Here is a 47,365-nt window from a genome sequence, read left to right on the forward strand (position 1 = left end):
TTTATAGCTTTTTCTGGATATCCTGCTTTTCATCAAAGAAGATTATTATTTTATCAATTAATTCATCAGCTTAATTGCTGAAGACAAACGACTTTTACAACGTGATGCTTTATTCTTATGGATGATACCTTTACCAGCTATTGAATCAATCGTTCCTATCGACTCAATAAACACGCTCTTAGCAACCTCTTTGTCTCCCGATCCGATCGCTTTCCTTACAGATTTAATAGCCGTACGTAACTGTGATCGCAAATGAACATTATGCGACCTTCTTTTGACAGCCTGTCTAGCACGCTTCCTTGCTTGTGCACTATTAGCCATTAATACCCCCAAACCCCTTAAGAAAAGCCTGAATGTTACTTTCTTTTCATTTATAGCGCAACTTGTAAGTAACCCATATAAACATAGCAAGCTTTTTATGCATCGCGATCACTTGATTAACCCTAATAATCGCCGCGTTTCTTTCTCGTCCAATTCTACCCATTGCCCACGCTTGATTCGCGGCGGCAGATTGATCGGACCAAAGCGTACGCGCATTAGACGGCTAACGGTAATGCCAATGGCTTCAAACATACGTCTTACTTCCCGGTTTTTGCCTTCTTTTAGAATAACGCGATACCAATGATTGGCGCCCTCGCCACCTTCCTCGGCAAGATAAGTAAATGCGGCTTGACCGTCATCAAGCGATACACCCGTGGTCAATTGTTTCATTTGTTCTTCAGTAAGTTCGCCAAGAATCCTAACAGCGTATTCGCGTTCCATCTCGAAACGGGGGTGCATCAATCGGTTAGCCAGGACGCCATCATTGGTAAAAATCAACAACCCGCTCGTATTGAAGTCAAGACGGCCGACAGCTATCCATTTGGAAGATCTTAAATGCGGCAACTTGTCGAAAACCGATGGCCGATCTTGCGGATCGTTGCGACTGACAATTTCACCATCCGGTTTATGGTATAGCAACACTTTAGGCAGCTCATCCTCTGCATGGATGCGAATTGTACGCTTACCGATGCGGATGACATCCCCCGGTCCGGCACGATCACCGAGCTGAGCAAGTTGACCATTTATCATCACTTTTCCGGCGGCAATTAATTCCTCCATCTCCCGCCGCGAACCCAAGCCTTTTTGTGCCAGTAATTTTTGTAGCTTAAAGGTTGCCGTCGATTGCTTAGCAAGTGCCGTTGAGGCTGCCTTAGCGGAAACATGTACGTCTGGCGGTGTTTTTTTTCTTAGAGATCGAAATGATTTGTTGGTTTTCATGGACGATAAAGTCACATTCAGCGCGGCACAGCAATTGAAAAATATGAATTTTAAACCATTCAGCAAGCAAACTGTTGGCACCATCGTTGGAAAATGCCGAGAAGATCGATTATCAACCTGATACGGTTATTCAATTGGTCGATAAATCTGCACACCCTGAACCGTTGCTGCTTGGCAGTCGTCAACGAACCAAAACAATTTGATGAGAAAAGGAGATTCGGTCTGTTTCATGACTGATAAACCCGGCTAAACGGTTGTCACGCAACCGTCACCGGCACTGGTAATTTCCAGCTTTAAAAAGGCAGTTTAAACCCTGGCGGCAAGCCCATGCCACTGGTCAATGCTGACATTTTTTCCTGCGTGGTCACTTCGACTTTACGGACGGCATCGTTGAATGCTGCTGCCACCAAATCTTCCAGCATTTCTTTGTCGTCGCCAACGAGACTGCTATCAATATTGACACGCTTCACGTCATGGCGGCAGGTCATGATCACTTTCACCATACCGGCGCCGGATTGCCCCTCTACCTCAATGTTCGCCAGATTCTCCTGCATTTTGCGCATGTTTTCCTGCATCATCTGAGCTTGCTTCATCATGTTACCCAGATTTCCTCTCATTTCTACGATCTCCTTTATTTCTCGACAGGTTTTATGGTTGGAACAACTAATTTAGCATCAAATTGTTCAATTAATTCTTGCACAAGCGGATCTTGCTCGATAGCTGCAATAGCATTCGCTTGTTTTTGCTCTTCTTGCCGTTGCTGCAGAGCAGCAGGCGTTAAACCGGCTATGGTTCCGACTAAAAAGGTCAGTCTAACAGGTTTGCCAAAATATGTATCCAGCGCCGTTTGGATTTTCTCCTGATATTTCTTATCCAATAGGTGCTTATGCACTTCCGGCACATGCAGTTCAATATTATCCGCCGACAGCACTTTGGCTTCGCTGTGTTGCGCGAGCATCTTAGCCATTCCGGTGAGCTTTAATTGCTGACTTAATTGCGCCCAATCAAGAACCGGTACATCGTTGTTTTTCGAATGAACAACAGGTTTGTCGCTTACTTGCGGTTTATGCGCTCGCACAGTTGCCGGAACATTAGCCACCGGCTCATTGGATTGCGGTTGCCTATTTCCAGGTATATCACTCAGCCTAAAACTCAACATACGCAACAGCGTCATCGTAAATCCGGCATATTCATCCGGCGCCAGGCTTAAATCGTTCCGGCCATGCAACGCGATTTGATAAAACAACTGCACATCGTCCGGCATCAACCGATGCGACAATTTCATAATACGCGCGTATTCCGGCGTATCTTCATCGATTGCTTGCGGCACGGCTTGCACCAATGCAATCTGATGCAGGAGCGAAGCCATATCCTGCAAGGCAACATCAAATGACAAACATTGCGCTTCCATTTCTTCGGCCAACTTCAACAGTTGCACGCCGTTCATTTGTGTCAATGCATCCAGCAGATCGAACAAATAGCCTTGATCGATGATACCCAGCATATCCCGCACACTGGTTTCCTTAATGTTCCCTTCGCCAAAAGCAATCGCTTGATCCAACAAACTGAGCGCATCACGCATACTGCCTTGCGCGGCACGTGCGACCAATTGCAAAGAAACGTTATCGTAGGAAATTCTCTCTTGCGTCAGAATTTTATTCAAATGCTCGACAACCTGCGCCGGTGGGATTAGCTTGAGATTGAATTGCAGACAACGTGACAATACCGTTACCGGGATTTTCTGCGGATCAGTAGTCGCCAATACAAACTTCACATGCGCCGGTGGCTCTTCCAGCGTTTTCAGCATGGCATTGAATGCCGATTTGGAAAGCATATGAACTTCATCAATAATATAAATCTTATAACGACCGCTGGTCGGCGCATACAATGCATTCTCCAATAACTCACGCATATTATCCACTTGCGTATTGGATGCCGCATCCAGTTCGATTAAATCGATGAAGCTGCCATTATCAATTTGCTGACACGCGGAACAGGTGCCGCACGGAGAAGCGGTGACACCGGTTTCGCAATTAAGCGACTTGGCTAAAATACGGGCGATAGTGGTTTTGCCAACACCGCGAGTTCCGGTAAACAAATAGGCATGATGCAAACGGTTTTGCTCAAGCGCATTGGTCAAAGCTCTGACTACATGCTCTTGTCCGGTTAATTCTAAAAAATTTTTTGGGCGCCACTTACGAGCGAGGACTTGTGTTTGAGACACGTTATCGATTGGGAAAGCGAATTTGATCCAATTAAATCAGAAAACCCGTAAAAACAGATCACAGTTCGTATTGGGTGGCGAGCCAGATCCCCGGCACTCGCAATATATAGCTATGGCTGCTTCCTTCCGGACCTGACCAGGTTGACTATCTTGCAATGCGGGGTGGCCCGCCATAAAACTTTTAAAGTGGCGGAAGTATACCAGCAGATGGCGGATTACTCCAATTTCAATAATTACGCCAATCTGATATATGCTTGTCATCCAAACAATTAAAATCCAAATCTGACCGATCCGTTATAGGATTATTTTCACGGAATCCAAAATTATGTTTCATCATCACGACTTACTCAATGATCTTGATAAGCCGCTCCCTATCCAAGATAAAATTATCAGCGCACACCGCTCGATACAACAGCGATTTCCATTTATTTCCCGTATCGCGGTTGCGTTGTACGATCCGGAAACACGCATTTTAAAAACCTACTTGCATAGCAGCGGCGATTGCAAACCGTTAGCGAATTATCAAACGACGCTTGATGATGCACCTTCACTCAAGGAAATTTTAGCGAAAGGCCTGCCGCGCGTTGTCAATAACTTGGTTACCTTTGAAGACGGAAAGCACGAACATACGCGAAGGATAGGCCGGCATGGCTACGCCGCAAGTTACACAATGCCGATTTTCCATGCTGGAGAATTTGTCGGTTTTTTATTTTTCAATTCGCATGAAAGTAATGTGTTTGCAGAGAATGTGTTAAGCATCCTGGATATTTATGGACATTTAATCGCATTAATGGTTATTAACGAATTGACTACACTTAGAGTCATGGGAGCTGCTCTAAAGACGACCAGCGGCATTACGCATGTGCGCGATCCGGAAACAGGCAGTCACTTGGACCGTATGTCACGCTACAGCCGTCTGATCGCCGAAGTACTGGCTGAAAAATATAATTTGGATGATGCCTATATCGAACACATTTTCATGTTCTCACCATTGCACGATATCGGGAAGATTTCCATACCCGATAGCATCTTATTAAAGCCAGGCCGACTCGATGACCAAGAGAGAACTATCATGAATACGCATGCGCAAAAAGGAAGAGACATGATTGACGATATTGTCATGAACTTTGGATTTAACAGTATCGATCACATTAATATATTGAGAAACATTGCAGAATTTCACCATGAAGCAGTGAATGGCAGCGGTTATCCTTCAGGAAAAAAAGGGCAAGAAATTCCATTGGAAGCACGTATTGTCGCAGTCGCCGATGTCTTTGATGCGCTGACTTCGCAGCGCCCTTATAAAGAGGCTTGGAGCAATCAGAAAGCATTTGATATGCTAAAACAAATGGCCGGAACACAATTGGATTCGGATTGTGTAAATGCGTTAATAAATAATGAAAAGGCGATTGAGTCGATTCAGCAGCAATTCAAAGAAAATATTTATGGCTGATCACACAAAAACGAATACCTTTCAGGCACAACCCTTCTCTTAATTCTTTCTTCAAACCTTTATAGGGTTTGACGGTATTGTAGAAGTTAATGAAACGGATAAGCTGGATGCGACGATCAGCACTGTCTTTAAAACAGATTTGGTTGTACCACATGTTCATGAGAATCAGAATGACTTTCGGCTTTGTCATTAGTTAGTGATCCTTACAATATTTCTCAAGACACGCGATGATACGGAATAGCATACAAACAAAACCTGCTTTGATCCGACCAAGCGATGCTGCTGCATGGGTGTCTTGCGTCAGGAAAGCATGGCTGGATCAGCATCAACCCGCACTATACGAACCCGACGACTTCAATCGAATGCTGAGCACTATGGGTCTTGAGCATGAAGCAGCGATACTCGCAAAACTGGAAAGCCAGTACCCGGTCAGTAAAGCTACTTCCTTTGAACATACCCAGGTCTTAATTCAACAAGGCGCGCCAGTCATTTACCAAGGTCAATTGATTGATGAACAACTGGGTTTGGTTGGTTACCCCGATTTTCTGATCCGGCATGAAAGCGGTCATTATCAACCCGCCGATGCCAAGCTGTCGTCCAGCGAAAATAAGAAAGCTATTCAAATTCAACTCGGAATCTATCGGCGATTATTAGCAAACAGGTTACCAGCAATCGTTTTTCTAGGTGATGGTCGCACAGCATTTCTCGGAGATGAAGTAAATGCGATTGTCGATGATTTCATTGCCAGTATAAGAACAATACTTGATCTACCTCAGCCACCCTCTGTTCGATACAGTCATAGCAAGTGCCGTATTTGCCCCTATATTGATTATTGTCGTCCGGATTTTGAAGCTCTGGAAGATATCTCATTGCTGTATGGCATCCATGGCAAAGCTGCCGATCATTTAGCTGAATTCGGAATCAATACAATTTCTCAACTTGCAGTTAGTTCAGCAGAATCTCTACCCGATGTGCCCTATCTCAAAGGACACAAAAGGAAACACCGTGCAATTCTGCAGGCCAATTCCTATCTGAATGGCGATATTTTTCAGCTTGACCAGGCACCACTTCCTGAAGGCACTTGGATTCATTTCGATATCGAAGATAATCCGTTAACATCCAACCGTGAACGTCACGTATATCTTTGGGGATTTCTGCTACCTCCTTATACGAAAGATCGTTTTGATTACGTGTGGACTGATGACGAGTCTCATGATTTTGACGGCTGGTTAGGTTTTTTGAGCAAAATTGAAGCGTACCGTATCGACTATCCATCGCTGAAACTTGCACATTATTCGAACCATGAAAGAGCCACTATACAAAGATATGCCGAACGCTATGCGATGAATAACCACCCCACGGTTTCTTGGTTGCTTGGAGGGAATAGCCCTTTATTTGATATCCAGAAACCTATCTTGGATTGCCTGATACTACCGCTGCAAGGATACGGTCTTAAAGATATTTGCAAACACCCTGGATTGGTTAATTTTCAATGGGAAAACAAAGACTCAGGATCGCAATGGTCGGTTGTGCAATTCAACCGCTTCCAAACAGAAGATAATGCGATTGAAAAGCAAAGATTAAAAACTGAGATTCTTGGCTATAACCGAGATGACGTAATTGCAACTCGGAAATTGGAGGAATGGCTCAAAAGCCTTTTTGCGCAATCACCAGCTCCGCACCGGTAATTGATATTTTAAATCACCCGCTTCACATAAATTCAATTTTCGCCTCTATTCCGTATCTGTTAAAAATCCTGAGATTTTATGGAGCAATTACCAAACGGCTGTCTAGCATTTTTTTTAAATGAGGAAATAATTGCTCATGTATTTCCTGCAATGCATAGATCTCTTCTAGCGCTTCCAATGGAAACCCCTGCCTGCTTTGTCCCTTTTCCACGACTAACAGTTTATTAATATATATGTAAAATTCTTTATACCCCCAATGCAGCCGAATCATTTCGGCCACTCTTTGGTATTTCGTATCCAGAACCGATTCTTTATTGCCCAAAATCGCATTAAACTCTTTAATAGATTTTCTTAATGACATATCCGTTTCCTTTTCCTTATACACTGTAAAAAATTCAAAGCCACAATCAAACATGCGACTCTATTAATTGTTATATTACGGTCCAATTCGAATAAAATTCACTAAATTCCTTGATGCGGTCAGCATCCGCTTATTGCATAATCACAAATGTTTCACACTTTTCTCGCCTACTTTAGGAACTCAGTATGTCAAATGATACGTTAGCACTCGCTCAAGCCCTTATTGCAAGACAATCTATCACTCCCTCAGACAGTGGTTGCCAAGATATTCTTGCCGAACGTCTGGAAAAGCTGGGGTTTCACATTGAAAAAATGCGTTTTGGCGATGTCGACAATCTTTGGGCTCGCCGCGGAACTTCCTCACCTGTACTTTGCTTTGCCGGACACACGGATGTCGTGCCAACCGGCCCAATTGAACACTGGGACAGTGACCCATTTATACCGACGATACGAGACAATCGGTTATTCGGACGTGGTGCTGCCGACATGAAATCTTCACTCGCTGCATTCATTACCGCAATCGAAGCGTTTATAGCGCATCATTCCGATCATCTTGGCTCCATTGCGGTATTGATTACTTCCGATGAAGAAGGTATCGCTGTCGATGGCACAGTAAAAGTTGTCGAAGCACTTAAAGCGCGTGGTGAGTTTTTGGATTATTGTATCGTCGGTGAACCGACATGTTCTGACAAACTAGGTGATACCATCAAAAACGGCCGCCGTGGATCCTTATCCGGCAATCTCACGATAATGGGTATCCAAGGTCATATCGCGTATCCACATTTGGCGAAAAACCCCATTCATCTCGTAGCTCCGGCAATTGCGGAATTAGCGCAAACCGAGTGGGATCAGGGCAACGAATATTTTCCACCGACCACTTGGCATATTTCCAATATCCATGCCGGTACCGGCGCGACCAACGTGATACCTGGCACACTAAACTTATTATTTAATTTCCGATTCTCGACCACCAGTACGGTTGAATCGTTAAAAACCAAGGTACATCAAATTCTTGACAAGTATAATCTCGATTATGAATTACAATGGGAATTGTCCGGAAAGCCTTTTCTAACGGAAAAAGCCGAATTGGCAGATGCAATGCGCGCAGCTATCTCATCAATTACCACTATCGAACCACAGCTCTCTACATCTGGCGGCACCTCGGATGGCCGATTTATTGCCGACATCTGTAAACAAGTCATCGAATTCGGACCATGCAATGCGACGATTCATAAACTGAATGAAAATGTCGAGATCGACGATCTTGAGAAATTATCGGAAATTTATCAATTGACTATGGATAATTTATTGATTAGCAAGGATTCTCAATCCAATACCACTGCCACGGATAATTTCTTAGACCGGTTAAAAAAGATTTTCTTTGACTAATAATTGCTCACTCAACGATGCTCTGTTAAAGCAACCGATCAATTTCATTCAGCATCGTTCGGAAATTTACATAGTCGATTGAAATTGTATATATAGCTTCTTTATGCACCAATCGTAAGGAAGGATATGAATAGACATTCATGTTTCGTGATAGCTGAATTTGTCGTTGTAACTCGTTCTCGACATCTGCGCTCATCAAATCGGCTTTAAAAATATTCGTATCCAAGCCAATCTCATCGGCACATTCCTCTAGTACTTCTTGTAGCGCGGGATTTTTTGCCTGTTGATAGTAACCAGCTTGAATGGCTTGGATCATCGTCAGCTCCGCTCCTTGATATTGTTTTCCTGCCGCAATAACCGCACGGCAAGCGGGATAGGTTGAGCGAATTGGTATATTACGCGACCAAAATTCCCAATTAAATTGGATTCCTGGCACCGTCTGTTCGATTTTTTGCCACGCTTGTTGAATACTCTGCTGCAGTGTGAGCGGCATTGGCGCCACTGTATCCGACGCCAAGCCGCCAAGCAAATAGATTACACCAATATCACTTGATAAATTTTTCTGTAAAAGAGACCATGCTTCCCTAAATGCATAACACCAACTACACATTGGGTCATGAATATAATATAAATTTGTCATCGCATTCCACAAAGTAAATTCATTAGGAATAATGCAGCAATTACAATGCAATCAAATCGTTTTTCGTTGAATCAAAGGCAATGATAACTCACACGCTCTATTCAATCGTCATCCAAAATCAAAATAAATTCGATCAGATAAAAAATGTAGAAGTGTAGATATTTCTGTTACTGATTGCCTACAGCGCAATAGCTAGTTTTCTATTAGAAAAATGTGTAGAATTGTGCGCTTTTTCCATTTAATGGATTATTAATTTCGTGGCATTTTACGTACAAAAATATGGCGGCACTTCAGTCGGAAGCACTGAAAGAATAAAAAATGTTGCTCGTCGGGTAGCAAAATTCCACGCACAGGGGCATCGGCTTGTCATTGTCGTCTCGGCAATGAGTGGTGAAACCAATCGGTTGATAGCTTTAGCTCATGAAGTACAAGAAACCCCCAACCCTCGTGAGTTGGATGTCATGATATCTACAGGAGAGCAAGTATCAATCGCACTTTTAGCAATGGCATTAATGGAATTGAACGTGAGGGCCAAAAGCTACACAGGTCCTCAAGTAAGAATCTTAACCGATAGCACATTCACCAAAGCGCGTATATTAAACATCGATGAAGACAGGATTCGGGCGGATTTAGACGCGGGATATGTCGTTGTCGTCGCTGGATTCCAAGGCGTCGATGAAAAAGGCAGCATCACCACCTTGGGCCGAGGTGGATCTGACACAACTGGCGTTGCCCTTGCCGCGGCGCTCAAAGCGGATGAATGCCAAATTTATACCGATGTGGACGGAATTTATACAACAGATCCTCGTGTAGTCGCTGAAGCAAGAAGGTTAAATACAATAACTTTTGAAGAAATGCTGGAAATGGCAAGCCTTGGTTCTAAAGTCTTACAACTTAGATCAGTTGAGTTTGCCGGAAAATATAAAGTTAAGCTGAGAGTTCTTTCCAGTTTCGAAGAAGACGGACAAGGTACGCTGATCACATTTGAGGAAGATGAAAATATGGAACAAGCGGTTATTTCAGGTATCGCATTCAATCGCGACGAAGCTAAAATTACTGTACTAGGTGTTCCGGATCACCCAGGCATCGCCTATCAGATTCTTGGACCTGTCGCTGATGCCAGTATTGATGTTGACATGATTATTCAGAATGTCGGACACGATGGCTTAACGGATTTCTCCTTCACCGTTCATCGAAATGAATTTAAAAATACGATGAATATTTTAAAAGAACAAATCCAACCACATATTGGCGCCCGCGATGTGTTGGGTGGTGATAGAATTGCAAAGGTATCCGTTGTCGGCGTTGGGATGCGTTCTCATGCAGGAATTGCAAGCAAGATGTTCCGAGTGTTAGCAGAAGAAGGCATCAATATTCAGATGATCGCAACCTCTGAAATTAAAATATCAGTCGTCGTAGACGAAAAATATATGGAATTGGCTGTGCGAGTACTACACAAGGCTTTTGACCTTGAACAAGCACTATAAGAAAGCCAATAAACTCATCAAGAAACAAAAAGAATCATTTATCGGAGAGATGGCCGAGTGGTCGAAGGCGCTCCCCTGCTAAGGGAGTATAGGCTCAAAAAGCTTATCGAGGGTTCGAATCCCTCTCTCTCCGCCAAATACCCAGCATCCACGCCGTTTACAAGCTCTATTGAAGTATATTCCCATCAACGATACCATCAAAAAGATTTTGATTTGGAGTTGCCCCCTTTAAACGGACACATTATGTTCTGTTTAAAGGAGAAGAAATATGACGCAAAACTACAAACCTGCCTACCCGGCTGAGTTTCGCCAGCAGATGGTGGAATTGGTAGCATTAGGCAAATGCCCCAAGCAATTATCCAAGGAATTTGGTTGCCACTACACGTCGATACGAACCTGGTGTCGGGCAGCAGGTGTACCAATTAGATCAAGCCAGGCAATTGCTTTGGTTGCAACCTCGAGTGTTCCTGCCTTGAGCGCCATTGAGCGGCAGGAGCTGCTGGAATTGCGTAAGAAGCTCAAGCGTGTGGAGATGGAGCGTGACATATTGGCAAAGGCTACAGCCTGGTTTGCAAACAACAAAGATTGATTGGAAAGGTGTACCAACTCATCAAGGCAAACCGGGCACAATTTCCGGCTCGCATTTTATGTGAAACACTCGGTGTATCGCACAGCGGTTACTATGACTGGGCAAAACGCACACCCAGCCGACGGGCCATTGCTAACTGCCGATTAATCGATCAGATCATGACGATATACCGAACAAGCGATTGTACGTATGGCCGCCCTCGCATTACCGTTGAATTGGCTGATCGTGAAATCAAAGTCAATCACAAGCGCGTAGGCAGGTTGATGCGTGAAGCAGGAATTAAAGGAGTAAGTCGCAGGCGCGGTTTTGTAATCACGACTCATCGGAATAAACGTGACCGCCCTGCACCGGATTTAGTGCAACGTCATTTCAAAGCAACTAGCATCAACCAACTATGGGTTGCGGACATGACTTACATTCCTACCTGGACAGGGTTCTTGTATCTAGCCGTGGTCATTGATGTATTCAGCCGTAAAGTGGTGGGCTGGTCTTTCGGTGAAACCATGACAACAAGCCTGGTGATCAATGCGTTGAACATGGCGTTAATCACCCGTAAACCGGGCAAAGTGATTCATCACAGCGATCAAGGTAGTCAATATACCAGCGTTGAGTTCGGCAAGCGATGCAAGGAAATGGGCGTGCATCCTTCGATGGGCAGTGTAGGTGATGCCTATGATAACGCAATGGTTGAGAGCTTTTTTGCTTCCCTGGAATGTGAGCTGATCGACAGGCGTTCCTGGAAAAACAAGACTGAAGCAAGGCTGGCCATATTCACCTGGATCGAATCCTGGTACAACCCCACTCGCAAACATTCCGGGCTGGGATATTTATCACCGAACAATTTTGAGAGGAAACTGAATGAGAATAATCAAATCGCGATAAACTTTAACCCGTTTTCACAAATCGAGACTTTCTCGACTCCATGAAAAAACTGTCCGTCAAAATGAGACAACTCCAACTCCAAACCTTTGCATGACAGCGGGTTTTTTATTGCACCACGCATTCAAATTGCGCGCTTCATTTTGCTACCTGCGATATTCATTAAAAGGTAATTCTCAGGGCTATCGTCGACTCATGCAGGAGTACATAAACGCCCTACCTGCTAAAGCACATTTGTCTCTTTGTGACGATTGATAAGAAAAATCATCAGCCGCGCAGCCGGTTAGACCCAAAATAATGAATAGCAAAATTACACAATTTTTCACACGTATTTTTTAACCTCGGCAAGATAAATCGCTGTCGTTTCTTAAAATAATCAGTTGCTATCTCACGAAACGTGATGCAAATATCCTAGCTCGATCATGACACGGATGTATATTGGGGAATCACTTGTTTTATAGTAAGTAAAACCATTAGTTGCAAGGATTCTCAGTTCATTACAGCGTGTAAATTGATATCTCGATAGATAACAAGGACTTTTCGAGACTATTTGACATTCCGGTATAAGACGTGTTTGAATATAGATACAGATTTCAAAATGGAGTGATTCAATAATGTCAAATCGTGGCGGGAAACGAGAAAATGCGGGTAGGCCGCGCGGCCAAGGTAAATTTGGCGAGCCGACGATAATGATGCGCATACCGGAAAGCCAGACAGCAACGATAAAAAGTTTTCTGGAGGCTCTTCAACGCAAAAAAGCGAATAGTGAATGTGGCACTACAACCGGCAATATTGAAGAGAGTGATCTTTTCATTCCTGAGATTAGCGATCAGCCGGTGTTATTGCCGCTTTTTTCCACTAAAGTGGCGGCGGGACTTCCCAGCCCGGCAGATGATCATGTCGAAAGACGCCTGGATGTCAGCGAGTTCCTGATCGATCATGCTGCCTCGACTTTTTTTGTAACGATCAAGGGTGACTCGATGATCGATGTGGGTCTGCTGCCGGATGATAAAGTGGTAGTGGATCGTTCCAGGACGCCAGCTATGGGTGATATTGTACTTGCAGTGGTTGACCGCGAATTCACCATCAAAATCCTTGATTATGGTCCGAACAAGATGCCAAGATTGCTACCAGCCAATTCATCAGGCGCTTACCGGCCGATTCACATACGTCCGGATATGCAGTTTGAGATTTTTGGCGTCGTCATAGGATCGTTCCGCCGCTTTAAATGAGTCGACCGTCTTTCTTCAGCTCGGTTTGGAGAAAACAGCAATTGCAGTGCAACCTCGCAAATTGTCAGGTCTTGGAAGATAAATTTACAGAAGGTATTAAATGCATTGTATTAAAAATGCAGAACCGCATGAAAAACTCGAATTTTATTGCAATATTTGGCAGAGCCAATCATAGCCGCAAAACGGCTGCAATCATTCTGTGGTTGGCAACGTTGCTCGTTGCTGCGTCTGGTTTTGCAGAAACAGACGATGTCACGAACCCAACTTTGGAAACGGCTGTTCCCTGTTCCGACGCATGGTATCGATTCATAGAGGAAAAAATGCCAACGAGTGACGGTCTAGGACACGGCCCGGATATCGGTTCGGACGAATGGCAGTCGGTGATCGAGTTCAAACTCGGTATCCGGGGCAATCCGGATGTTCCCGGACACGACGACGAGGCTTGGTGTCGTCATATCGATCAACTCATTCGAATCAACCACAATTCCTCAACCACTAACGAAAACTCCGATCGGGAGTTGAAAGTAAGGGGCTCTTCATTTGCTTGTGACAAGACCAAGCCCGGCAGCATCGAAGCGATGATTTGCGATGACAAGGAATTGTCGGCGCTCGACCGGAAGCTCGCGAATGTCTATGCCGCTACATCAAAAAAGGCAGTGAACCAATATCCGCCGGTTCTTAAAGCCGAACAAAGAGGCTGGATCAAGGGCCGCGACGAATGCTGGAAAACTGCCGACCGGCGTGAATGCGTCAGAAGCGAGTACGAGCGCCGTATTGTTGAACTGCAAGCCCTTTATCGACTCGTTTCATACAATGGCCCGGTCTATTTCATTTGCAATGACAATCCCTCCAACGAGGTGATAGTGACATTCTTCCGGACAGATCCTCCGACTCTGATTGCCGAACACGGGGACAACATCTCGTTGATGTACTTGCAGCCGAGTGGTAGTGGAAGTAAATACCAGGGGCGCAATGAGATGTTCTGGGAACATCAAGGTCAGGCTTTGATTACTTGGGGTTATGAAGCCCCCGAAATGCGGTGTATCAAAAAACCGTAATTGACATTCAATCTTGTACAGCAAAGAAATTTTCAGTTATTCAATTATTGCTTTCCTAATCAGCGCAACCATTGAATCCGGCAATGCAATATGTCCATCCAATACGAATTGTTGTGCTTGAACAGTTATCTTGCTCCAGATTTTACGAATGATATCGATCCATTTTTGCTCGGTGTATTCAGGATGTCCGTTTGCGAAATCAAGCAGGTAGTGCTCGAGGAAAACCAGCGTGGCGATGCTTTCCAATAGCTGGGTATCGGAGTTGGTTTTCAGCGATTTTTTACCGACGGTTTGCGCTACGCGCATAATGAATACCTCGTCATACCCGGCCTTTGCCAGTAAACCGGCCACGGTATCAGCATGAAATTGATTTAACGCGGCACGCCATTGGTGATAGCCCTTACGACCCATCGGATAATCGCTGCGCGGTGATTTCCAGCGCTGGATGTGCTGCGCGCGTACCGCCAGTTTCATCGCGTCATCGGCATCAGGTGCATAGCGCTCGAGCATGCCGGACATGCGATGCGAATACAGCAGTTCTTTCGGCCAATCCTCTCCTTCGCAAGTTTCCCGATTCGGGTCTTCGCGATTCGCCGCGTCAATCAGAGCGATTGCTTGGTTAAAACAGTGTTGAATCATTGCGTTGGCCGGTTGTTGAGAATTGCCGCGAAAATGCTGCTGATGCCATTATAATGACAACGAACAAATCCATGCTGTTAGATCGAATCTAACGCGCAAACCAACCAGCGACATTTACCATGCCGTGGTACCGTTACTTGAACCGGTAATAACCATTTCCGGAAATTTGGAGAGGATTTCATGAAACGACGCACCGTATTACAAACGCTCGCCGTGGCAGCGGCATTGCCGCTGATTCCGGCTTGTTTTCGCGGCAACGTGATTGGCGAAGCCGCCAGTCCGATTACACCGCTTAACAAACCGCATGAAGAATGGCGCAAATTACTCTCGTCCAGGGCTTATGAAATCCTGTTTGAAGAAGCCACTGAGCGCCCGGAATCCAGTAATCTAGTGTATGAAGACCGGGAAGGAACATTCATTTGCGCGGCTTGTTATTTGCCGTTATTCGATAGCGCACATAAATATGAAAGCTGGACCGGATGGCCCAGTTTTACCCAACCGATTCCCGGTCATATCGCCACCAAGCTTGATTTCAAATTGATCAAACCGCGCACGGAATATCACTGCGTGCGCTGCGGCGGACATCAAGGCCATGTGTTTAAAGACGGCCCGCCGCCACGCGGTGAACGCTGGTGCAACAACGGTTATGCACTCAATTTCGTCTCCGGAGGCGAGCCGTTGCCTATGCTCAGAAGTTGATCGTACGAATTGATGGTTATGAAAGTGAACGCAACCAGAATGCATCGCCATGCCGCTCGACTTCGGCAAACTCCGCGCCCTCCCAGATCGATGCGACTTTCGCGGCTAGCTCCGGCCGCCTGCTTACAGCCCATGCCGGCAAAATAATTTCCATACCGGCATGGCCACCGAGAAGAAACATGGCCAATAAATATTGTTCGTTGTAATACCGCGCTGCCCACTCCGGCGGATAATCATCCGGTAAAAAAATATCATGAAAGCCGATCACCACATTCGGCGGCAACACCGGCAGTAATTCCAGCATCGCGACTGTCACATCGCTATTCTGGAACGCGCGATGCGAGCAGTCGATAAAACATATATCACCGGAACAGATACGAGCCTTCAACAAGGCACAGGTATCTTCCAGCGGAGCACGCAAAACCTCGTCACAAAGCCGGTCAATTTCAGCGCGCGGCGAGGGGTCGATCGAAATAATGCGAGTCGGCAAATTACCATCTATGATCGCCTGTCTCACAAAACGGGTCGAATTACCGGACCCTACTTCCCAATAAACCGCCGGTCGACGTTCCCGCACCAACGCATACAAAGCGGCGCCATCCAACCCCGGCAACCAACCATTAATCCAGCGGGGGTCGTCATGATCTTCCGGTGCTCGAACGGGAATATTGCGTAACGCTTCGCGATATCCCGCAATTGTTTCCAGGGTCAGGATGATGGATTTGTCGTTGCGATAAATAATCTTTTCCAAGATATCGTGCGCTGGCAACCCCCAAGCATTACCCCAACGCGCTCGCGGATGAACCGCATAATCCAGCGATATTACCGTACCGGGCAGAGATGGCGGAGGTGACGGCAAATTCTGTGAAGCCGCGGAGATTATTCCATCCGCTTGAAGCTGCGCGGCAATACGCCGCGCAAGCGCATCCAATAAACGCCGGCCCAGTTTGACAACCGGTGCTTTAAACCAAGTCAGTAAATTTCCGGAAACCATAAGCAGTGATGTAAGAAAAATTAAAGATGATACGCCGGGATTATGAGTGATCGTGTGTTTTTCCGGTTAAAGAATGCGCACAACCAGCGGAAAATGTACTGAATGCACCATTCGATGTCAAACCGGTCAATACAATTAATTCACACCGCCTGTAAGTTTCTAAGCGCCGATCAGCACAGCAATTCTTCATGTGGTAATTAATCAGCGTACCGATTCCTAGTACAAATGTACTAGAAAAACCGGTATAGTTGTGCCATTAAATCCGCACGAGCTTTGATATATAGTGCGGTAGCGCGCTTTCCTCAATAGAACGTTCAATCGATCATTATTTGGCATCACATTGAGCGTCGCGCTATATTTATTAGCAAGGAGATAGAACAATGAATTTAACCATAAAACGACATACTTCAACGCTGGCCGCATCGTTGCGTTGCGGCATTATCGGCGCTGCCGCGATGCTGGCTGTAAACAGCGCTCAAGCATTGGATTTTCAACTGGTATCACACATTGGCGACAATTATAGCTACACCCTAACCTATGGCCCGGACGACAACATGTGGTACGTGGAAAATGGAAATGTCCATGCAACTATTCAGCTTTCCGGTTTGTTTGGCGTTACCAGCGTATTCGGGCCGCTCGATAACGACTTTCCTTCCGGTCCGATCCACGATGGTCAATTGAACTGGACCGGATCGGTGCTATTCGGCGGAGCGGTGGTTCGTTTTACCATGCTGGACGAAGATGTCGGTACCGGTAACTTCTCGACTGAAAAGCATGTGCTTGGTTTCACACTGGTCGCACCCGGCACCAGCCCGATCGACAAGATTAGTCTCGATACCAATGGCTTCTACAACGGCCATACATTGGATGATCGCGACGTGCATACATTCATTTCCGGCCCGGGCATTCCGGCCATACCGGAACCCTCCACATACCTGATGCTGATGGCCGGATTATTCGGCATCGGCACCTGGATGCGGCAGCGCCAAGGTTAAGCAATCTTTACATAGAACGGTACCGCAACTATCGAATGGTTGCGGTATCAGTTTTAATTCAAGCAACGTTCTGATTGCAAACGGGCGTCTTGCTTTCAACATTCCCCGGTTATTTGCTATAAAGCGATAAAGATGACATCGTTAACCGATAAGGCCGTCGATTGCAGCAGTACACCGGTAAACGTAATACTGGCGATATCGTCGACAAAATGCACCACGACATCATCTCCGGCCGCTTCAATACTGGTAATGAATGGCGCCAATTGATCAAAATTATTAAGACCCAGTTGTGTATCAAAGGCGATCTTGTCCGTACCCGGCACAAAATCCTGAAATTGATAATTCCCCACATTGGCAAGCCCGAAGATATCGAATCCATCGCCACCGATCAAGACATCGTTACCCAATTGCCCGACCAGCGTATCGTTGCCATTGTTACCGGTTAAGATGTTATCACTGCTATTGCCAATCAATTTATCATCACTGGAACCGCCGATGGCGTTTTCAATCACCGTGTTCAGACCCAGTGACAAATTGTCTTGTGCGAGCTCATCTGCCGGTGTCAATCCGACGGAGCTCAGCGTACCGGGCGCTGCGACATTCAGATTCAAGATAACCGGTGTATTGATGCTGGAAGCATCCAGTGTATCGATACCTGCGTCATCATAGATGGTCTGAACGAATTGACCGTCCTGGTCAGTCAATGTGTAGATATCGTCGCCGGTATTCACCAGTTTTGCATTATATAAATACGACAGAGCCGCATAATCATAGGGAGCCAGATTGATACGCTCCAACCCTTGGCTCTGTGGTGTGTATGACATGATGCTATACAACTCGGAATCTTCCACACCCGTCAAATAAGGCCCTTCCGTCGTACCTGGATCATCAAGCGATGAAGTGGCGTTGTAATTGCCAGGATGCTTCAAACCAAGCGTATGACCGATTTCGTGAATCAAAGTCGAATAGGCATTGGTGCCTTTGGTGACATTTATCGTTTGTGCAATGTCCGCTTCATTATTGATATAGAGATCACCGGCGGTATCGCCGATCGAAGGATCCGGATAATAGGCATAACCGGCGGATTCTGTCTGCAAATTATTTCCCAAGCGAATCTGACCATAGGATGACGCAGTATCTGCAACCTCGGTAAAAGTAAGATCAAAATGCGAAGCGATCGTCGTTAATATTTCACGCACCGCCGCTTTTTGATCGTCGGTCATCACGCTGAAATTATTGCCATCTTGCGCCGGATCGGCATAGCTCGGCAAAGCCGACATAAAACTATAAGTTACCGCAACCGTCGCGCCGCCCGGAACTGTAGGGTTCCACCGGATGTCGCTACCGGCAAGCACTGCATCAACGCGATAATCATTGGTAATACTTGGCATATTCTCTCCTCCGTAACAATCCATCAATTCACTAGTCGATGCCGCATTGTAGTGTGTTCGCTTTCGAACCATACGCACTAATATCAGCGTCTTCCGGGTGTTATTTAGTGATTTGGGTTGTTTGCGCGAAGAACAATTTTAATCGATAAAATCCTTTCAAATAAAACATCGAATGGAACGAACCGGTTTAATTATCCACGTAATAGCGTATCAATTTTCTTGCGTGGGATCTTGGGCGGTGAGGGTGTCGAGCACTGCTTGCAATTGCGGAAACAGCACGCGTTCTTCATAGCGTACATGTGCGGCCAGTAATTCTCCCAGCCGGTTTAAACGCTCGCACGACTCAAGCATGCCGGGTTCAACAATCAGTTGCTGCAGCATTGCATGCTCGCTGAAAATACGTACGGCAACTTGCGGATCCAGTGAATCTTTGGCAATCGCAAGCAGTTGTTCTTCACTTTGGAAGTGCGCGGCCATTACCTGATGCCAATGTGCATTAATCCGCACCAACACTTCGTCACATGCTGCTCTATCCGCGCTTTCCGCCGCTTTGCGCGCAACCCGGGCCAGAACCAATGCCGTGTGGTGATCGCGTGAAAGAGACAATAAAGCACCGGTACGAGGCATTTGAATTAATCAATACAATGTTTTGAGGCCGGTTTTCAAATAACCGGGCAGATTTTTCTGATCTGCTATGCGGCTGAGAAAGTTCGGATCATCAGCCACGGACAACGGATCCAGCGGCAATGGCTGGACAATTTTGGAAAGCGGTACGGCGGCTCGTTCCAATCCCCGTAATGCACCGGTCGGTTCGGCTGCACCGGGTAGTGGCAGCCGTGGACGCAAATCCATCCCGGAATCTTCCAATTCATCCAGTGCGATTGTCCATTCCTGTTCGTGTGGTAGCCGCTTACCTAATTTTGCCAACATCGCGCGCGGCGCCGTTTCCGGTTGCTCCAGCTCGCGTGCGAGCTCGGGTAGCTGAGCTAACGCCTTGCGCAACATATCGGCTGCGGATTTTAAAGTCAGGCTTCCTACCGAAGGATCGGCAGTTTGTTGTTGCAAGAAAACCATCCGCCGCAATCCACCGATGCGCAGCGCCTCACCCGCCGCTCCCAAACTTCGCATCAAGCCGGGTAATCCGAAACGCGCTACACCGCTTATCATCACCAAGCGTATGGCGGTTTCTTTGGCTTGCAACAAGTTCGCGTAAGGATCATCCGCTTGGCGAGAAACCACAATCAGATCAGCGCGCTTCCCCTGCTCCAGCGACCCCAGCACGTCAGTCCATTGTAAAATCGCCGCGGCATTGCGCGTTGCCATGGCGATGATATCGCGATCACTGAAAACCGCTCCGGATGCCTGGCTGACCAACCGAGCGACCTTCAATTCACCCAACAAATTCTTACTGCCCGACGGCGACCAATCCGAGCCGATACCGATACGTACACCGGCGGCCTTGGCTGCTTCAATATTGGCAGTATTACCGTACAACAATAGGTTACTGAGCGGCGACCAGATCATCGCCCCGTTGTGTTCTCCATAAAGATCAAAATCTTCGGCGGTTAATCCGGCACAATGAATACCGGCTAATTGGCGGGTAATCGCCCATTCGTCATTTGTCAGTTTCAGCGACAAAAAATGTTTTCGCGCGGTTTGATCGATCCCTTCGCTCAAGTGAAGCAAAAAGCACGATGCTTTTTTCAACCGTGAAAAAAAACGCTGCGCATCCTTGGCATCGATATCCGCAATCCGGGTATCCGCCTCGGGTAAAGCCGATTCGTCGGTTTGTTCCACATTACGCACGATTCCGCGATAATAGCGCCGGATACCGGCGTTACTGAATAACTGTATTCCTTGGCTGGTAGTAACGCCACCGATCAAACTTTTGCATTCGACATAGCGAATCAACGCCGGTACCAATTGCGGCGATTTGCCGATAATTTGCATCGGGCCGCTGATCAGTTTGCGATACTCGGGAATACCGGACCACTGATCGCGATTACTGAATTTTTTAGGCACATCCCACAAGCATAAGGCGTTATAAGCCAAATGATTGTGCAATTCGATCAGGCCGGGATAAATCGTGCCGCCACTATGGATGATGGGAGTGTCCTCAAATCCCGCCGGACTCGCAGCCGCAGCGTTGCTAACTGCCGCGATATTGCTTTGTTCGATGTAGATCACACCGTCCTCGATGACTTCAAACGAATCATTCATCGTAACGATACGCCCTCGTAGCGCCAATTTTCCGCCGCTTGCCGGATCGATCGGCTGTTCGCGTTTTTTATTCACCGCTGCACGAACGAATTGTTGCTGCTTTTTCTTCGCGCGAATCATAGCTTCGGCACCACGCCTTTCGGCACGGTTATCGTAATATTCCGCCGCTTGGCGAGCAGATTTTTACCGGACCGGCGTGCCCAATTATCAGTTTCACGCATCCAAGCAGGAAGACCCGGTGGAAAGTCGATATCCGGAATCGCGACTTTATCGCCCGGTTGCCAGCTATCGCCATACAAATTCAAAGGCTGCTCGCGATCGGGGTGATTAATCGCGGCATGCAGCGTTTGCAATGCCGTATTCCATTGATTTAACATCGTCTTGGTTTCTTCGCGCAACTTTTGCGGGTCACCATCCGAAGCGCTTTCCGGTCTGGTCGGGTGGGTAATAGGCACTTGGGGTATTGCGAAATCCTGACTATCAGGCGTTGCCTGCCACACCTGCCAAGCTTCGTTCGCCAGCGATCCCAATGTCACAACCGCTTCAATTGCTTGCGTGGTTAGCAATGCCTTTAGCCAACGATGGCGGTAATCGGCAATCGCTGCGGATTTTTTGATTTTGGCCGGGACGTTGCCATACACGCTGTATAAAAACGTATTGATCATGACATAACTACGATCGATACCGAGTTTTGCCAGAAATCCCTGAGTCCGCTGCCCGGCTTCACCTACCAGAATGCGCCGCACGACCGCTTCGTTTTGTGCCGGGTCTTGTCCGATCAATAGCACACGGGCCGAGCCATCGAGTCTTCCACGATGAAAAATCGGCCCCCACTCGACACGAAAGTTCTCGATGGGATAAACAGTAGCATCAGGGTAGTCTTGACATAGGCTTTTAAAAGGTTCTTCGACATAACCAGGATCGAATAAGCGCATGGCTGCCTCCCGCGATCATTACGAAAATTTAATCGGGCATCACAAAAAATTGCTGTCGTCTTGTGATAGATTCAAAAAAACCGGTACATTTGTCCTACCTGAACAAGGATCATCTTACTACAGAATTAAATTTCAGCAGCAGTTAATATACAGTACCCTTGTTAAACAAATGGTTGAGTATTTTTGCGTTTGGCAAGCCAAGGTTATTTTATTCACACAGCTAGAAGGTGAGCACTATGAAACGTTTATTACCACTTGCATTGGGATCTTTGATTACCGCTTTCGCATCCACCTCCGCTTTTGCGATCACCGTTTCCTGGACGGATTGGACTTCATCCACGGATTCGTTCTCAGCAAGCGGCAGCTTGGCGGTCGGATCGGATATTGTCGACGTCGGTTATTCCGCCACTGGCGCGCATGCATTTGTGACTACCGGCTCAGGCACAAACTACTGGACCGGTTCGGCATATACCAACGGCACCGTTGATAACGCACCGCCCGCCTCCGATATTATCGCGCTGAATCAAGGCGGCACCGTCACCATTACGTTCTCACAGACCGTCGTGGATCCGTATATCGGTCTCGTAAGCTGGAATGGCAACACCGTCGATTTCGGTGTGCCGATTGTAGTCGACAGCTTCGGTTCGGGTTATTGGGGTAGCGGCACGCCGATCCTGAACCCGGGTGGTACCGGCTTTTTCGGATCCGGTGAAGTGCACGGCGTTATCCGCTTGCCCGGTTCGTTCGATTCCATCACGTTTACCCACACCAGTGAAAACTGGCACGGTTTCACGGTTGGCGTCGCCGGTATAGCACCGGTTCCGGAACCTGAGACCTATGCAATGTTATTGGCAGGCTTAGGTTTACTGGGTTTTATGGCGCGCCGCAGACAGCACGCTGCTTAACACGCGACTTATCATTCTCGGCAAATCCCGCTCCCGTAGCGGGATTTATAATTGTTACGGCTGCACACGTATCTGACGATAAACCCACTGTTCAATTGAATCCAGCAACTCCGTACGCCGCGGTTCTTTCAGAAATACATGCTGGTGATAAACCAAACCCGGCAGCTTCCGAATCTTGTTAGCAGAATTGTGCTTTAACGTTGCCGCTATAAAATCTTCGTTACCCCACGCCGGGGTGATCGGATCAAGTTCCGCATAAATCAGGTAGTACGGGATCGAAAAATCCGCCATTTGGCGGCGGAAATTAACGATTTCCCGTTCGATCCCTTTGACGTATCGTAACAAACTGCGTCGCACAATCCAATGATCGGCGCGCAACCGGGCTTTTTCTATGTCGCTGTCAGTCAGGTAATCCGTCACCCAGGCCGGTGAAACCGGTGTTACAAACTGACGCAACCCAGGCCAGGATAGCACCTCGAACAACCCATCCAATACCGGCACCGTCACCAGCGACAACAGCTGATTGAACAGCAGCAATGGCAATGGCTCATCGTGGGGATGCAAAAAGTGCGTTTCAGCGTAAAACGACAGTTTAATCAGCGGATTAGCCACCCAACCGCGCCACCCCGGCGGTTCGCTCACAGCGAAAGCAGGTGCAAGAAAAATCACACCTTGTATCCGTTTGATCAAATCGGATTCGTTCTGATACTTGAGCAAATAGGATGCGGTTACCAATCCACCCAGACTATGCGCCACAATGAAAACCGGTTGTTGCGAATCTTGTGCCTCACACTGCGCCATAAAAGCTTTCAGCGCCCTGCCAAACATCTGCCGTAGCGGTTCCAGATCATATAATGCCGATTGCGCCAAATATGCCTCGCCGACATCGATTCGTTCAATTCCCTCCGCCAGCATCCGATCCGCGCGGCGCAACACCGGATTTGAAAGACCATGCGCATAATGATCGAAGCCTGCGACAAAGAAATGCCGGGAAAAATAGCGCGCCACTTCGCCGTAACGCCCGATATGCTCATTCATGCCATGCACCAAGAGTACACAGGCGGTTGATGAATCCGGCCGCGGCGATGACAATGTGCGCAAAATCAGCGGTTCTTCACCCTCCTGCCCAATCGCGGTTTCCTCCCCCCAACGCGGATAGGGAGCGGTAACGAATGGATGATGGATACATCCGGAGAGCGTTACCAGCAAGAGAAAAAAGACAAATAGAGTTGTTAAATGCGATTTGAGAAGCATAACCACAATGCAGCCACCCCCGCAAAAGCCAGAGGAATTTAACGATGCTTGGTTAATCCGGAATCTCGGCTTCAAGCAGCAAAGTCAATAAGGTCAACGACTCCTGCCAGCCGAGATAACAGGCTTCGGCAGGAATCACCGCCGGTATCCCCTCCTGGACAATATTCAGCTCGGTACCACAGGAAACTTGTTTCAGCGATATCGTTACCTGCATTTCTCCCGGCAAATTGGGATCGTCAAACTTGTCGGTATAGCGGATGCGCTCGTACGGCAATAATTCCAGATACTCACCGCCAAACGAATGACTATGTCCGGTATTGAAATTCGTAAAAGACATCTTGAAACAACCGCCGGTTTTAGCTTCTATGTGATGAACCTTCGCGGTAAAACCGTTTGGCGGCAACCATTTAATCAGCGCATCGGCATCCAGAAAAGCCCGGTAAATTCTTTCAGGCGGCGCGCGCAGCACGCGATGAAGACGGATGGTATTGGATGACATAGTTATTTTCCTTCTGATTTCAGTTAATTCAGATGGCACTGACTGCCGGTCAAATCCGGGTTACATTGAATTTTCCGGTTGCGGTTGCGGTTGCGGTGCGCTGCATTCAATAACCGGCCGGATCAGATCTACATTCTACCTGAGCGAAAACCTCGATCTACGACGGATATCGCTCGAATTCGGGAAGCTCGTGAATATGTTGCATCCAGCTGAGCCGCTCAGCCACTTGAATTTGCACTGTGGGCGGAAGCACGTCGGGATCATCCAGCGTAGCCGTTTGCACATCCACCAGTCCGGGAAGAATAGCAGCATTGCGGTAAAACAAACCGCTCCCGCAGTCGGCGCAGAAACTGCGCATCGCAGTACCCGACGAGTTGATGGTCTTTGGTTGCCCTTTCGTCACCGTCAGGGCCGATTCGGGAAACATCGCCCAAGCCACCATCGGAGCACCCGCACTCCGCCGGCAATCGCTGCAGTGACACAAAGCGACAACCTTCGGTTCACCCGTCAATTGATAGCGAATCGCACCACATAAACATTGTCCAGAGTAATTCACAAAAAACCTCCTAGTAAGTCACTGAAAACAACTATCTGCGTTGCCCCGCGCGATGTTAAAGAAACAAGCTCAAAATGCTCATTATTACGCACAAGCCACGCTTTTTCACCTGCTTTTTTGTCTTGTATCGACTACCTCGAAAACGTTTTTCAATCGCCTGTCAAGCTTCACAGACTAACCGCGCTGAAGCCAAAAACCGGGTGACGGCGCTGGTGACCGATCGCGAGTACAAGTGTATGCTCGGCCTCGGTACACAAAACATCGGCAATCAGATTTTCCGGAACATAGAGCGTTTTGGGTAGTTGTTGTGTGTGCGCTTTACCGCTGTTTAGCAATCGCTTGGCTTCCATTTCCGATAATTCGGCGGAAGCAACGGGCACAAATCCAGTACCCGGAATAAAGCAACTCGCCGCATCCATGAGCGCAATGACGTTAAAGCCGCCGTCTTCCCCGGTGGTAATCGGAACCTCGATCCAAGCTTCATTAACCTGGAATGTTCCAGGATGGAGCATTGACTTGATCCTGCTGTATTGCAGCTTAACGTTATGTATTTTTTGGCGCGAACATGATAATTGACATACCTACAAGCGCTACAGACGATCCTACCAGATCCCAGGTTGTTGGCTTTATGCCATCAACTGCCCAAAGCCAAATGATGGCCACAAAAATGTAAACGCCCCCATAGGCGGCATAGACACGGCCTGCTGCGGTGGGGTGCAGTGACAAAAGCCACGCAAAGACCGCGAGGCTCAACCCTGCTGGGACGAGAAGCCACGCGCTTTTCCCTTGTGTGAGCCATAGGTAGGGTAAGTAGCAGCCGACAATCTCGGCTACAGCCGTTACCAGGAAAAGCAAGATGGTTTTGATTTCAAGCATAGTTAGGCCGCGCTACGAAGTAATTACGCAAGGCTCTACCTGAACTCGGCGCCACTGAAAACCTTCCATGAGATAACCCGTAGCCATTCATATTTCCATTGATCTGGCCAGAAATCTTCCTGGCTCTGGTTTGGGCAATCAATTTCAAGTTCGACCCCTACAGCGCCTTTGCTTGACGTACCAAGGGAAAATGCCCGGCATACCCAATCGATCGCGGACTCCTTGCAATAAAGAGTAACTGCAAATGAAGGAGGGATTGTCGGATCATCTGATTTCATAAAGAAACAAAAACCCTCAACACGATCCGGAACATTTGACCAGTGATCGGAAAGCATCCCCGGCGGCTCAGCAGAATCTTGCGTTTCGACTTCGCCCACTGCGGCTATATCGTTCCGGAGATCAATCTTCTGAAACATAAAGGTGCAAAATTCGTTCCCTGGTAGGTATGGGAAGACTTTGAACTGCCAGCTCTTGACGTTGATCCACATACGCTGTCGCTTTGCATCAACCTTTTGCCATGCATAGGTTGGTGGTTCTGCTTTTTGTGGAGGAGGAGGTTTTCGAAAGGACATCGTGAACTGGGTCACAAGGATGTTTCCACCACTATGATTTATACACATGTTTTAAATAAAGGCGGAAAAGGCATTATCAGTCCGCTGGATCGGATTTAATTCTCCGATTAACCTTATGTCACCCACCCCTGATCTCAAGCCTTCCCTTCCGGTGGGTGTTTGCTGATATAGTCGATGATGTCGCCGACGCTGCGCAGGGTTTTGACTTCTTCGCCGTCGAAAGTGACGCCAAAGGTATCCTCGGCATCAAACAGCAGTTGGATGGTGTCCATCGAATCGAGTCCGAGTTCGTCGAATTTGGAGGCGGTGGTGATTGTCGAGGCATCGACATTGTCGACTTTCGATGCGATGAATTCGATCACTTTTGCTTCGAGTTCTGCTGTATCCATGGGTCACCTATTGTGGATTTATGAAGTTGTATAAACGAGACTGGCGTTGTTGCCGCCAAAGCCGAAGGCGTTGCACAGCACGGTTTGCACGTTCTTTTGCACGGCGGTGTTGGGTGTATAGTCGAGGTCGCATTCGGGATCGGCTTCGAGCAGGTTGATTGTCGGATGAATGGTGCCGGTTTGTAAGGTCATAATCGCGGCGATGCTGCCAATCGCAGCGGAAGCACCGATGCTGTGGCCGATCATCGATTTGGTGGCGCTGATCGGAATATCTTTGGCATGCTCGCCAAACAATTGCTTGATCGCTTTGGTTTCGATGACATCACCGAGCGGTGTCGAGGTGGCATGGGCATTAATGTAATCAACTTTATCCGGTGCAAATCCGGCATCGCCGAGTGCCGCTTGCATTGCGGCTATCTGCCCGTCCATATCCGGCGCGACGATATGCGTCGCATCGCAGGCGCAACCATAACCGGCCAATTGCGCATAAATTTTCGCGCCACGTTGTTTTGCGGCATCTTCGCGCTCCAGAATCAATATGCCCGCACCTTCGCCCATCACAAAACCGTCGCGGCCTTTGGCGAACGGCCTTGAGGCATGCGCCGGATCGTTATTGAAACCGGTGGATAATGCAAACAATGCTTCAAAACCGGACATCGTCAACGGCAATACGCACGCCTCCGCGCCGCCGGTCACCACGGCATCGGCTTTGCCGCTACGCAGCAAATCGAGCGCCATGCCGATTGCGTTCGCACCGGATGAGCATGCGGTACTACAGGTTAAATTTATGCCTTTCAGGCCGTATTGCGTGGCAATCCAAGCGCCTGCCGAGTTCGCCATGATGCGCGGTACGGAAAAAGGCGGAACCGATTTGTTTTGAAACTTGCGCGTAGCGGAATATTCAAAAGTTGAAAAGCCCCCCATACCGGACCCCAGACACACAGCCAAGCGCCGCGGTTCATAACTTTCCAGGCTACCCGCATCGGTCATCGCCTGGTTGGCGGCATGAAGTGCTAGTTGCGTGAATCGATCGGTTTGCTCGATTTGCTTGGCGGACAAAAAAGCCGAGGGATCAAACGCATTGATTTCACCGGCAATCCGGGAACGTTGTTTGGAAACATCGAAGCTTTGAATACTGGCAATACCGTTGACGCCGGCAACTGCATTTTCCCAGAATTTTTCAACACCGATACCGATCGGTGAAACAATCCCTATTCCAGTTACTACGATATGCATAAGAAATCAGACAGAGAATATTAAGGCAGGCGCTTTAGAAAATCAGCATACTCGCTATTTAACAATTCGTTGGAATATACTGAAAGCGCGGTGGACTGTCAAACAAACAGCCGGGAATCAATAGCTTGTGAAGCGGTAAAATACTGGTGAATCAGTGCATTAAACCCCAAAAAACGCCTTCAGGGTTTTTGCCGGGCTTCCACTTTCTTTTTCCACGCGATCGTTCCGTATGTTCCCACATAGGCGCCGAGGAAAGCAGCGGCAATGTAGATTTTGTTCTCGACATAATTGGTGACGGTAAAAGCAGTCACCAAAATGATCATCGCCGACCAGAATGCCGCGGCATGCGCCCTTCTTTCTTCCACATCAATGAAATAGAGCGTCCAGCACACATCGGCAAGCGCCATTGCAATCATGATCAGAAAGAAGGTTACCCATGAGAACTCGAAATCCATAATAAGCCTATAAAAACAACAACAATCAGAACACAGCAACCAAGCTGATTGCTGCGTCAATACGAGCAGTGATTATAATCCTTGCCACGCATAATTGCGCGGCCAAAAATCGAACGGCACGATCGGTTTCAGATGCGTCGCCGCGGCAAAACCGATTACTTTTCCTTGATACCGGGTTGGCCCGCAAATCGCCAATCCTCCTTTGTCTTCCCGCACCCGCAAGCTGCCACCGAGCGAATGAGTGCGAAGCGGCAATGCCGTTCCAAATACTTTGGATGCTACGTAAGCGCTGGCGGCGCTACCGGTGCCGCAACTCAGGGTGAGATCTTCCACGCCGACCTCAAACGTACGCACCGCAATACCATCATCCGTATGCCAAATAAAGTTAACATTAACACCTTCCGGGTGACCCAGATACTCGCACAGCGATTTGTCTTCCCGCAACGCTTTACCCACCGCTCTGGCCGATTCCAAATCAATTTCGGAATCGATCACGACAACATGCGGTACACCGGTATAGGCATAAAAGATATTTGTATCGATTTGCTGAAAATCCCGTGCATCACCAAGATTTACTTCAACCAACTCCTGCTCGACAACAACCTCTTTTGCACCGTCTCCGGTAATGATCGTAAATACATCATCCGACACGTAATGATCACGAAAATACCGAGTCGCGCAACGCAAACCATTTCCGCACATGGTTTCCTCGGTACCATCGCGATCAAAAATTTTCATGGTCAATCGATCGTGCATCTGATCGACAAACAAAATGCCATCGGTGTCGTGCTGTTCGGCTAATGCGGACGATATCTGCGCACGATTAAACCCTTCCAGCGGTGTTCTCATTTCATCAATTACTAGAAAGGAGTTACCGCAGCCATCCATTTTTGTCGCTTTGATTCTCATATCGATCCCCTGATTGTTAATTTAATAGCTGTACGTGCTGTCAATCCAGGGCGGCTGCTAAGGATTGAAGCCCACCCGTCTGGTCAAATGTGCTTGTGCAACCCCAGAAATAAACTCATCTTGAACAATACCTGTCAAAACGAAACCGTTCTTAAGATAAAAACATAAACTATCGTTGGCGTCGGCATCGGTTATCACATTCAGAATCCTGCCACCTTGTTTCTGAATCTCACTAAAAACCCGGTCGACCAGTTGAGAACCATAGCCTTTGTTGCGATAACTCTTATCCACAGCGATAACCATCAGTTGATAAGTATTCACTGTCTTTTTAGCAACAACGTAGCCAACCGGTTTGCTGTCTTCTATCGCATAGAACCCAAAATACTTTCCTTTCTCAATACCTTCCAGTTCCTCATGAATATCCGGTTGATACATCGAACCAATATCTTGCAAAGCAATCTTTTCAAGCTCTAGAGATATGTCTTTGGTAATCGCAGTAATCATATTTTTGAGTAGATTCAATAAGATCCAAGTAAGTTATAAACACGCCCCTGGTGTGAAACCACACCTGCTTTTGTAGCTTTCGCCAGCGCAGTTGCCGACAATTCATCCAACACATTGGTTTTTCCATTGAAACAGTTCGGGAATCGAGGTTTAAGCCTTTGCACCGCGGCATGAAGAATCAAAGCAATCATGTCACCGTGCTCTATCCCGGCATACCGGCACATAGTGGTCAAATCCGCTTCGGTAGGGTGCAAACCCGGAATGACGTTGGCTTCGAGAAAATACAACTGTCCGTCACGCTCACGGAAATCCATGCGGTTATAATCACGCACTTCCAGCGATTCATGGGCAGCAATGGCAAGTTTTGCAAAATTGATTGCTTTGTCACTCCATGGAAGCCTCGTAATGTAAGGGTTCTCTATGTTTTTAACATGGGGATCCCGAACCTGAGGTTGTCCGGGGATTTTTGCAAAATCAATCTCCAGGATCGGTAACACATTATTCCCGATGATACCGATGGTATATTCGAGTCCCGGCAGAAACTCTTCCACTAATGCCGGTTGGTTGAATTGGCAATGGATTACTTTCACTGCATCATTGAGTTCCTCGGTATTGTGCACTTTGCTTTTTTGACTAATCCCGATGCTGGTACCCTCGCTATAGGGTTTAACCATCAGCGGAAACGATAAACTCTGCAACCGATCACCAGGTTTCATCAATTGAAATTTCGCTGTTGGTACCCCGTCGTACGCGACAATTCTCTTGGCGGTCGCCTTATCCATTTTATTAATGAAGGTTTTCGGGCTGCTACCGGAATATGGAATATGCAGATGTTCACAAAAAAACGGCACGATGGCTTCGCGTAACTCTTGTTCCTCCAAACCTTCGGTGTTATTAAACACAAGATCGATATGATCCTTTCTTTTCTCAAGCTGATGATAAATATCAGGACCTACATCAATCAGCTCAACATCCGCACCGGCTCGTTCCAATGCTGCGGTAATCGCGGCAATGGTTGATGGACTCTCAAATTCACCATAGCGCGGATCTTCCATATCAGGCTTTCTGACATTGCAGGTATAAGCGATATTGAGTTTATTCATAGTTAAATTGCCGCAATATCCCGAAACACCAGGTTACCGATAACTGTGAACCTGCTTTGTGCATTGCTTTGGAAATTTAAAACCATAGAACAAATCATTTCTGGCATCCCGAAGGTCAAGTAACAGGTTGCCTATTAACGTTGCCTCAATGAAATGGTTTACAGGAAAAAATTGATGATTGAACCGCTTTGAAAAACGCCTACCTTTGAAGACACAAACCTAAACACCCACCACACAATTCCAAACCGACCGGTGAAAGTCATTCGCATCACCTAGTCGATAATAATCAATTCCATAGAATGGTCGATCAATGGTTCTATAGAAAAATAAAATTTTTATTTAATTATTAAAACAATGACATAAACTACATATATCGCATGCTGTGATAAAAGTCACAATAGTCTGGAATTAAGTTGGCAGTAGAATATTGTCTTACTTAGGAAAAATATCACGGTGATTTAAAAATAAGCTTGCATTAAAGTGGAGAATTTATTATGCATTACCGGTCGCAATTAACACTGCTGCAATCATTCGTTTCCGCTCTTGCAATCACAATGACTATTGGCTGTAGTACCGATAGCAATCCCAAAATGAACACACCCGAAGCACCAGGAAATAGCCAATCAACCGATACTAAATCGACTCAAAATGGTGAATCAATGAAATTCTCTCCCAATCCCCCCGAAGGCTGGCTCTGGTCACATGATATCAATCCGATGCATATCAATGACGCTGAGATCCCGGGAATGCACATGACCCGGCTCGCTGCTTACGGCAGTAACAATGATCGGCGCTTCGCCGCCATCATCTATCGCATTGCAAATGTTGAAAGTCTCTATTTACCGGAGCTTGCCGCTGCCGAGCTCGATGCGAAAATTGCAGCGAGCGGCGCCCGGCCGGTGTCTGTCACCGCAGGTGTGGTCAACGGTGAAATTCGCTTCACACTGGTTTTGCACAAAGGACCTGGTACTGAGTCGAAAGTGTATGTCAATCTGGATGAAACCGCATTCAAGCAGCTAGCAGTCGATGGACATCGCATTACCGACTTCACTACCTATATAGCCGATGGTATTCGAAAATATGCGGCAATCGTTGAAGCACGCCCCGGGCCTTCGGTCGTATTCACACATTTCACCGTCAAGGAATTGGATGCGCAATTGCGCAAACACAAGGTCACGCCGATACGTATCCGCGGATATTACGAAGGGGATACGCGATACTTTTCCGCAGTTGCAGAGCAACTAAACGTCGGTGATTGGAATTGGTATGATGAGATTAATGCTGATAAGGTCGCCAATAAACTTGATTCCAATCATGGCTATCCTTTTGATCTGGATGCGTATCGCCAGCCAGGTACTGAGTACGGCGTATATTACACGGTGATCATGTATCACGATCCCAATGACTATTAGTATTTAAAAACTCTTGAACCATCTATCAGCAGCCCGCTGGGTTGCGGACAAACAATCTCCCGTCCCAAAATCGTTTTGGATGCAAATGTCGCTCGCTGCTGCCAGAAACGCAAAGACATTCGGTTATCATCATGAGATTCGGATTTACGATCCACGCTTGAAAGTCCACTCAGAACACTGCGGTAATAATCTGACCTTTGTCCATATCTCACATGAATACCATCAGCACCAAACCAGCGGGGTTCCGATTCAATCAACTTGAATTGATAACGTGCCGCCATCTCAATCAATCCGGCGTGGATCGTTCGCGCACGGCTGACTGTTTCAACTCTGGAGAGCCGGCAGAAAGGATAAAAAAGATTACGAAAGAATATGTAACGCCGCTCGGCCAAACCCTCGATTGATGCCATCGGTAAGTTGGTCATGACGATCTGTGCCGAATGATTATGTAATTGCCTAACGCACCATTCCACGGCCAGTAAAATTTTTGCTGATGGCGCTTCGTACATAATATCGTTACCGATATCGGTCAGCAACGCAACCGCCGGCTTCTTTTCCGAAACTTCCAATTGCCGCCATAGTCCGCAATCGGCAATTCCCGGCAAGCCGCGGAACAGCATTTCACTATCAACACTATAGGCCCGCCCATGCCCAACTGCAGCGAAAATTTCCCCGGGTTCGCTTAATTGCAGTTGCAAACTTTGAATAACGAGACGCAATGACAACGTCAGGTTACTGGCGCCGAGCAAGATCATCCGATTGCTTAATGCGGGAAATGATTCACTACTCATTTTTTCTTCAGTTTGCGGATTCAATTAAGTGAATGGTTCCAGATTCATCAATAACACACCCAACAATACACCTTAGCCCGGTAACATCGCCACTACCCGCAATAAACAATCCACATGACGTCTACACTTAACATACTGACATTTCGTTTGACATTACAACTGAAAAAGCGTAGCGTCAAATTACAATAGCGTTGAAAAATATCAAATTTCTATTGTATTAAACTCTTTCAAGCATAGCATCGGTTAAGAAAGTGTTTCCATGGATATGCCCGTTTTTTGGTAAAAGACTTGATTGCACGTCGCCCAAGTCCGGTTATCAACTCTCGCAATAGGAGGAAATCATGGTAATGAAAATAACTGAACGCTGCGAACTTTCAAAATTGATCAAAGCAATCATATTGTTGGTGATTGTTTTATACACACTCGCTTCATCCGCAAGTTTCGCAAACTGGTATCCGAAATGTAACCAAATCGAAGTATATCCCGACATGTGCTGCTGGTCGGGCACAGCGCCTGTATGCCTTGCAGGTTGTCCGTCTGGTTACAATAAAGAAAGAACGAGTAAGGATGCCGATGGCGATTTGTCGTATTGCACCGTGGGTACTCATAAGCTTTGCTGTCCCAGCGGCCTTTCGGGAAAGAACGACAGTACTAAAACACTCTATGTTAATAACCTCAAACAAGGCAGTTTATGTCCAACCCCTCATGAAGGAATTGCCGGCACTTATAAGATGTGGTGAACATTTTGATTTCCATCTTTTGAGGATTTATTTGGCTTGACTGTTAATATTCTGCGTTTGTGAAATTCTGAGTAGTTTTTCAAAATTCGACTACTTTGCGGTTTCGCGAATTCAATTAAATCGGATGAACTGTAATCGCAGCTCATCCGATTGTTTTTTCTTTGGTGTCATGCTTTCTATAGCGCAAAACTTACCCTAGAAAGATGTGTCATTGTGAATTAAATGAAGAATCTTTGACAATCAATACGATAAATTTCCCGCTGCGCCCCTGGCATGTTCATTATCCAAAGCTTCATCCAATAATCCCCCCGTAATTCCCTGTTCCAATCTGACATGACGTCACGCCGGATTGAAGTGGTACACTGCGCCATGTTTTTTATTCCTGCCACTTATTTCTGCTTAACCCCATACCGCATTCGCCGGGTGATTCATCATGTCATGATCTTAGTTAGTTCTATTGCGGGCATAATGCCCGCTTGGGCGCAAAAACCGGAAATTACGCAATCTATCCTTCTAAACCCGATCAGCATCACTGCTACGCGTAGCGAGCGCTCACCAGAACAAATTCCAAACAGCATCACGCAAATCCAGCGCGATACGCAGCAAGGTTATCAACCCGGCGCAACGCTGGACGAGTTTGCGCGTGGCACCCCCGGTGTTTTTTTTCAAAATCAATATAACTTTACACAAGATCTGCGCATCGCGATTCGCGGCTTTGGTGCGCGTTCCGCATTTGGCGTGCGCGGAATACAGTTGCGCGTCGATGGCATTCCGGCAACCTTGCCGGATGGTCAAACACAATTGGATTCGATCGATCCTTCGTTGATCGAACGCATGGACATCGTACGCGGACCATCGGCGGCATTATATGGCAACGCATCCGGCGGGTTAATCGATATCACGACACGGGAAGCACCGAATGAAAAGTTCGCCATCATACCGCGTCAAGTATTTGGAGTATTCGGTTATACCAAATCAGAGCTATTCATGGGCGGACGACAAAGCAGATTCGGTTATAGTTTCTATGGCTCGCACCTGCAGCAAGATGGTTGGCGCAACCACAGCGCAATGCAAAATACCTTTTCGCAAGCCAAGCTTAATTTCCAAATCAATCACAATTCCGATTTGATGCTGGTATTTCGAGAATTTTATTCACCACTTTCGAAAGATCCCGGTGCGCTGACTTATACCGAAATGCAGACGAATCCTCGGCAAGCATCGTTACGTAACGTGCAATACAACGCCGGTGAAGAAATCCGCCAAGAGGAAATGGGCATCCGATTTCGCCAGCGACCCGCTGCCGGTAAAGAATTCACTATAACCACATACATGCTGCACCGCGATTTTCAAAGCCGCCAACCGTTTTTCGATGGTGGACAAGTGCAATTTGATCGCCTGGTCGGCGGTATGATGGCGCAATTTGTCAATGATCATCAATTGCTCAACCGTCCTAACCGTTTTTTGATGGGCGTTGATTACGGTATTCAAAATGACGATCGACAACGTTTCAACAACAATCTCGGTGTACGCAGTGCGTTAAACTTGAGTCAAATCGAACGCGTGCAAAGCATCGGTCCGTTTGTCCGCAACGAATGGAATATTGCTGATAAGTTGGACTTGGTCGTTGGCGGTCGCTGGGATTGGCTGCGCTATCAGGTCAAAGACCAATTCAAGCAAGACGGCAACGACACCGGTTCGCGCACAGTTTCGCAAGGCAGCGGCTCCGCCGGCTTGGTATACCACGTCACCGAACAACACCAACTGTACGCGCATGTCGCATCGGTCTTTGAAGCACCCACCACCACCGAATTACTTAACAATCCTGGAGGCCGCGGTGGCTTTAATCCTCATTTGAGCCCGCAAACCTCACTCAGCAATGAACTGGGTTTTCGCGGAAATATCGCCGGATTCCAATATGATACCGCCGCATTTTTTATAAAAACTTGGGACGAAATTACACCCTTTGAGTTATCGGCTTCGCCAGGCCGGGCATTTTTTCGCAATGCCGGTCAATCGCGCCGGATCGGCGTGGAAACACGGTTGGCAACACCGGAATGGAAAGGTTTGCGCGGCGAAGTCAGTTACACGTTCTCAGATTTTGAATTTGAAAAATACACCGTCAACGATGCCAATCTGAAAGGTCATATTTTTCCGGGAATTCCCCGACATCGCTGGGAAGGGTTGCTACGCTATTCACACTCACTTGGTTTCTTCGGGCAATTGCACATACACCGCGTCGGTGAATTTTACGTCAACGACGTCAATACTGCGACCAATCCGGCATATACCTTGGGACAGTTACTGGCGGGATGGGAATTGCGCCGCAATAACTTTGAAAGCTCAATCTTTTTGGGCGTTAACAACCTGTTCGATACTCAATATAACGCCAATACCCGTATCAATGCCGCATTGGGACGATATTACGAACCCGGACCGCCACTCAATCTGTTTGGCGGCGTGCGAGTGAGGATCGTAGTGTTTTAGTCGACCGGTCGCTCGGAAAGCCGCTCTTATTCATAAATCCGTCCCGGATTAATTCCTGTTAGTGTCAGATTTATGCTATAAGGAAAAATATAGTACGAAATATCCTATATTCTTATAGCCTTCGCTTTCGATAATATGGGATGTTTTCTTTGATAATTCTTCAATTAGCGAAGAGGTGAAATAATGGAATTAACACGACGAACAGTCTTCATCGCTATAAGCGTTTTAACTTTTCTTTTTAGTTTCCCGGTGATCGCATCCAATGCCAATCAACATATGACGGAAGCTATAGAACACGCAGAAACTGCGCAAATTCACGGCAAAGCAGGCCACACAAGCACATTACTGGAATATGCACAAAAAAGTCTTACGCATGCTAAAGCTGCTGAAAAAGAATATGCCGAAGCGCATCAGCATATCAGTGAAGCCATCAAGCATTTGGAAGAAGCGATTACACACGCAAAACAGAATCATGCAGAGAAAGCAACCCAACAAATGGTGGAAGCTTTGAAACACATGCGACATTCTGCCGCAGAGTAAAGTGGCAAGCAACCGAAAAAATTTATTAAGAATGACGTTTGTAACTCGATGCCATCCTTTCTCATATCAAGTGCAATCTTTATTAAGATTGGCTTGGCAAGTATTCTAACGGATCTACCGGCTTGCCGTGCTTGCGTATCTCGAAATGCAACTGGATCGTATCCGTATCGGTATTACCCATTTCCGCAATTTTCTGACCTTTTACCACTACCTCACCTTCTTTAACCAGAAGCTTACTATTGTGAGCATATGCACTCAGGAAGGTATTGTCATGTTTGATGATGATTAAATTTCCATAGCCACGCAGGCCATGGCCACTATAAACCACTTCTCCCGAGGCCGAAGCAAGAATCGGCTGTCCCGCTTTCCCAGAAATTTTTACACCTTTAGAATTCTTTGAAAAAGATGCCAACAGCTTTCCGGTCGTCGGCCATATCCACTCAGTTACGGAAGATTCGATCGTTCTGTCTGATTTTAGCGATTCCGATGATGGCGGCACCTCGATTCTTGTATTATTCCCAGGTACTACTGCGGTTGCAACTGAGGAGGGCGCTATCGCCGATGGGTTATTTTCAGGATACTGAAGCCGAGCTACATTCTGCTCCGAATAGGGCAACTTAAGTGCTTTGGGGCTTGTTTTTACTTTATGATTATCCACCACATCCGGACGGCTCTCTTCTTGAGAAGCCATTGCGGACTCCGCTGGGAATGCAGACGGTTCTATATTAGTCGTAACTGGTTGCTGCGGAAGCGCAAATAATACTGGCTGAGATTCCTTTTCAGTCATTGACAATCGAATTTTCTGACCGGGCTGAAGCGATCTGGGGTCCACTATTTCGTTCCATTCCACTAATTTTTTGAAATCGATACCATACTTAAGCGCAATGCCATATAACGTATCCCCTCTTTGAACGGTATATATCTGACCATCCATATTCGCGGATTCAGTTGGTTTTAACGGTCCAGAAGAATTAATTTTTTCACGATCAACAACCGGAACCGGAGATTGAGTTGTACTACAACCAACGAGAAACAAACCGGCAGCAAATAGTAAATAAAACGATGATAGGCCTGACTTTCCTGAGAAAGGAACAAATCTGAGAACACGGCCACAGATATCGAAATTGATTTGTCTATTCATTACTTTTTCTCATTTTGATATTCCCACACTATTATTTCTTGATAACCCCGGCTAGTAGTGGCACAAAATTAACTTCTTCAAGTACAGTTTCGGTAAAACCTTGCGTGTTCCGTTCTATAATGCAGAGGTTTTGCTTTTGAGTTCCTTTTGGAAAAACCATTCGACCGCCCATCTCCAATTGGTCCAATAATAAAGCAGGGACATGCGTTGTAACCGCCGTCATGATAATACCATCGAATGGTCCCGCCTCAACCAATCCGAGTAATCCATCGGCATGTTTTAGATAAATATTCCGAATCTGCAGTTCTTGCAAACGAATACGCGTTCGCGTTAGAAGTGGTCCAATACGTTCGATCGAATAAACTTTTTGTGCTATTCGCGCAAGTACAGCAGTTTGATAACCACAGCCTGTACCTATTTCCAGAACTTTTCCTAAATTTGAATCCGCTCGCAATAACTCTGTCATTCGAGCGACAATCCAGGGGCTGGAAATAGTCTGTCCATAATTGATCGGTAAAGCAACGTCTTCATAAGCTCTGCTTGCCAGAGCTTCTTCAACAAAAATATGACGAGGAATCGTACCCATCACAGATAAAACCACTTCATCAGCAATTCCTTGTGCACGCAAGCGCTCAATCATGCGCATACGTGTACGCTGAGAGGTCATACCAATTCCAGAATGACGAACATTCACCTTTCAGCACCTATAAAAATTATTACCCTAGCATAACAAGTACCTAATTATTTAGCCATCTTGTTATCAGACTTATTTGATCATAATGGGTAAGATCGATCTGTAACGGAGTTATCGAAACCCGGTTGTGCTGAACTGCATAAAAATCCGTCCCCTTTCCGGCATCCTGTGCAGGACCTGCGGCGCCCACCCAATATAGAGTTTCTCCACGAGGGTTTTGCGATTTAATCACTGGTTCCGCTTTATGCCGCCGTCCCAAACGAGTGATCTCAATTCCTTGAAGTTGCTGGTATTCAATATCCGGTACATTGATATTTAATAATACGGGGCTTTGAATTTCAGCCTCTCTAAATCGTCTTACCATATCAGCCGCAACACGTGCGGCTGTCATATAGTTTCCATGCGATGCACTCACTAAAGATACGGCCAATGAGGGAATTCCGAGTAAAAAACCTTCCGTCGCAGCCGCAACAGTACCGGAATAAATGGTGTCGTCCCCCATGTTAGCGCCATGATTGACCCCGGACACAATCATATCCGGCAAAATTTCCAGCATTCCTGTTACTGCCAAATGAACGCAGTCTGTAGGAGTACCGTTAACATAATAAAAACCATTATGGGATTTATGAAGACTGAGTGGGCGATCCAATGTCAAAGAATTACTCGATCCGCTTCGATCTCTTTCTGGCGCGACAACGATGATCTCAGCAATTTCCGCGAGCGATTCAGCAAGGCACGCTAATCCAGGAGCGAAATAACCGTCATCATTACTGAGCAATATGCGCATCTTATAAATTTATAATTGCAACCAGACAATCAAACGAATTATTTCACTTATCATGATAAGTATACGACACACATTATTGGAGAAATGGCACAACAAATGGTCGGGGCGAGAGGATTTGAACCTCCGACCACTTGCACCCCATGCAATTCATTGCATGTTTCACAGCGTTCCAAGTAATGTCACAACATTCAATATTATTATTTATATACAGCATGATAAATCATATTTATGTTTCATACTGTTTCAATATGTTCCACTTCTTACCATTAATTCTGTGTACATAACTGTGTACACAGAATTAATACACAAATGATATTATACAGCTCTTTTACAGCAATTGCTTCCTACAGAATGCCACTCAACGACAAACTTTTGAAAAATATCAAACCGACATTAAAGCGTTATGAAATTGCAGACTCAGGCGGGCTTAGTATCCGTATATCACCGAATGGCAACATCACTTTTCAATACCGATTTCGCATTGAAGGAAAACAGTCTCGTATGGATTTCGGTTCATATCCTGATATCTCTTTAGCGGAAGCACGCGAGCTTCATCGTTTAGCAAGAAATGAGGTATCTCTTGGCAAAAATCCCATAGAAGAAAAAAGAGAACGAACACTTTTAGATAAACGGTCCATTACGGTCACTGACCTTGTTGATGAATTTATGGCGAAAGAAATTCGTGGCCGCCTCAAACGAAAACGCCCTGACTATGCTGACTCTATACTTAGAAATCAAATCATCCCTACACTTGGTCACAAAAAAGCAAAGGATATATCACGTCGCGACATAATTGATTTGCTAGAAAAAATTGTATCTCGTGGCGCTCCCGTTATGGCAAACCGAACTGGCTCTCTAACCAAACAGATGTTCACCTTTGCCCAAGCAAGAGGATGGATTGAGGTTAGCCCATGCGCGAACCTGACGAAATCAAGTATTGGCGGCAGCGAAAAACCACGCGACACTTTTTTATCATACCAACAAATTTGGAAATTCTGGCATGGGCTTCCCAAAGCAAGTTTTAATGAGTCCTTAAAAGTTTGCTTGAAAATTCTGCTTGCCACGGGTCAGCGGCGCGGAGAAATCATTTTAGGTGAATGGTCTCACATCTCTTTTGAAAAGGGGCGCTGGACTATCCCTGCCTCTTTATCCAAGAACGGAAAAGAACATACAATTCAACTTACACCGCTGACTTCATCATTATTCATGCAACTAAAAGAGCTTGCAGGTGCGAGCCGTTACATGGCTCCATCACCAGTTTCTCAAGATGATACTCCAATAAGTGAACGCGCGATCAATCATGCGATTACACGAAGCAAGGATATTTTTGGAATAGAAAATTTAACTCCGCATATTTTACGCCATACTTTTAGCACAAAACTAAGTGGTCTTGGTGTTGCTCCGCATGTAATCGAGAAGTTACTTAATCACCAACTTGGTGGCATGCTTGCTGTTTATAACCATCATCCTTATTACAAAGAACGAAAAGAAGCGCTTCATCTTTGGTCGAAAACTCTAGTGGATATCTGCTCAGCAAAAGATATTGAGTCTGTTATGGCCGAACCTGATTTGATCGAGGCTGCAGAATCCTTATGACTTAAGAATCTTGAAATACCCATAGAATTATATAGACAAATGCTGGTACAACTAATATAGTTTTAAGCTGATTGAGTTTGATTGAGTTCGATTAAAATGAATACTCGCGTTGTTACTGCACACATCCCCAGCGAATTGGCCGAACAAATTGACCAGCTCGCAGAACGTTTGGATCGTCCCAAAGGTTGGATAGTTAAACAGGCGCTGATGTCTTGGGTCGAACTCGAAGCAAAGCGGCACCAGTTAACCTTAGAAGGTTTGGCCGATGTCGATGCTGGTCGTCTCGTTGACCATACCGTGATTGATACTTGGGCTAAAAACCTCGATAAATAGATTTTTCAATGAAACTCAGATGGACTGCCAGCGCTGAGCGGGATTTGGTTCGGCTTCATGCTTTTTTGGTCACGATCAATTCACGTACTGCTGCACAAGTCGTTCGGCAGCTTGTCGCGGGCGCGGAACAGCTCATGCAGTACCCACAGCTCGGTGTAAAACTTGAAGAATTCTTGCCCCGTGATGTTCGCCGCATCATCGTTGGCGATTATGAAATGCGCTACGAAGTAACCGATGAGGCTATCACTATCTTGCGGCTCTGGCATGGCCGGGAGGATAGGTAATAACCATCTTAGTGTTCAATTTTTGGCACGAAGATATAAAACTTTACGGTTTGACCCAGAGGTTTGCCGCTCTTCGACTTCAAAAATATCCTTCTTGGCTTTAACCAAATCAGAAAGCTTCTTGTAGCCATACAATCTTGAGTCAAAATCCGGCTGCAATTTGGTCAGGTAGCTACCAAAAACACCGAGACTCGCCCATCCATTATCATCCACCGATTGTTCGAGCGCTGTCAGCACAAAGGCTTCCGGAAACTTCGGCTTTTGTTCGACTGATTTTGTTGTAGCATTGGTTTTAGTGGTTTTCTTTTTAGTCTTTTCTTTTGTTGCTGGATCAGCAGATTCAGCCGCTGGAGTAGATCGCAGAATTTCAGTGAATACAAATTTATGGCAGGCATTGCGGAACGCATCGGGTGTTTTCTTTTCACCAAAACCATAAACCGTAAGCCCTTCCTCACGTAGCCGCATGGCAAGACCGGTAAAATCGCTATCACTGGTAATCAAGCAAAATCCATCAAATTTGCGCGTATACAGTAAATCCATCGCATCAATAATCAGTGCGCTATCCGTGGCATTCTTTCCTGTAGTATAGGCAAACTGTTGTACCGGCTTGATGGCATACTTTTGTAAAACTTTCTTCCAAGATGCACTGGATGTAGCCGTAAAATCACCATAAATACGCTTAACAGTCGCTTCTCCAAACCGGGCTATTTCTGCAAGAAGCCCCTCGATGACAGCAGCTTGCGCATTATCAGCGTCAATTAAAACCGCAAGCCGGAGCGAAGGTTCTTCAGATTCAATTTTTGCTAATTGCCGCGAAGATACCAAAATAGCCTCAAAATGTGAAAATTAGTAACCCGTCCGCGCGCTCAGCGTAGTTGCAAAACCTGGAGCGCGACTCCTTGTCTGGCTTTTTGCACCAGAATACCTGATGATTCTGGCTTATGATGGCTAAAGTCAAATTTCAATCCGCTCCATTCTTCGGTCATCACTCAAGTTCTTATGGCAATTATTCGGTATGGCGGTATGCAGACTGTACCAACTTATCACTTTAATGCAATTCCCCTCATTCCATTATGCCAGTACCGCCACATACTTATCATTTCATTTCGATTCAGTTTGTTTCAAAAATTCATCTTCAATCTTTTGAACAATTTCAACAGGCGACACATTCAACTTGTGAGCCAAAACAAAAAGCGTTGTCAATGTTGGTTGTCTCAATCCCCTTTCCAGTAGGCTAATAAACGTTCGATCCAAATTGCATTCCAAACCGAGTTGTTCTTGGGACAAGCCAGTTCTATTACGTAATTCACGTAATACCTTTCCAAATTGTTTATGCAGCTCTTTTGTTTGCCCATCCATAGACAAATAGAATGGGATGAACTAGACTATCAGTCGACGGACTATAGTCCGAGAGTTGATATAACTCGGTACAATTGTGGAAGACTACATGAATCTTAAAGCTTCAGTTACTACAGTAGCGAAAAACTGCCCACGTAATTTAAAATTTTCTGAAGAGGCCATAAATTACTTTATAAGCAAGAAATTAGATTCAACCAGAAAATCAATTCGGCAAATCAGCAGTCAATTTAAATTAAGAGATTTAAACCAAAACATTGTTCAGAAATTTGAAGATGTATTTGGTCATTTAAATTCGTATCATCCATTCCATTACCACAGAAGCCTTGGTTTCTCAGCGACGGAACAACAAATAACAAAAGGTATTTCATATTTTATTGATCCATCAGCACAAGGTGAGACAGGAATGAAACGCCTGATTGCATGGGTTCAATCAATTTTAGCGTCACATCCTTATGGCAATTTAATACTGCAAAGCATGAAGTCGGAAAACATGCGCTCTTTGGAGGTTTTCGCAGAATATCCTGTGTCTGATCAGGGGCGCGCCGACTTGCTGATACGATGGTCAAATTCGGGAAACAATTTTGCGGTTATTGTGGAAGCAAAATTCGATCATCATGTCACAACAGGTCAATTATCAGCATATCGGAAGCAATTGAAAAAATTGGTTTCTGAATCACAATATGGCGCTTTGGTTTTATTGACAAAAAGCGGCGAAAAAGCGCCACTCAGCAATAAAGATTGGCATCCTAAAGCATGGTTTACCGTTATGTCGAGCTGGGAATGTTTGTTGAATGACGATGAGGATTTGGGATTCTCGCTGTTTCGACAATTTATTTGGAGCAAGTTGGAGAATTAACATATGTCTGAAAACATACAAATCAGTGAAAGCCTGCAATTCTATTTTGCTAATAATCAGAATCAGGGGGCTATTGATGAAATTTTATCCCAAAAAACGATGCCGAGTGATTTGAGTTGGGAAGAAATCGGTCAATTTAACGAAGCAAAATTATCTGCGCTTAATGTCCAGCTCGATTATTGGAAATTGTTGCATCACATTTGGAACATGACATGGGGAACGGCGATTGATCTATCCCGCTATCAGCCAGTTTCACCGATGTTTTATGCAAGCAGGAAAGGAAACGAGAATTCTGTCGAATGGGTATGGGATTGCTATTTCTACAAAGCATTCGAGTTTAAAAACTATAGGATCTATACTGTTTGCTGTGCAGATAGCAAAAGTGGCGTCCAAATTGGTTTTTTTGTTGAAGACGAAAACAGCGAATATGCGATCTCGAATCAATTAGTGCTTTCAGAGAGCTGGCTGGAAGCTGAAAACGATGAACGGTGGACAAAAAATAAGTTGGTACAAATTGCCGGGCAGACTAATGTTAATATTGATCTGCTGGCTGGTTTAGCAAACGAAGTTGCCTCGGCTTTAGCGCAAAGAATCTAATTAACCTTAACTTAAGCTGATTATACTGGGTTATAAGTATGATTATTTCTCCAAGAAAAAATGCAATCATTCCTCAAGTACTTGGGCAATTCGCATAATTTTCAACTAGCGATAATATAACTTATCGCTAGTTTAACTAATGGCCCTTATACCTCGGCATCTTGGAAACTCAACACAACCCCAGAAGTTTTTACCAGAATTCGCTCCCTTTCTTGCTACACGCTTGATCATAGCATTACCGCACTGAGGACAAATCGGTTCCGCAGTAGTTGCAGAAGGTATCGATTCCGGAGCATTCTTTTTAGCGGGATCTACCTTGCTTGAAGTCACGCCGTGCGCCTTTTCAATCATAGCCGTCAACATTGATCCATCAATCAGTTCAATATTCTGTCCTTTGGCAAAAGATCGTGCTTCCGAAGTAAAAACACCTGAAGTGACAACAAATCCTCCCGCTGCCCCTTTTGTAACAATCACACCCAGTAGCTCAAGCACGATATTGACCGATACTTTATAAGCGCGCCACTGTTTGCACTGAACAAGAAATACCTCTCCATCCTTTTTAAGCACCAAGTCAATTCCACCATCAGTCCCGCCACTGTCATTTTCCACAACCGTAAAGCCTCGCATCCGAAAAACTTCACCAACAAGTAATTCAAAATCTTTCCAATTGATATCATGTAACGGATCGTCCGTTTTTCTGCTACCGACAGTCCGAACAAGATTCTTACGTTTGTGTTGTTTGAAAAAAGATGCCAGCGCGCCGGATAAAAATAGCAGCGGCAAAATATATTGGCCATAATACGCAAACGTTCTACCCATTTGTCCGGCAACCACGCTGTTGATTTGTCCAGGAGCTACTTGGATTGGCGTCTCAAGAACAGCATAAGGTTGCAAAAGAACGTAAATCGCAACAGCAAGAGCGATTCCCACCCACCAAGGCAATGTTGCAGTTATTTTAAATAAGTCTCCAGCAATGCCATTTCTTTTAGCCATTATTTTCTCCTTCAATCGGATGTCAATTACGATCAAGATTTGCGTATTCGATAAAATGTCCGAGATCCTCCATCTGGCAATGCTTTATCCCATATTTCAAACAGGTTGGACGCAATCAACATTTTTTTGAAGGAATGATGACCATAAGTTGCATTCATCTGAGCGGCATCATCGGCCAGCTGCATATGCACCAGTTTCCCTGCATGTGCAAGGCAAGCCCATCCGTCAGAACGGCCAATCTGCATTGCAATGTCACAAAACAACTGTATCAACGGGCTTTGTTGAAGCCACAATAACTCGAGCTGCTGGCCAAATTCATTTGAAGCCACATAACCGGCTAGTTCTTGCCTGGCTTGCTGCATTGTCTCGGCTACAACTTTCAAATGCTCCCAGATAGGTAAAATCTTTTCTCTTTGCTTATCGAGATAGTCACTAGCTTGGATCAAGTTTTCAGGAGAATCGGGTTGCCAGTAGGGCAAGAAATGGTGAACCAGCCGATTGCGTTCCTCACGCATCATTTCAAAGGCTTCGAGCTGGTTTTCAGCAACAGCGGCATCAATGGTAATTTTAAATGAGGAAGATAACCACGGCTCCCTCAAATCACCTGGCCCCTGCGGCTCTTCATCGGATGAAGATAATATTTCGTCAAAATACCGCTGGATGAGTTGCCCCATCATGTCTTTCTGCATTCTGTCGATACGCTGCTCCTGGTGAAGCGCTAATGTACGAGCATAGCCTTGCACTTTTGAATTTCCCAGAATCATTTTCAGCAAACCCTCGATTTGCTGAAATATCAGTAAGTTTCTGCCAATTTTACGGAGCACTTCATCTTTCGGGTTTGGCGGTGTAATGTGCTGTTCTCGGTCCATCAGGGAATGATCTGTTGTAAGGCATTTTACCTGTAACGGCACCAATTCCTATGAAGTGAGCTTAGGGCTATCCGTAGTATTCAATTAATTGGCCGAGGAACAGGTGTGTGAAATGTAATAGAATGCAGAAATTATCGAGTATCTGGAAAATCAATAGTAATGGCGACGTCAAACTTTTCGGTATTAAGCCAACACGTCGAACAACTGCTTCGTCTGGGTATGCTGGCTGAGAAGTATTTTGCGGATGATCCAAACACCTGTCTTTTAAAGCTGCGCCAACTAACGGAATCGCTGGCGCAATTGCTGGCGACCCGGACGGGATTGTTCATTTCTGAAAGAATTTATATCAGGTCGTTGGATGATGGTTCTGATTCTGGCTCCGACAATCTGCGCAATCTTGGCCACCGGTCATGAATCCAGTGGTATTCAGATGGCATTTCTTCAGTAACCACATAGACCCTTTGTTCACCATCACGCTCAGCAAGTAACGCCTGTATAG

53 protein-coding genes, 1 tRNA gene and 1 other RNA gene are annotated in these 47,365 nt (G+C 46.0%); 22 read left to right on the forward strand and 33 right to left on the reverse strand.

Annotation, left to right across the window (positions count from 1 at the left end; genetic code table 11):
- Positions 1-57: 57 nt before the first annotated feature.
- Complete coding sequence (gene rpsT / locus KF839_RS13115; RefSeq protein WP_292918297.1) at positions 58-321, reverse strand: 30S ribosomal protein S20; 264 nt, start codon at positions 319-321, stop codon at positions 58-60.
- Between the two features lie 108 nt (positions 322-429).
- Positions 430-1,260, reverse strand: a complete 831-nt coding sequence (rluB, locus tag KF839_RS13120; RefSeq protein WP_292918298.1) for a 23S rRNA pseudouridine(2605) synthase RluB — start codon at positions 1,258-1,260, stop codon at positions 430-432.
- Positions 1,261-1,334: 74 nt separating this feature from the next.
- On the opposite strand from rluB, the gene KF839_RS13125 reads away from it, so the two are divergent.
- A complete protein-coding gene (locus KF839_RS13125; RefSeq protein ID WP_292918299.1) occupies positions 1,335-1,463 on the forward strand; it encodes a hypothetical protein in 129 nt (42 codons plus the stop codon).
- A gap of 90 nt (positions 1,464-1,553) precedes the next feature.
- Here KF839_RS13125 and KF839_RS13130 read toward each other — a convergent pair whose 3' ends face one another.
- The 3 genes from KF839_RS13130 to ffs all read right to left on the reverse strand — a co-directional run bounded on the left by KF839_RS13130 (position 1,554) and on the right by ffs (position 3,656).
- Positions 1,554-1,877: a YbaB/EbfC family nucleoid-associated protein gene (locus KF839_RS13130; protein WP_292918300.1), complete on the reverse strand. Its 324-nt coding sequence runs from the start codon at positions 1,875-1,877 to the stop codon at positions 1,554-1,556.
- A 14-nt stretch (positions 1,878-1,891) separates the two neighbouring features.
- A complete protein-coding gene (gene dnaX, locus KF839_RS13135) occupies positions 1,892-3,484 on the reverse strand; it encodes a DNA polymerase III subunit gamma/tau (RefSeq protein WP_292918301.1) in 1,593 nt (530 codons plus the stop codon).
- Between the two features lie 73 nt (positions 3,485-3,557).
- Positions 3,558-3,656: signal recognition particle sRNA small type (gene ffs, locus KF839_RS13140), an RNA gene on the reverse strand.
- A 153-nt stretch (positions 3,657-3,809) separates the two neighbouring features.
- On the opposite strand from ffs, the gene KF839_RS13145 reads away from it, so the two are divergent.
- Together KF839_RS13145 and KF839_RS13150 are read left to right on the forward strand one after the other, a co-directional pair.
- Positions 3,810-4,937 (forward strand): HD-GYP domain-containing protein, encoded by a 1,128-nt coding sequence (locus KF839_RS13145; RefSeq protein ID WP_292918302.1) that lies wholly within the window; start codon positions 3,810-3,812, stop codon positions 4,935-4,937.
- Positions 4,938-5,164: 227 nt separating this feature from the next.
- Positions 5,165-6,625 carry a TM0106 family RecB-like putative nuclease gene (locus KF839_RS13150; RefSeq protein ID WP_292918303.1) on the forward strand — a complete coding sequence of 487 codons (1,461 nt, stop codon included), beginning with the start codon at positions 5,165-5,167 and terminating at the stop codon, positions 6,623-6,625.
- A 76-nt stretch (positions 6,626-6,701) separates the two neighbouring features.
- Here KF839_RS13150 and KF839_RS13155 read toward each other — a convergent pair whose 3' ends face one another.
- Entirely contained in the window at positions 6,702-6,986 is a 285-nt protein-coding gene (locus KF839_RS13155; protein WP_292918304.1) for a hypothetical protein, read from the reverse strand.
- A 185-nt stretch (positions 6,987-7,171) separates the two neighbouring features.
- On the opposite strand from KF839_RS13155, the gene dapE reads away from it, so the two are divergent.
- On the forward strand, positions 7,172-8,374 hold the full coding sequence (gene dapE / locus KF839_RS13160) for a succinyl-diaminopimelate desuccinylase (protein WP_292918305.1): 1,203 nt from the start codon (positions 7,172-7,174) through the stop codon (positions 8,372-8,374).
- 25 nt (positions 8,375-8,399) lie between these two features.
- Here dapE and KF839_RS13165 read toward each other — a convergent pair whose 3' ends face one another.
- Positions 8,400-9,014 (reverse strand): DsbA family protein, encoded by a 615-nt coding sequence (locus tag KF839_RS13165; RefSeq protein ID WP_292918306.1) that lies wholly within the window; start codon positions 9,012-9,014, stop codon positions 8,400-8,402.
- Between the two features lie 257 nt (positions 9,015-9,271).
- On the opposite strand from KF839_RS13165, the gene KF839_RS13170 reads away from it, so the two are divergent.
- The 5 genes from KF839_RS13170 (at position 9,272) to KF839_RS13190 (ending at position 14,259) form a co-directional block, all read left to right on the forward strand.
- Positions 9,272-10,501: an aspartate kinase gene (locus KF839_RS13170; protein ID WP_292918307.1), complete on the forward strand. Its 1,230-nt coding sequence runs from the start codon at positions 9,272-9,274 to the stop codon at positions 10,499-10,501.
- Between the two features lie 43 nt (positions 10,502-10,544).
- Positions 10,545-10,637, forward strand: a tRNA-Ser gene (locus tag KF839_RS13175).
- A 132-nt stretch (positions 10,638-10,769) separates the two neighbouring features.
- Positions 10,770-12,016 (forward strand): IS3 family transposase gene (locus KF839_RS13180; RefSeq protein ID WP_292918308.1). Its coding sequence is split into 2 segments (ribosomal slippage): positions 10,770-11,052 and positions 11,052-12,016, totalling 1,248 coding nucleotides; the frame shifts between segments, so codons are not numbered across the junction.
- Positions 12,017-12,583: 567 nt separating this feature from the next.
- Positions 12,584-13,201 carry a LexA family protein gene (locus tag KF839_RS13185; protein WP_292918309.1) on the forward strand — a complete coding sequence of 206 codons (618 nt, stop codon included), beginning with the start codon at positions 12,584-12,586 and terminating at the stop codon, positions 13,199-13,201.
- A 128-nt stretch (positions 13,202-13,329) separates the two neighbouring features.
- On the forward strand, positions 13,330-14,259 hold the full coding sequence (locus KF839_RS13190; RefSeq protein WP_292918310.1) for an MliC family protein: 930 nt from the start codon (positions 13,330-13,332) through the stop codon (positions 14,257-14,259).
- A 36-nt stretch (positions 14,260-14,295) separates the two neighbouring features.
- Here the strand turns inward: KF839_RS13190 and KF839_RS13195 are convergent, their stop codons facing one another.
- Complete coding sequence (locus KF839_RS13195; protein ID WP_292918311.1) at positions 14,296-14,898, reverse strand: DUF4202 domain-containing protein; 603 nt, start codon at positions 14,896-14,898, stop codon at positions 14,296-14,298.
- A gap of 180 nt (positions 14,899-15,078) precedes the next feature.
- Between KF839_RS13195 and msrB the strand changes: the two genes are divergently transcribed.
- Complete coding sequence (gene msrB, locus KF839_RS13200) at positions 15,079-15,597, forward strand: peptide-methionine (R)-S-oxide reductase MsrB (RefSeq protein ID WP_292918312.1); 519 nt, start codon at positions 15,079-15,081, stop codon at positions 15,595-15,597.
- 16 nt (positions 15,598-15,613) lie between these two features.
- On the opposite strand, the gene KF839_RS13205 is transcribed toward msrB, so the two are convergent.
- The gene (locus KF839_RS13205) at positions 15,614-16,591 is read right to left on the reverse strand and encodes a class I SAM-dependent methyltransferase (RefSeq protein ID WP_292918313.1); all 978 of its coding nucleotides are present in this window, start codon (positions 16,589-16,591) and stop codon (positions 15,614-15,616) included.
- Between the two features lie 380 nt (positions 16,592-16,971).
- On the opposite strand from KF839_RS13205, the gene KF839_RS13210 reads away from it, so the two are divergent.
- On the forward strand, positions 16,972-17,586 hold the full coding sequence (locus KF839_RS13210; RefSeq protein WP_292918314.1) for a PEP-CTERM sorting domain-containing protein: 615 nt from the start codon (positions 16,972-16,974) through the stop codon (positions 17,584-17,586).
- A 116-nt stretch (positions 17,587-17,702) separates the two neighbouring features.
- Here KF839_RS13210 and KF839_RS13215 read toward each other — a convergent pair whose 3' ends face one another.
- The 4 genes from KF839_RS13215 to KF839_RS13230 all read right to left on the reverse strand — a co-directional run bounded on the left by KF839_RS13215 (position 17,703) and on the right by KF839_RS13230 (position 22,132).
- Positions 17,703-18,977, reverse strand: coding sequence for a M10 family metallopeptidase C-terminal domain-containing protein (locus tag KF839_RS13215; protein WP_292918315.1), 1,275 nt, complete (start codon positions 18,975-18,977; stop codon positions 17,703-17,705).
- A 210-nt stretch (positions 18,978-19,187) separates the two neighbouring features.
- A complete protein-coding gene (locus KF839_RS13220) occupies positions 19,188-19,604 on the reverse strand; it encodes a hemerythrin domain-containing protein (RefSeq protein ID WP_292918316.1) in 417 nt (138 codons plus the stop codon).
- Positions 19,605-19,613: 9 nt separating this feature from the next.
- Entirely contained in the window at positions 19,614-21,317 is a 1,704-nt protein-coding gene (locus KF839_RS13225) for an amidohydrolase family protein (protein WP_292918317.1), read from the reverse strand.
- Positions 21,314-22,132: a uracil-DNA glycosylase family protein gene (locus tag KF839_RS13230; RefSeq protein WP_292918318.1), complete on the reverse strand. Its 819-nt coding sequence runs from the start codon at positions 22,130-22,132 to the stop codon at positions 21,314-21,316. Before KF839_RS13230 ends, KF839_RS13225 begins: the two co-directional genes overlap by 4 nt.
- Before the next feature lie 236 nt (positions 22,133-22,368).
- On the opposite strand from KF839_RS13230, the gene KF839_RS13235 reads away from it, so the two are divergent.
- Positions 22,369-23,037 (forward strand): FxDxF family PEP-CTERM protein, encoded by a 669-nt coding sequence (locus KF839_RS13235; protein WP_292918319.1) that lies wholly within the window; start codon positions 22,369-22,371, stop codon positions 23,035-23,037.
- Positions 23,038-23,091: 54 nt separating this feature from the next.
- On the opposite strand, the gene KF839_RS13240 is transcribed toward KF839_RS13235, so the two are convergent.
- The 12 genes from KF839_RS13240 to KF839_RS13295 form a co-directional block, all read right to left on the reverse strand.
- Positions 23,092-24,291, reverse strand: a complete 1,200-nt coding sequence (locus KF839_RS13240) for an alpha/beta fold hydrolase (protein ID WP_292918320.1) — start codon at positions 24,289-24,291, stop codon at positions 23,092-23,094.
- A 52-nt stretch (positions 24,292-24,343) separates the two neighbouring features.
- Positions 24,344-24,790 (reverse strand): SRPBCC family protein, encoded by a 447-nt coding sequence (locus tag KF839_RS13245; RefSeq protein WP_292918321.1) that lies wholly within the window; start codon positions 24,788-24,790, stop codon positions 24,344-24,346.
- Between the two features lie 157 nt (positions 24,791-24,947).
- Entirely contained in the window at positions 24,948-25,346 is a 399-nt protein-coding gene (locus KF839_RS13250; protein ID WP_292918322.1) for a GFA family protein, read from the reverse strand.
- Between the two features lie 167 nt (positions 25,347-25,513).
- Positions 25,514-25,858 carry a hypothetical protein gene (locus tag KF839_RS13255; RefSeq protein WP_292918323.1) on the reverse strand — a complete coding sequence of 115 codons (345 nt, stop codon included), beginning with the start codon at positions 25,856-25,858 and terminating at the stop codon, positions 25,514-25,516.
- Positions 25,859-25,889: 31 nt separating this feature from the next.
- Positions 25,890-26,222 carry a YnfA family protein gene (locus KF839_RS13260; protein WP_292918324.1) on the reverse strand — a complete coding sequence of 111 codons (333 nt, stop codon included), beginning with the start codon at positions 26,220-26,222 and terminating at the stop codon, positions 25,890-25,892.
- 35 nt (positions 26,223-26,257) lie between these two features.
- Positions 26,258-26,809 carry a hypothetical protein gene (locus tag KF839_RS13265; RefSeq protein ID WP_292918349.1) on the reverse strand — a complete coding sequence of 184 codons (552 nt, stop codon included), beginning with the start codon at positions 26,807-26,809 and terminating at the stop codon, positions 26,258-26,260.
- A gap of 119 nt (positions 26,810-26,928) precedes the next feature.
- Positions 26,929-27,183, reverse strand: a complete 255-nt coding sequence (locus tag KF839_RS13270; protein WP_292918325.1) for an acyl carrier protein — start codon at positions 27,181-27,183, stop codon at positions 26,929-26,931.
- A gap of 18 nt (positions 27,184-27,201) precedes the next feature.
- Positions 27,202-28,419 (reverse strand): beta-ketoacyl-ACP synthase II, encoded by a 1,218-nt coding sequence (fabF, locus tag KF839_RS13275; RefSeq protein WP_292918326.1) that lies wholly within the window; start codon positions 28,417-28,419, stop codon positions 27,202-27,204.
- A gap of 179 nt (positions 28,420-28,598) precedes the next feature.
- Entirely contained in the window at positions 28,599-28,874 is a 276-nt protein-coding gene (locus KF839_RS13280) for a hypothetical protein (RefSeq protein WP_292918327.1), read from the reverse strand.
- 72 nt (positions 28,875-28,946) lie between these two features.
- Positions 28,947-29,783 (reverse strand): diaminopimelate epimerase, encoded by an 837-nt coding sequence (gene dapF, locus KF839_RS13285; protein ID WP_292918328.1) that lies wholly within the window; start codon positions 29,781-29,783, stop codon positions 28,947-28,949.
- Positions 29,784-29,840: 57 nt separating this feature from the next.
- On the reverse strand, positions 29,841-30,305 hold the full coding sequence (locus tag KF839_RS13290) for a GNAT family N-acetyltransferase (RefSeq protein WP_292918329.1): 465 nt from the start codon (positions 30,303-30,305) through the stop codon (positions 29,841-29,843).
- On the reverse strand, positions 30,302-31,390 hold the full coding sequence (locus KF839_RS13295; protein ID WP_292918330.1) for a D-alanine--D-alanine ligase family protein: 1,089 nt from the start codon (positions 31,388-31,390) through the stop codon (positions 30,302-30,304). The genes KF839_RS13290 and KF839_RS13295 overlap by 4 nt, the downstream gene beginning before the upstream one ends.
- A 494-nt stretch (positions 31,391-31,884) precedes the next feature.
- Here KF839_RS13295 and KF839_RS13300 point away from each other — a divergent pair, with 494 nt between their 5' ends.
- The gene (locus KF839_RS13300) at positions 31,885-32,802 is read left to right on the forward strand and encodes a hypothetical protein (protein ID WP_292918331.1); all 918 of its coding nucleotides are present in this window, start codon (positions 31,885-31,887) and stop codon (positions 32,800-32,802) included.
- Here the strand turns inward: KF839_RS13300 and KF839_RS13305 are convergent.
- Entirely contained in the window at positions 32,799-33,593 is a 795-nt protein-coding gene (locus KF839_RS13305; RefSeq protein ID WP_292918332.1) for a hypothetical protein, read from the reverse strand. The genes KF839_RS13300 and KF839_RS13305 overlap by 4 nt on opposite strands.
- A 341-nt stretch (positions 33,594-33,934) precedes the next feature.
- Between KF839_RS13305 and KF839_RS13310 the strand changes: the two genes are divergently transcribed.
- The 3 genes from KF839_RS13310 (at position 33,935) to smbP (ending at position 37,357) form a co-directional block, all read left to right on the forward strand.
- Positions 33,935-34,333: a hypothetical protein gene (locus KF839_RS13310; protein ID WP_292918333.1), complete on the forward strand. Its 399-nt coding sequence runs from the start codon at positions 33,935-33,937 to the stop codon at positions 34,331-34,333.
- 333 nt (positions 34,334-34,666) lie between these two features.
- The gene (locus KF839_RS13315; RefSeq protein ID WP_292918334.1) at positions 34,667-36,817 is read left to right on the forward strand and encodes a TonB-dependent receptor family protein; all 2,151 of its coding nucleotides are present in this window, start codon (positions 34,667-34,669) and stop codon (positions 36,815-36,817) included.
- A gap of 183 nt (positions 36,818-37,000) precedes the next feature.
- Positions 37,001-37,357 (forward strand): small metal-binding protein SmbP, encoded by a 357-nt coding sequence (smbP, locus tag KF839_RS13320; protein WP_292918335.1) that lies wholly within the window; start codon positions 37,001-37,003, stop codon positions 37,355-37,357.
- Positions 37,358-37,439: 82 nt separating this feature from the next.
- Here smbP and KF839_RS13325 read toward each other — a convergent pair whose 3' ends face one another.
- Genes KF839_RS13325 through surE form a run of 3 tightly spaced genes read right to left on the reverse strand, consistent with a single transcriptional unit; the run spans position 37,440 to position 39,979 of the window.
- The gene (locus KF839_RS13325) at positions 37,440-38,498 is read right to left on the reverse strand and encodes a peptidoglycan DD-metalloendopeptidase family protein (protein ID WP_292918336.1); all 1,059 of its coding nucleotides are present in this window, start codon (positions 38,496-38,498) and stop codon (positions 37,440-37,442) included.
- 31 nt (positions 38,499-38,529) lie between these two features.
- Positions 38,530-39,192 (reverse strand): protein-L-isoaspartate(D-aspartate) O-methyltransferase, encoded by a 663-nt coding sequence (locus KF839_RS13330; RefSeq protein ID WP_292918337.1) that lies wholly within the window; start codon positions 39,190-39,192, stop codon positions 38,530-38,532.
- 43 nt (positions 39,193-39,235) lie between these two features.
- Positions 39,236-39,979: a 5'/3'-nucleotidase SurE gene (gene surE, locus KF839_RS13335; RefSeq protein WP_292918338.1), complete on the reverse strand. Its 744-nt coding sequence runs from the start codon at positions 39,977-39,979 to the stop codon at positions 39,236-39,238.
- A 351-nt stretch (positions 39,980-40,330) separates the two neighbouring features.
- Between surE and KF839_RS13340 the strand changes: the two genes are divergently transcribed.
- The 3 genes from KF839_RS13340 (at position 40,331) to KF839_RS13350 (ending at position 42,192) form a co-directional block, all read left to right on the forward strand.
- Positions 40,331-41,575, forward strand: coding sequence for a tyrosine-type recombinase/integrase (locus KF839_RS13340; RefSeq protein WP_292918339.1), 1,245 nt, complete (start codon positions 40,331-40,333; stop codon positions 41,573-41,575).
- Positions 41,576-41,671: 96 nt separating this feature from the next.
- Positions 41,672-41,908, forward strand: coding sequence for a CopG family ribbon-helix-helix protein (locus KF839_RS13345; protein ID WP_292918340.1), 237 nt, complete (start codon positions 41,672-41,674; stop codon positions 41,906-41,908).
- A gap of 8 nt (positions 41,909-41,916) precedes the next feature.
- Positions 41,917-42,192: a type II toxin-antitoxin system RelE/ParE family toxin gene (locus KF839_RS13350; RefSeq protein WP_292918341.1), complete on the forward strand. Its 276-nt coding sequence runs from the start codon at positions 41,917-41,919 to the stop codon at positions 42,190-42,192.
- Positions 42,193-42,207: 15 nt separating this feature from the next.
- Here the strand turns inward: KF839_RS13350 and KF839_RS13355 are convergent, their stop codons facing one another.
- The gene (locus KF839_RS13355; protein WP_292918342.1) at positions 42,208-43,017 is read right to left on the reverse strand and encodes an NYN domain-containing protein; all 810 of its coding nucleotides are present in this window, start codon (positions 43,015-43,017) and stop codon (positions 42,208-42,210) included.
- 276 nt (positions 43,018-43,293) lie between these two features.
- Positions 43,294-43,551 (reverse strand): helix-turn-helix domain-containing protein, encoded by a 258-nt coding sequence (locus KF839_RS13360; protein WP_292918343.1) that lies wholly within the window; start codon positions 43,549-43,551, stop codon positions 43,294-43,296.
- Positions 43,552-43,639: 88 nt separating this feature from the next.
- Between KF839_RS13360 and KF839_RS13365 the strand changes: the two genes are divergently transcribed.
- Together KF839_RS13365 and KF839_RS13370 are read left to right on the forward strand one after the other, a co-directional pair.
- Positions 43,640-44,407, forward strand: coding sequence for a PD-(D/E)XK nuclease family protein (locus tag KF839_RS13365; protein WP_292918344.1), 768 nt, complete (start codon positions 43,640-43,642; stop codon positions 44,405-44,407).
- Positions 44,408-44,410: 3 nt separating this feature from the next.
- A complete protein-coding gene (locus KF839_RS13370) occupies positions 44,411-45,004 on the forward strand; it encodes a hypothetical protein (protein ID WP_292918345.1) in 594 nt (197 codons plus the stop codon).
- Positions 45,005-45,136: 132 nt separating this feature from the next.
- On the opposite strand, the gene KF839_RS13375 is transcribed toward KF839_RS13370, so the two are convergent.
- On the reverse strand, positions 45,137-45,997 hold the full coding sequence (locus KF839_RS13375) for a restriction endonuclease (RefSeq protein WP_292918346.1): 861 nt from the start codon (positions 45,995-45,997) through the stop codon (positions 45,137-45,139).
- 32 nt (positions 45,998-46,029) lie between these two features.
- Entirely contained in the window at positions 46,030-46,911 is an 882-nt protein-coding gene (locus tag KF839_RS13380; RefSeq protein WP_292918347.1) for a hypothetical protein, read from the reverse strand.
- 114 nt (positions 46,912-47,025) lie between these two features.
- On the opposite strand from KF839_RS13380, the gene KF839_RS13385 reads away from it, so the two are divergent.
- Entirely contained in the window at positions 47,026-47,280 is a 255-nt protein-coding gene (locus KF839_RS13385) for a hypothetical protein (protein ID WP_292918348.1), read from the forward strand.
- Positions 47,281-47,365 lie beyond the last annotated feature (85 nt).

The sequence above is a fragment of the Nitrosomonas sp. genome (assembly GCF_019635155.1).
Lineage (GTDB): Bacteria > Pseudomonadota > Gammaproteobacteria > Burkholderiales > Nitrosomonadaceae > Nitrosomonas.

Excerpts from the sequence above, each read along its gene's own strand:
- KF839_RS13145 (WP_292918302.1), top strand. The coding sequence starts at position 3,810 with ATGTTTCATCATCACGACTTACTCAATGATCTTGATAAGCCGCTCCCT.
- surE (WP_292918338.1), bottom strand. The coding sequence starts at position 39,979 with ATGCGCATATTGCTCAGTAATGATGACGGTTATTTCGCTCCTGGATTA.
- KF839_RS13165 (WP_292918306.1), bottom strand. The coding sequence starts at position 9,014 with ATGACAAATTTATATTATATTCATGACCCAATGTGTAGTTGGTGTTAT.
- KF839_RS13295 (WP_292918330.1), bottom strand. The coding sequence starts at position 31,390 with ATGAATAAACTCAATATCGCTTATACCTGCAATGTCAGAAAGCCTGAT.
- KF839_RS13130 (WP_292918300.1), bottom strand. The coding sequence starts at position 1,877 with ATGAGAGGAAATCTGGGTAACATGATGAAGCAAGCTCAGATGATGCAG.
- KF839_RS13220 (WP_292918316.1), bottom strand. The coding sequence starts at position 19,604 with ATGCCTCGTACCGGTGCTTTATTGTCTCTTTCACGCGATCACCACACG.
- fabF (WP_292918326.1), bottom strand. The coding sequence starts at position 28,419 with ATGCATATCGTAGTAACTGGAATAGGGATTGTTTCACCGATCGGTATC.
- KF839_RS13240 (WP_292918320.1), bottom strand. The coding sequence starts at position 24,291 with ATGCTTCTCAAATCGCATTTAACAACTCTATTTGTCTTTTTTCTCTTG.
- msrB (WP_292918312.1), top strand. The coding sequence starts at position 15,079 with ATGAAACGACGCACCGTATTACAAACGCTCGCCGTGGCAGCGGCATTG.
- KF839_RS13260 (WP_292918324.1), bottom strand. The coding sequence starts at position 26,222 with ATGCTTGAAATCAAAACCATCTTGCTTTTCCTGGTAACGGCTGTAGCC.
- KF839_RS13150 (WP_292918303.1), top strand. The coding sequence starts at position 5,165 with ATGATACGGAATAGCATACAAACAAAACCTGCTTTGATCCGACCAAGC.
- KF839_RS13350 (WP_292918341.1), top strand. The coding sequence starts at position 41,917 with ATGAAACTCAGATGGACTGCCAGCGCTGAGCGGGATTTGGTTCGGCTT.
- KF839_RS13155 (WP_292918304.1), bottom strand. The coding sequence starts at position 6,986 with ATGTCATTAAGAAAATCTATTAAAGAGTTTAATGCGATTTTGGGCAAT.
- KF839_RS13245 (WP_292918321.1), bottom strand. The coding sequence starts at position 24,790 with ATGTCATCCAATACCATCCGTCTTCATCGCGTGCTGCGCGCGCCGCCT.
- KF839_RS13225 (WP_292918317.1), bottom strand. The coding sequence starts at position 21,317 with ATGATTCGCGCGAAGAAAAAGCAGCAACAATTCGTTCGTGCAGCGGTG.
- KF839_RS13305 (WP_292918332.1), bottom strand. The coding sequence starts at position 33,593 with ATGAGTAGTGAATCATTTCCCGCATTAAGCAATCGGATGATCTTGCTC.
- dapF (WP_292918328.1), bottom strand. The coding sequence starts at position 29,783 with ATGAGAATCAAAGCGACAAAAATGGATGGCTGCGGTAACTCCTTTCTA.
- KF839_RS13215 (WP_292918315.1), bottom strand. The coding sequence starts at position 18,977 with ATGCCAAGTATTACCAATGATTATCGCGTTGATGCAGTGCTTGCCGGT.
- KF839_RS13185 (WP_292918309.1), top strand. The coding sequence starts at position 12,584 with ATGTCAAATCGTGGCGGGAAACGAGAAAATGCGGGTAGGCCGCGCGGC.
- KF839_RS13300 (WP_292918331.1), top strand. The coding sequence starts at position 31,885 with ATGCATTACCGGTCGCAATTAACACTGCTGCAATCATTCGTTTCCGCT.
- KF839_RS13345 (WP_292918340.1), top strand. The coding sequence starts at position 41,672 with ATGAATACTCGCGTTGTTACTGCACACATCCCCAGCGAATTGGCCGAA.
- KF839_RS13310 (WP_292918333.1), top strand. The coding sequence starts at position 33,935 with ATGGTAATGAAAATAACTGAACGCTGCGAACTTTCAAAATTGATCAAA.
- rluB (WP_292918298.1), bottom strand. The coding sequence starts at position 1,260 with ATGAAAACCAACAAATCATTTCGATCTCTAAGAAAAAAAACACCGCCA.
- KF839_RS13195 (WP_292918311.1), bottom strand. The coding sequence starts at position 14,898 with ATGATTCAACACTGTTTTAACCAAGCAATCGCTCTGATTGACGCGGCG.
- KF839_RS13325 (WP_292918336.1), bottom strand. The coding sequence starts at position 38,498 with ATGAATAGACAAATCAATTTCGATATCTGTGGCCGTGTTCTCAGATTT.
- KF839_RS13190 (WP_292918310.1), top strand. The coding sequence starts at position 13,330 with ATGAAAAACTCGAATTTTATTGCAATATTTGGCAGAGCCAATCATAGC.
- KF839_RS13385 (WP_292918348.1), top strand. The coding sequence starts at position 47,026 with ATGGCGACGTCAAACTTTTCGGTATTAAGCCAACACGTCGAACAACTG.
- KF839_RS13270 (WP_292918325.1), bottom strand. The coding sequence starts at position 27,183 with ATGGATACAGCAGAACTCGAAGCAAAAGTGATCGAATTCATCGCATCG.
- KF839_RS13360 (WP_292918343.1), bottom strand. The coding sequence starts at position 43,551 with ATGGATGGGCAAACAAAAGAGCTGCATAAACAATTTGGAAAGGTATTA.
- KF839_RS13235 (WP_292918319.1), top strand. The coding sequence starts at position 22,369 with ATGAAACGTTTATTACCACTTGCATTGGGATCTTTGATTACCGCTTTC.
- KF839_RS13205 (WP_292918313.1), bottom strand. The coding sequence starts at position 16,591 with ATGGTTTCCGGAAATTTACTGACTTGGTTTAAAGCACCGGTTGTCAAA.
- KF839_RS13280 (WP_292918327.1), bottom strand. The coding sequence starts at position 28,874 with ATGGATTTCGAGTTCTCATGGGTAACCTTCTTTCTGATCATGATTGCA.
- smbP (WP_292918335.1), top strand. The coding sequence starts at position 37,001 with ATGGAATTAACACGACGAACAGTCTTCATCGCTATAAGCGTTTTAACT.
- KF839_RS13255 (WP_292918323.1), bottom strand. The coding sequence starts at position 25,858 with ATGCTCCATCCTGGAACATTCCAGGTTAATGAAGCTTGGATCGAGGTT.
- KF839_RS13210 (WP_292918314.1), top strand. The coding sequence starts at position 16,972 with ATGAATTTAACCATAAAACGACATACTTCAACGCTGGCCGCATCGTTG.
- KF839_RS13315 (WP_292918334.1), top strand. The coding sequence starts at position 34,667 with ATGACGTCACGCCGGATTGAAGTGGTACACTGCGCCATGTTTTTTATT.
- dapE (WP_292918305.1), top strand. The coding sequence starts at position 7,172 with ATGTCAAATGATACGTTAGCACTCGCTCAAGCCCTTATTGCAAGACAA.
- rpsT (WP_292918297.1), bottom strand. The coding sequence starts at position 321 with ATGGCTAATAGTGCACAAGCAAGGAAGCGTGCTAGACAGGCTGTCAAA.
- KF839_RS13365 (WP_292918344.1), top strand. The coding sequence starts at position 43,640 with ATGAATCTTAAAGCTTCAGTTACTACAGTAGCGAAAAACTGCCCACGT.
- KF839_RS13375 (WP_292918346.1), bottom strand. The coding sequence starts at position 45,997 with ATGGCTAAAAGAAATGGCATTGCTGGAGACTTATTTAAAATAACTGCA.
- KF839_RS13370 (WP_292918345.1), top strand. The coding sequence starts at position 44,411 with ATGTCTGAAAACATACAAATCAGTGAAAGCCTGCAATTCTATTTTGCT.
- KF839_RS13340 (WP_292918339.1), top strand. The coding sequence starts at position 40,331 with ATGCCACTCAACGACAAACTTTTGAAAAATATCAAACCGACATTAAAG.
- KF839_RS13230 (WP_292918318.1), bottom strand. The coding sequence starts at position 22,132 with ATGCGCTTATTCGATCCTGGTTATGTCGAAGAACCTTTTAAAAGCCTA.